Annotated in this window: 40 protein-coding genes and 1 tRNA gene; 22 read left to right on the forward strand and 19 right to left on the reverse strand. The window is 69.4% G+C overall.

What is annotated here, in order from left to right; genetic code table 11:
* On the forward strand, nucleotides 1-1,475 hold a 1,475-nt coding region (locus A7B20_RS17495), incomplete at its 5' end, for a 3-hydroxyacyl-CoA dehydrogenase family protein (protein ID WP_102109876.1).
* Nucleotides 1,476-1,490: 15 nt separating this feature from the next.
* Here the strand turns inward: A7B20_RS17495 and A7B20_RS17500 are convergent.
* Nucleotides 1,491-1,706 carry a hypothetical protein gene (locus A7B20_RS17500; protein WP_102109877.1) on the reverse strand — a complete coding sequence of 72 codons (216 nt, stop codon included), beginning with the start codon at nucleotides 1,704-1,706 and terminating at the stop codon, nucleotides 1,491-1,493.
* 146 nt (nucleotides 1,707-1,852) lie between these two features.
* Between A7B20_RS17500 and A7B20_RS17505 the strand changes: the two genes are divergently transcribed.
* A complete protein-coding gene (locus tag A7B20_RS17505) occupies nucleotides 1,853-2,152 on the forward strand; it encodes a DUF2312 domain-containing protein (protein ID WP_102109878.1) in 300 nt (99 codons plus the stop codon).
* A gap of 36 nt (nucleotides 2,153-2,188) precedes the next feature.
* Here the strand turns inward: A7B20_RS17505 and A7B20_RS17510 are convergent, their stop codons facing one another.
* Entirely contained in the window at nucleotides 2,189-3,067 is an 879-nt protein-coding gene (locus A7B20_RS17510) for a hypothetical protein (protein WP_157937720.1), read from the reverse strand.
* Between the two features lie 84 nt (nucleotides 3,068-3,151).
* Here A7B20_RS17510 and A7B20_RS17515 point away from each other — a divergent pair, with 84 nt between their 5' ends.
* The gene (locus A7B20_RS17515) at nucleotides 3,152-4,819 is read left to right on the forward strand and encodes an ABC transporter permease (protein WP_102109880.1); all 1,668 of its coding nucleotides are present in this window, start codon (nucleotides 3,152-3,154) and stop codon (nucleotides 4,817-4,819) included.
* A 6-nt stretch (nucleotides 4,820-4,825) separates the two neighbouring features.
* On the opposite strand, the gene A7B20_RS17520 is transcribed toward A7B20_RS17515, so the two are convergent.
* Both A7B20_RS17520 and A7B20_RS17525 read right to left on the reverse strand, forming a co-directional pair.
* Complete coding sequence (locus tag A7B20_RS17520; RefSeq protein WP_102109881.1) at nucleotides 4,826-6,757, reverse strand: hybrid sensor histidine kinase/response regulator; 1,932 nt, start codon at nucleotides 6,755-6,757, stop codon at nucleotides 4,826-4,828.
* Nucleotides 6,758-6,881: 124 nt separating this feature from the next.
* Entirely contained in the window at nucleotides 6,882-9,350 is a 2,469-nt protein-coding gene (locus A7B20_RS17525) for a penicillin acylase family protein (RefSeq protein ID WP_102109882.1), read from the reverse strand.
* Between the two features lie 99 nt (nucleotides 9,351-9,449).
* Between A7B20_RS17525 and A7B20_RS17530 the strand changes: the two genes are divergently transcribed.
* A complete protein-coding gene (locus tag A7B20_RS17530) occupies nucleotides 9,450-10,322 on the forward strand; it encodes an NAD(P)-dependent oxidoreductase (RefSeq protein WP_102109883.1) in 873 nt (290 codons plus the stop codon).
* Between the two features lie 149 nt (nucleotides 10,323-10,471).
* On the opposite strand, the gene A7B20_RS17535 is transcribed toward A7B20_RS17530, so the two are convergent.
* A tRNA-Leu gene (locus A7B20_RS17535) sits at nucleotides 10,472-10,555 on the reverse strand.
* A 167-nt stretch (nucleotides 10,556-10,722) separates the two neighbouring features.
* Nucleotides 10,723-10,884: a hypothetical protein gene (locus tag A7B20_RS21445; RefSeq protein ID WP_172961051.1), complete on the reverse strand. Its 162-nt coding sequence runs from the start codon at nucleotides 10,882-10,884 to the stop codon at nucleotides 10,723-10,725.
* 299 nt (nucleotides 10,885-11,183) lie between these two features.
* Here A7B20_RS21445 and A7B20_RS21785 point away from each other — a divergent pair, with 299 nt between their 5' ends.
* On the forward strand, nucleotides 11,184-11,816 hold the full coding sequence (locus tag A7B20_RS21785; RefSeq protein ID WP_342747275.1) for a PRC-barrel domain-containing protein: 633 nt from the start codon (nucleotides 11,184-11,186) through the stop codon (nucleotides 11,814-11,816).
* 112 nt (nucleotides 11,817-11,928) lie between these two features.
* On the opposite strand, the gene gap is transcribed toward A7B20_RS21785, so the two are convergent.
* Together gap and A7B20_RS21450 are read right to left on the reverse strand one after the other, a co-directional pair.
* Nucleotides 11,929-12,930 carry a type I glyceraldehyde-3-phosphate dehydrogenase gene (gene gap / locus A7B20_RS17545; RefSeq protein WP_102109884.1) on the reverse strand — a complete coding sequence of 334 codons (1,002 nt, stop codon included), beginning with the start codon at nucleotides 12,928-12,930 and terminating at the stop codon, nucleotides 11,929-11,931.
* Nucleotides 12,931-13,069: 139 nt separating this feature from the next.
* Nucleotides 13,070-13,210 (reverse strand): hypothetical protein, encoded by a 141-nt coding sequence (locus A7B20_RS21450; RefSeq protein ID WP_172961052.1) that lies wholly within the window; start codon nucleotides 13,208-13,210, stop codon nucleotides 13,070-13,072.
* 147 nt (nucleotides 13,211-13,357) lie between these two features.
* Here A7B20_RS21450 and A7B20_RS17550 point away from each other — a divergent pair, with 147 nt between their 5' ends.
* Both A7B20_RS17550 and A7B20_RS17555 read left to right on the forward strand, forming a co-directional pair.
* Nucleotides 13,358-13,717, forward strand: coding sequence for a DoxX family protein (locus tag A7B20_RS17550; RefSeq protein ID WP_102109885.1), 360 nt, complete (start codon nucleotides 13,358-13,360; stop codon nucleotides 13,715-13,717).
* Between the two features lie 82 nt (nucleotides 13,718-13,799).
* Nucleotides 13,800-14,888, forward strand: coding sequence for a sensor histidine kinase (locus A7B20_RS17555; protein ID WP_102109886.1), 1,089 nt, complete (start codon nucleotides 13,800-13,802; stop codon nucleotides 14,886-14,888).
* 123 nt (nucleotides 14,889-15,011) lie between these two features.
* Here the strand turns inward: A7B20_RS17555 and tkt are convergent, their stop codons facing one another.
* Nucleotides 15,012-17,033, reverse strand: a complete 2,022-nt coding sequence (gene tkt / locus A7B20_RS17560) for a transketolase (RefSeq protein WP_102109887.1) — start codon at nucleotides 17,031-17,033, stop codon at nucleotides 15,012-15,014.
* Nucleotides 17,034-17,234: 201 nt separating this feature from the next.
* Between tkt and A7B20_RS17565 the strand changes: the two genes are divergently transcribed.
* Nucleotides 17,235-17,696: a hypothetical protein gene (locus A7B20_RS17565; protein ID WP_102109888.1), complete on the forward strand. Its 462-nt coding sequence runs from the start codon at nucleotides 17,235-17,237 to the stop codon at nucleotides 17,694-17,696.
* Entirely contained in the window at nucleotides 17,689-18,105 is a 417-nt protein-coding gene (locus A7B20_RS17570; RefSeq protein WP_102109889.1) for a cell division protein ZapA, read from the forward strand. Before A7B20_RS17565 ends, A7B20_RS17570 begins: the two co-directional genes overlap by 8 nt.
* 200 nt (nucleotides 18,106-18,305) lie before the next feature.
* Here the strand turns inward: A7B20_RS17570 and grxD are convergent, their stop codons facing one another.
* From grxD to A7B20_RS17595, 6 genes are all read right to left on the reverse strand, one after another.
* Nucleotides 18,306-18,668 carry a Grx4 family monothiol glutaredoxin gene (gene grxD, locus A7B20_RS17575; protein WP_102109890.1) on the reverse strand — a complete coding sequence of 121 codons (363 nt, stop codon included), beginning with the start codon at nucleotides 18,666-18,668 and terminating at the stop codon, nucleotides 18,306-18,308.
* The gene (locus A7B20_RS21345; RefSeq protein WP_157937721.1) at nucleotides 18,661-18,810 is read right to left on the reverse strand and encodes a hypothetical protein; all 150 of its coding nucleotides are present in this window, start codon (nucleotides 18,808-18,810) and stop codon (nucleotides 18,661-18,663) included. Before A7B20_RS21345 ends, grxD begins: the two co-directional genes overlap by 8 nt.
* The gene (locus tag A7B20_RS17580; protein ID WP_102109891.1) at nucleotides 18,807-19,049 is read right to left on the reverse strand and encodes a BolA/IbaG family iron-sulfur metabolism protein; all 243 of its coding nucleotides are present in this window, start codon (nucleotides 19,047-19,049) and stop codon (nucleotides 18,807-18,809) included. Before A7B20_RS17580 ends, A7B20_RS21345 begins: the two co-directional genes overlap by 4 nt.
* Nucleotides 19,050-19,166: 117 nt before the next feature.
* On the reverse strand, nucleotides 19,167-21,341 hold the full coding sequence (gene purL / locus A7B20_RS17585) for a phosphoribosylformylglycinamidine synthase subunit PurL (RefSeq protein WP_102109892.1): 2,175 nt from the start codon (nucleotides 21,339-21,341) through the stop codon (nucleotides 19,167-19,169).
* A 147-nt stretch (nucleotides 21,342-21,488) separates the two neighbouring features.
* Nucleotides 21,489-21,878 carry a hypothetical protein gene (locus A7B20_RS17590; protein WP_102109893.1) on the reverse strand — a complete coding sequence of 130 codons (390 nt, stop codon included), beginning with the start codon at nucleotides 21,876-21,878 and terminating at the stop codon, nucleotides 21,489-21,491.
* A gap of 328 nt (nucleotides 21,879-22,206) precedes the next feature.
* The gene (locus A7B20_RS17595; RefSeq protein WP_102109894.1) at nucleotides 22,207-23,115 is read right to left on the reverse strand and encodes a LysR family transcriptional regulator; all 909 of its coding nucleotides are present in this window, start codon (nucleotides 23,113-23,115) and stop codon (nucleotides 22,207-22,209) included.
* A gap of 159 nt (nucleotides 23,116-23,274) precedes the next feature.
* On the opposite strand from A7B20_RS17595, the gene A7B20_RS17600 reads away from it, so the two are divergent.
* From A7B20_RS17600 to A7B20_RS17655, 12 genes are all read left to right on the forward strand, one after another.
* Nucleotides 23,275-26,682, forward strand: coding sequence for an indolepyruvate ferredoxin oxidoreductase family protein (locus A7B20_RS17600; RefSeq protein WP_102109895.1), 3,408 nt, complete (start codon nucleotides 23,275-23,277; stop codon nucleotides 26,680-26,682).
* Between the two features lie 72 nt (nucleotides 26,683-26,754).
* The gene (locus tag A7B20_RS17605) at nucleotides 26,755-27,648 is read left to right on the forward strand and encodes a lysophospholipid acyltransferase family protein (RefSeq protein WP_245867079.1); all 894 of its coding nucleotides are present in this window, start codon (nucleotides 26,755-26,757) and stop codon (nucleotides 27,646-27,648) included.
* 1 nt (nucleotide 27,649) lies between these two features.
* On the forward strand, nucleotides 27,650-28,462 hold the full coding sequence (murI, locus tag A7B20_RS17610) for a glutamate racemase (RefSeq protein WP_102109896.1): 813 nt from the start codon (nucleotides 27,650-27,652) through the stop codon (nucleotides 28,460-28,462).
* A 59-nt stretch (nucleotides 28,463-28,521) separates the two neighbouring features.
* Entirely contained in the window at nucleotides 28,522-29,550 is a 1,029-nt protein-coding gene (gene argC / locus A7B20_RS17615) for an N-acetyl-gamma-glutamyl-phosphate reductase (protein ID WP_102109897.1), read from the forward strand.
* Nucleotides 29,551-29,563: 13 nt separating this feature from the next.
* Complete coding sequence (ccmE, locus tag A7B20_RS17620) at nucleotides 29,564-30,022, forward strand: cytochrome c maturation protein CcmE (RefSeq protein WP_102109898.1); 459 nt, start codon at nucleotides 29,564-29,566, stop codon at nucleotides 30,020-30,022.
* Between the two features lie 54 nt (nucleotides 30,023-30,076).
* Nucleotides 30,077-30,688, forward strand: coding sequence for a holin-associated N-acetylmuramidase (locus A7B20_RS17625; RefSeq protein ID WP_102109899.1), 612 nt, complete (start codon nucleotides 30,077-30,079; stop codon nucleotides 30,686-30,688).
* Complete coding sequence (locus tag A7B20_RS17630; RefSeq protein ID WP_102109900.1) at nucleotides 30,679-31,308, forward strand: holin family protein; 630 nt, start codon at nucleotides 30,679-30,681, stop codon at nucleotides 31,306-31,308. Before A7B20_RS17625 ends, A7B20_RS17630 begins: the two co-directional genes overlap by 10 nt.
* Entirely contained in the window at nucleotides 31,301-31,507 is a 207-nt protein-coding gene (locus A7B20_RS17635; protein WP_102109901.1) for a hemolysin XhlA family protein, read from the forward strand. Before A7B20_RS17630 ends, A7B20_RS17635 begins: the two co-directional genes overlap by 8 nt.
* A gap of 86 nt (nucleotides 31,508-31,593) precedes the next feature.
* Nucleotides 31,594-33,564 carry a heme lyase CcmF/NrfE family subunit gene (locus A7B20_RS17640; RefSeq protein ID WP_102109911.1) on the forward strand — a complete coding sequence of 657 codons (1,971 nt, stop codon included), beginning with the start codon at nucleotides 31,594-31,596 and terminating at the stop codon, nucleotides 33,562-33,564.
* Entirely contained in the window at nucleotides 33,561-34,040 is a 480-nt protein-coding gene (locus tag A7B20_RS17645) for a cytochrome c-type biogenesis protein (protein ID WP_102109902.1), read from the forward strand. Before A7B20_RS17640 ends, A7B20_RS17645 begins: the two co-directional genes overlap by 4 nt.
* A gap of 69 nt (nucleotides 34,041-34,109) precedes the next feature.
* On the forward strand, nucleotides 34,110-34,886 hold the full coding sequence (locus A7B20_RS17650) for an enoyl-CoA hydratase-related protein (RefSeq protein WP_102109903.1): 777 nt from the start codon (nucleotides 34,110-34,112) through the stop codon (nucleotides 34,884-34,886).
* Nucleotides 34,887-34,951: 65 nt separating this feature from the next.
* Nucleotides 34,952-36,055 carry an alkene reductase gene (locus tag A7B20_RS17655; protein ID WP_102109904.1) on the forward strand — a complete coding sequence of 368 codons (1,104 nt, stop codon included), beginning with the start codon at nucleotides 34,952-34,954 and terminating at the stop codon, nucleotides 36,053-36,055.
* Between the two features lie 90 nt (nucleotides 36,056-36,145).
* Here the strand turns inward: A7B20_RS17655 and A7B20_RS17660 are convergent, their stop codons facing one another.
* Together A7B20_RS17660 and gltX are read right to left on the reverse strand one after the other, a co-directional pair.
* A complete protein-coding gene (locus A7B20_RS17660) occupies nucleotides 36,146-37,441 on the reverse strand; it encodes a citrate synthase (protein ID WP_102109905.1) in 1,296 nt (431 codons plus the stop codon).
* A gap of 81 nt (nucleotides 37,442-37,522) precedes the next feature.
* Complete coding sequence (gltX, locus tag A7B20_RS17665; protein WP_102109906.1) at nucleotides 37,523-38,923, reverse strand: glutamate--tRNA ligase; 1,401 nt, start codon at nucleotides 38,921-38,923, stop codon at nucleotides 37,523-37,525.
* A 76-nt stretch (nucleotides 38,924-38,999) separates the two neighbouring features.
* Between gltX and A7B20_RS17670 the strand changes: the two genes are divergently transcribed.
* Nucleotides 39,000-41,069, forward strand: a complete 2,070-nt coding sequence (locus A7B20_RS17670) for a ComEC/Rec2 family competence protein (protein WP_102109907.1) — start codon at nucleotides 39,000-39,002, stop codon at nucleotides 41,067-41,069.
* 128 nt (nucleotides 41,070-41,197) lie between these two features.
* Here A7B20_RS17670 and lexA read toward each other — a convergent pair whose 3' ends face one another.
* The gene (gene lexA, locus A7B20_RS17675; RefSeq protein WP_102109908.1) at nucleotides 41,198-41,881 is read right to left on the reverse strand and encodes a transcriptional repressor LexA; all 684 of its coding nucleotides are present in this window, start codon (nucleotides 41,879-41,881) and stop codon (nucleotides 41,198-41,200) included.
* A 118-nt stretch (nucleotides 41,882-41,999) separates the two neighbouring features.
* Nucleotides 42,000-43,052, reverse strand: a 1,053-nt coding sequence (locus A7B20_RS17680; protein ID WP_102109912.1) for a molybdopterin molybdotransferase MoeA, incomplete at its 5' end; no start/stop codon positions are given.

The following is a 43,052-nucleotide window of genomic DNA, read 5'->3' on the forward strand; positions in this document are numbered from 1 at the left end:
ACGGCTCTGCCGATCCCGCCGCGTTCATGGCCGCCACGGCGAAGGCACGGCGGGCGCAGAAGGGCCAGCCGGTCGAGGCCGGCCGACGGATCGTCGAATGCGTCGAGGCGTCGATCCTCGTGCCATACGAGACGGGTATGGAGATGGAGCTTGCCGCCTGGCAGGACTGCGCGGCCGGCGCCCCCGCGAAGGCGCTGTCGGCGCTCGCGGCGGCCGAGGCGGCAGCGTGGGACATGCCCGAGGCCGCGGGCGCCGATCCCGCCCCGCTGCGCCGCATCGCGGTGGTCGGCGCCACGGCCCGGGCGGCTGCAATCGTTGCGGCCTGCCTTGACGCGGGGCTGGAAGTCGCGCTGGTCGAGCTCGATCCGACGGCGCGGGCCGAGGTGCTGGAGCGGGTGCTGGCGGCGGCGGACGGCCAGGTGGAGCAGGGGCGGCTGGGCGAGGAGGAGCGCGACAGGCGCCTTGCCCGCCTCTCTCCCGAGGCGGGGTTCGAGGATCTGGCCGGAGTCGATGCCGTGTGGGAGGCGGCGCCGGACTCGGTCGAGCTGAAGCGCGAGCTCTGGCGTGCCATCGGCCTGATGGCCGCGCCGGGCGCCCTGCTGCTCAGCGCGACCGGCAGCCTCGGCATCGGCGCGCTCGGCGCCGCGGCAGAGCGGCCGGGCGAGGTGCTGGCGCTGCATGTCCCGGGAAGCGGGCAGGGTGCGCCCCTGGCCGAACTGGTGATCCCGGCCGGGGCGGCGGGGCAGGGGCGCCACGTCGCCACCGCCGTCGCCCTTGCCCGCAGGCTTGGCAAGCGGGTGGTACGCAGCGCCGACCGTGCCGGCTTCGTGGTGCAGCGGCTCCAGACCGCGCTGGAGCTGGCCATCGAGAGCCTGCTGATCGCCGGTGCCAAGGCCGAGGCGGTGGACGACGCGCTGATCGCCTACGGACTGCGCGCCGCGCCCTGTCTTTCCATGGATGCCGAGGGGCTGGACCGGGTGCTGGCGCGCCGTCACCGCATCGCCGGGCGCGGCGTCCCGGTCGTCACCGGCTTCACCTTGCTCGACGCGCTGGTCGAGGTGGGGCTGAAGGGACGCGAGAGCGGCGCCGGGCTGATGGGCTGGCGCGAGGGGCGGCCCGGCGGCAAGGACGAGAGCGCGCGCGCGGTGATGCAGGCCATGGCCGAGGCCGACAACGTCACCCCCCGCGCCTGGAGCGCCGAGCAGATCCAGCAGGCCTGCCTTGCGGCGCTGGCCAACGAGGGCGCGCGGATGGTCGAGGACGGCACGGTGCTGCGCGCGGGGGACATCGACGTGGCGGCCGTCCACGCGCTCGGGTTTCCGCGCTGGCGCGGCGGGCCGATGATCGCGGCGGACCAGCGCGGTCTCGTCGCGATCGAGCGGGAGCTTGGCCGCAGCTTCCCGGGGCTGCCGGTCTCGCCGCTGTTCAGCGCGCGGATCAAGGAGGGGGCGAAGCTGAGCGGCGCGGCGCTCTGATCCCCGCGCGGCCGTTCAGCCGAGGATGATGCCGACGATCACCACGGCGAGCCCCATGAGCGAGGCGAGCAGCGCCGCCATGTTCACCACGACGAGCTTCTGCAGCCGCGCCCTGAGCGCCGCGTCGTCCAGCCCGGCGCGCCGGGCCCGCATCGCCAGCACGATGCACCAGACCAGCCCGACGAGGCCCGCCGCCGAAAGCGCGGCTCCGCTCCAGATCACCGTGTCCATCGCTCCTTCCCCGTTGCTCTCCGGGGCGCAGCCCTACCCGATCGCCGGCCCGCGCGCAACTTGGCGCGGCAGGGTCCCCGCGGGGCTTGCGACAGGGCGCGCCCGGCTTTAGGGATCGGCGCAAAATTAGCCACGAGGATATCGAGATGAGCGACACCACCTCCGGGTCGGGCCCCGATTTCGGCCCCGAAGCCACCCCCGCGGATTCGAACTATCGCATCACTGCGGACGAGCTGCGCCAGTTCATCGAGCGGTTCGAGCGGCTGGAGCAGGAGAAGAAGGACATCGCCGAGGCCCAGAAGGAAGTCATGGCCGAGGCGAAGGGCCGCGGCTACGACACCAAGGTGATGCGCAAGATCATCGCGCTGCGCAAGCGCGACAAGGACGACATCGCCGAGGAAGAGGCGGTACTGGAGATGTACATGCAGGCGCTCGGCATGTCCTGAGGCCCCTTCGGCGGAGGAGCTGCCCGCACCTCCGCGTCAGTGCGCCAGCAGCGTCACGCCGTCCAGGGCCGCGACGGCACGCATGTCGTTCTCGTAGAGCGCGCTCAGCCGGGCGGCGAGCGCGTCGGACCAGCCGGGCAGCGTGATCTCCTCCTCCACCGCCTCGGGCAGGGCGAACTTGTCGAGGAAGGCGGTCATCACCTGGCGGCGCACCTGCTCGGTCTGCGGCGGATGGCCCTTGGTATAGGCGCGCAGCCGCTTCATGCCCTCGCCGCTCATCACCGCGCGCAGCATGTCGAAGCCGCCCTGAAGCGGCACCGAGGCGTCCACGCCCGCGATCCGGCGGACGATCTCGCCCCAGTAGAGCGGCGCGTCCTCGTAGCACCAGACGGTCACCGGGCAGTCGGGGCAGGCCTCGCGCAGCGCGGCGACGGTATCGGACCAGCGCAGGATCTCGGGCTCGGCCTGTTCGAGGTAGGCGGGGAAATCCTCGGGCCGGCCCCCCGTCTCGGAAAAGAGCGCGGGAATGAAGGTGGCGGGGTTGCGCAGGGCGAGGAAGAACGAGACCCGCGCATCGGGGAAGATGTTGCGCAGCCAGGCGGCCTTCTCGATCTTCGGATAGATCTGCCCGAAGTCCAGGACCGCCTGGGGCGCCGAGATGAAGTTGTGGTTCGACAGCACGACGCGGGCGGGTTCGTCGCGGTCCAGCATCGTTTCCAGCACCACGTCCACCGTCGTCGCGTCGGCCTGCGCGCCCCGGAGGCGGTCCATCACGTCGCGCAGCACGTCGCGGTAGCGGCCCGGTCCCGGCACCTCGATCCCCTGTGCCGACAGCACGTCGCGGTTGCGCAGGAGCGTCTTCATCAGCCGGTCTGCATCGGTGCAATGGGCGCCGAGGTGGATGGCTACGTCCAAGTCTTTCCCTTTCGCGGCGAGGCCTTCCGGGTGTATCGCGAGTTTCTGGACAGTCAAAGCGGAAAGGGCTAAGGCTGCGGCACAATGGCCGATCAAAAGACTCAAGTTTCGCCGGTCCCGCACCTTTCCTTCCCGCGGCTGCGCCTCGACCCCTGGTCGGTGGGTGCGCTGGCGATCGCGGCGCTGGTGCTTTTGCCGCTGATCTCGGTCTTCTGGCTGGCGTTCCACCCGTCCGAGAACATCTGGCCGCACCTGCTGTCCACCACGCTGCCCCGCTACATGGGCAACACCCTGATCCTGATGGCGGGGACGGGGGCGCTGGCGGGCACCTTCGGCGCCCTGACGGCCTGGCTGGTCGTCATGTACCGCTTTCCGGGCGTGAAGGCGCTGGAATGGCTGCTGCTGCTGCCGCTGGCGATCCCGGCCTATGTCGGGGCCTATGCGCTGGTCGACTTCCTGGAATACGCGGGGCCGGTGCAGACCGGGCTGCGCGCGATGTTCGGCTGGGCCGATTCCCGCGCCTACTGGTTTCCCCCGATCCGCTCGCGCGGGGCGGCGGTGATCGTGCTGGCGGCCTCGCTCTATCCCTACGTCTATCTCCTCGCCCGCGCGGGACTGCGGGAGCAGTCGGGCTGCGCCTACGAGGTCGCCCGCGCGCTCGGGGCCGGGCCGGTCGCGCTGTTCTGGCGCGTCGGCCTGCCGCTGACGCGGCCCGCCATCGCGGCGGGCGTGGCCATCGTGATGATGGAGACGGTCAACGACTTCGGCGTGGTCGAGTATTTCGCCGTCCAGACGCTGACCACCGGCATCTTCTCGGTCTGGCTGGAAACCGGCAACGCGGGCGGCGCGGCGCAGATCGCCTGCGTGATCCTGGCGCTCGTCCTCGGCCTTGTCGCGCTGGAGAAGCTGTCGCGCCGGAACTCGCGCTTCTACCGCCTCTCGCGCCAGCAGCGGCGGGTCGAGAGGATGCCGCTCGCCGGCGGGCGCGGCTGGGCCGCCACCGCCTTCTGCACGCTGCCCTTCGTCGTCGGCTTCGTGCTGCCCGTCGCCGTCATCACGGCCCACGCGCTGTCGAAGCCCGACCGCTGGGTCGATCCGGGGCTTCTGAAGGCGCTCTGGCACACCGTGGCCGTGGGTGGGCTCGCGGCCGTGCTGACCGTCGTCGCGGGGCTGTTCCTGGTCTACGGCGTCAGGCTGACGGGGCGCGCGCTGCCGCGGCTGCTGCTGCCGGTGACGACCATCGGCTATGCCGCGCCGGGGGCCGTTCTGGGCCTCGGCCTGCTGATCCCGCTGGCCGGGGTGGACAACGCGGTGGCCGACGCCTGGACGGCGCTGACGGGCAACGATCCGGGGCTGATCCTCACCGGCTCGGCGGCGGCGATCGTCCTGGCCTACATGGTGCGCTTCTTCGCCATCGCCCAGGGCGCCGCGGACGCGGCCATGGGGCGCGTCTCGCCCAGCCTGCCGATGGCGGCGCGCGCGCTCGGGCGCACGGCGGGCGGCACGCTGCGCGACGTCTATGTCCCGCTGATCCGCGGCTCGGTCGGCACGGCGCTGCTGCTGGTCTTCGTGGACTGCGTGAAGGAGCTGCCCGCGACCCTGCTGCTGCGCCCGTTCAACTACAACACGCTGGCGACGCGGGTGCACGAGCAGGCCTCGCTCGAGCGGATCGGCGAGGCGGCGCCGGCGGCGTTGATGGTGATGGCGGTGGGGATGGTCGCGGTGGCGCTTCTGGCGCGCACCAACCGCTGAGGCGCCTCAGGTCGCCAGCACCTTCCGGATCGCCCGCAGCAGGTCCAGCCGCGCCACCGGCTCCATCATCTGCACGTCGTCGGCCTGCAGCCCGTTGCCGTGGATCGCGGCCTCGTTCGGATAGCCGGAGATGAAGATCGCCCGCAGGTCGGGATCGTGCTTGCGCATCTCCTTCACCATGGCGGTGCCCATCAGCTTGCCGGGCATCACGATGTCGGTCAGCACGAGGTCGACCGGCCGGGCCTCGAGATAGAGCTGGAGCCCCTCGTCGCCGGTCGCGGCCTCCAGCACGCGGAACCCCTCGCGTTCTAGGATGCTGCGCAGCACCCTGCGCACCGCATCCTCGTCCTCGACCAGCAGGATCCGCTCCAGATCGCCCGAGCCCGGCTGCAACGCCAGGGGCGGGCGGTCGGCGGCATCGGGCACGGCGCGGAAATACATCTTGACCGAGGTGCCGACGCCGACCTCGGAGTAGATCCGCGTGGTGCCGCCCGACTGCTTGGAGAAGCCCAGCGCGCTGGACAGGCCAAGGCCGGTGCCGCGGCCCACCTCCTTGGTCGTGAAGAAGGGTTCGAACACCTGTTCCAGGATCCCGGGCGGAATGCCGGTGCCGGTGTCGGTGACGGCCACCATGACATAGCGGCCGGGCGGCACCGTCTCGTGGCGCTGCTCGACATAATCGTCGGTCAGGCGGATGTTCGCCGTCTCGATCGTCAGCTTGCCGCCCTTCGGCATGGCGTCGCGGGCGTTGATGACGAGGTTCAGCACCGCGTTCTCGGCCGAGCCGCGGTCCACCTCGACGGCCCAGAGCCCGCCCATCAGCGCCATCTCCAGGTCGATGGTCGCGGGCAGGGTGCGCCGGAGCATCGGATTGATGTTCCGCAGGACGTCGTTCAGGTCCAGCCGCTGGGGCTTCAGCGCGGCCTTGCGCGCGAAGCTCAGGAGCGAGCGGGTCAGGTCGCTGCCGCGGCGCGCGGCGGCCGTCGCCTCGGACAGGTAATCGTTCTGGGTGTCCGAGACGCCCTCTTCGCCGATCAGTTCGAGGTTGCCCATGATGACCGAGAGGAGGTTGTTGAAATCGTGGGCGATGCCGCCGCTCAGCTGCCCCACGGCGTCGAGCTTCTGGCTGTGCAGGAACAACTCGCGCGAGCGCGTCAGTTCGTGTTCCAGTTCGACCTGGTGTGTCACGTCCAGCAGGACCGAGGTCCAGAGCGTGCTGCCATCCTCCTGGCGCGCGGGGGTCGAGACGGCGTGGACGTGACGCCGGATACCGCCGCGGGTGACGTAGGTGATCAGGCGGTCGAACCGGTGGGGGTTGTCGCGGCGGGTCACGAAATGCTCGGCGAAGACGGCCTGGTCCTCGGGCGAGAACAGGCTGCGGATCGCGAAGGGGTCGGCCTGGATCTCCTCCACCGTGAGGCCGAAGAGGTCGGCGCAGGTCGGGCTGATGTAGCCGTAGCGGCTGACCCCCTCCGGGCTGACGCGGTAGCGAACGACGCCGCCCGGCAGGCTTTCGACGATCTCGGTGAACCGCCGCTCGCTTTCCTGCAGGGTCGAGCGGACCTGCATCTCCTCGGTGACGTCGCGGATCGCGCCGACCATGCGGATCGCACCGGCCGCCCCGTCCGATTCGATCAGGCGTCCCATGTCTTCGAGCCAGACGGTGCTGCCGTCGTCCCGCCGGATGCGATAGCGCTCGCTGTAGGGGGAGCCGTTCCGAACGGCCTCCTCGAGCGCGGCAAGCACGCGCGCACGGTCGGCCTCGTGCAGCAGGTCCTGCCAGAGGTGGCGGGGGCGGTGGACCTCCGCCTCGGCGATGCCGAGGATCCGGGCGTAGGCCTTGCTGTTCCAGACGGTGTCCGAGGCGATGTCCCAGTCCCAGGTGCCCGCGCCGATGGCGTCGAGGACGAGGTTGGGAAGATGGGCCGAGGTCTTCAATGCGACGCCTCGCGGAGATCCTGAATCCGGTCGATGTTAGCATAAGTGCCTGCCGGGGGAACCGCGGGAGAGCCGAGAATTGTCTTGGTTCTGCCGTACGCCCGGCCCGTCGGTCCGCCGCGGATCACCCGGCGGGCAGGAGGTTGGTGATGCCCACCGCCGCGCCGCGCGCCAGTTCGGGGTCCAGCGTCATCTGGATGTACTCGCCCCGCCGCCACAGCTCTCCGAGGTCGTCGTAGTGGCGCGACAGCGGGTGGCCGGACTGGCCGGTGGAGATGATGAAGACCGAGCTGTCGGGATCGGCGAAGTCGTAGACCCCGCGGTAGCCCGCGCCGTGGACGTTCAGGAACGGATTCGGTCCGGTGCCCTTGGTCAGCCCGCGCTGGAGCGTCTCGTCGCCGCCGCTTGTGGACTGGCGGATGTCGACGAACCACTTCAGGACCGGCGTGTCGCCCAGCACGGGGTGGTCGTGGGTCGCCTCGTGCGCATCGCCCCAGCGCAGGGATTCGAGCGCGGTGCCGTAGGTCTCCTTGATCCAGATCAGCGCCTCGTCCAGCGACTGGCGGGCGATGTCCTTGCAGGTCTCGACCGGGGCCGACTGGATCACGTCGCACCAGACGCCCGCGCCCTGCACGTTGCGGAACACCCGCTCGATGAACACGGGATCGACATGGGTGAACTCCTCGGACAGCGGCCCCAGCTCGTCGCGGATCAGCCGGTCCTGCAGGGCGCGCATCCACGCGGCATAGATCAGCGGCTCGGGCAGATGTTCGTTCATCTCGCCATTCCAGTCGCCCAGCAGTTGCAGCGCCCGCTGGCGCAGGCGTTCCGGCGTGCCTTCGGGCGCGGGCTCGCCGGTGAACCACAGGTCGGCGGCGACCAGCGGCAGCAGCGCCCGGGCGGTGGGGCTGACGGTGTCGAGTTGCCCCTCGATGAAGCTTTCCCGCGTGTGCACCTCGCGGCTCTGCATCAGGCGGCGCCAGCGCAGGATCCGCTGGGTGTCGCCCCAGTCGAAAGAGACGTGGAGCGGGAAGGGCCGGTCTACCGTCTTGTTGTTGGTGTTGCCGAGGATGCCGCCCACCGGGTTCACGAACTCGGGGTTCGAGGTGTAGGGCAGGCGGCCCTGCCAGCGGTTCTCGGGCAGCCAGCCCGGGGTCGGCATCCGCCCCTGGCTCTGGTGGTTGATGTCCCTGAGCGGCATCGCGCCGATGGTCTTCATCGCGATGCCCTCCGCATCGGCCAGCACCAGGTTCTGCGCGGGCGCGATGAAGTTCTCGCCCGCCGCCAGCCCCTCGGCCACGTTCTGCGAGCGCATCAGGTCCAGCGCGGCGGTCATCGAGGTGTCGTTGGGCGACAGCACCGTCCAGGCCAGCGCCGCGACGTGGCCGGGCGGGGTGATCGCGGCGATGTTGTAGTGGCTGCCGGGCAGGACGGGGCCATTGTCGGACCAGCGCAGCGTCAGGGTGATCGGCGCGGCGCCCTTGATCTTCAGGATCGAGGTGCGGGTCGTGAGCTTCTTGTAGCCTTCGGGCGTCAGCACCTCTTCCGGGTTGTCGGGGTTCAGCTTCTCGATATAGAGGTCCTGGTCGTCGACATAGGCGGAGGTGATCCCCCAGCCGAGCTTCGACGACCGCCCCAGCAGCACCACGGGCATGCCCGGGATGGTGCCGCCGATCACACCGCCCGACTGCAGCTCCAGCCGCGCGAGATACCAGATCGTCGGTGCGGTGAAGCCGAGGTGCGGATCGTTGGCGAGCAGCGTGCCGCCCGAGGCCGAGCGCGAGGGCGCCGCCGCCCAGACGTTCGAAGCGCCCGCGAAGGCCGCGGGCTTGAACGGCGAGAGGGGGTCGTCCTCCACGGGGGGCATCGCGGCATAGCGCGGCAGCTCGGCATCGGGGAAGAGCGAGGCGTATTCCGGCAGCGCGGCGATGCCGTTGCCCGGCGCGTCCGGAAGGATGTCGCGCACCCGGTCGTCCTCGAGCAGCAGCGACACCCGCGCCCTGAGCACCTCGGAGGCGAGGTGCGAGGACAGCTGCAAGCCCATCAGCTTGATGATGGCGAGGCTGTCGGCGGGCTGCCACGGCGCGATCTCGGGGGAGAACAGGAAGAACTCGGGCGCGCCGCGGCCGCGCGCGCCCGCGTTCACCTCCTTCAGCCAGGCGTTGACCCCGGCCGCATAGGCCCGGAGCGCCGCCTTCGTCTCGTCCGACTGCACCTCCAGCGACTGGACGGCGAGGTTGTAGATGTCGAGGCGGCGCAGCAGGTCGTCGATCTTCACCGTCCGCTGGCCGAAGAGTTCCGACAGCCGCCCCTGGGCCGTGCGCCTCAGCATCGTCATCTGCCACAGCCGGTCCTGAGCATGGGCGAAGCCGAGCCCGAAGTACACGTCCGCGTCGGTCTTGCCGAAGATGTGGGGGACGTCGGCGTTGTCCCGCACGATCTCGACCGGGGCGGTCAGCCCCTGGACCGTGAAATCGGCGTTGTAATCGGGGATCGAGCGGCTGGTGAACCAGTAGACCACCACCAGGGCCAGCAGCAGGAGCGCCATCAGGCCGGTGAAGAGGCGCAGCAGCCAGCGGAAGTAGAGAGCCATGGAACCTCGGGTCGGGCGGGTCCGCCCCGGCAGTTGACCCTGCGGAGCGTTTGTTTAGGTAGGGCGACAGGTAAGCGATTTGGAACGGGGAGGAAAGCGGTGGCGAAACTGGCATTTCTGGGAATGGGCGTCATGGGCGCGCCCATGGCGGGGCACCTGGCCAAGGCCGGCCACGACGTGACGGTCTATAACCGCACGACGGAGAAGGCGGAAGCCTGGGCCGCGAAGCACGGCGGCTCCCACGCCGCGACCCCGCGGGAGGCCGCTGCCGGTGCCGCATTCGTGATGGCCTGCGTCGGCAACGACGACGACCTGCGCGCGGTCTGCCTGGGCGAGGACGGGGCCTTCGCGGGCATGGAGCCGGGCACCACCTTCGTCGACCACACCACCGTCTCGGCCGCCGTGACGCGCGAGCTCTACGCCGCCGCGAAGGAGAAGGGGATCGCCTTCGTCGACGCGCCGATCTCGGGCGGGCAGGCGGGGGCCGAGAACGGCCAGCTGTCGATCATGTGCGGCGGCGACGAGGACGCCTATGCGAAGGCCGAGCCGGTCATGGAGATCTACGCCAAGCTCTGCCGCCGGATCGGCGAGTCGGGCGCGGGCCAGACGACCAAGATGTGCAACCAGATCGCCATCGCGGGCCTCGTTCAGGGGCTGTCGGAGGCGCTGCATTTCGCCGAGAAGGCCGGGCTCGACGGACATGCGGTGGTCGAGGTGATCTCGCAGGGCGCGGCCGGGTCCTGGCAGATGGCGAACCGCTACGAGACGATGCTGGCCAACCACTTCGACCACGGCTTCGCGGTGAACTGGATGCGGAAGGACCTCGGGATCTGCCTTGCCACGGCGAACGAGAACGGCGCCTCGCTGCCGGTGACGGCGCTGGTCGACCAGTTCTACAAGGACGTCCAGAAGATGGGCGGCGGCCGGTGGGACACCTCGGCGCTGATCCAGCGGCTGCGCGACCGGGGCTGACTCCGGGCGTCCTGCCCGGCGGTCATCGCCAGGTGGCGGACCGGGCAGGGGGCATTCTGCCCCCACGGCGCTGCGCGCCTCCCCCTGAGGATATTTGGAAAGCAAAGATGGGGGTGCGGGGGGGACTTCCGGGCTGTTCCGGCATGCACTGGTGCGGGTGGTCGGACTCGAACCGACACTCCTTGCGGAAAGGGTGTTTGAGACCCTCGCGTCTACCGTTCCGCCACACCCGCACGTGCCGTCTGCTGATAGGCCGGAGGACAGGGGGCGGTCAAGCGGTCAGGCGGTCGGAGCCCGGCGGGGTCGCGGCGGCCGTGTAGGGGTGGCGGAAACACGAAACGGGCAGGCCGACCCGGCTTGCCCGTTTCAGGTCTGCTGCGGATCTTCGGTGTCGCCGGGCTCAGTAGCCATAGACGGCCCGGCGCGCGATCGTGTGGACATCGCCGCGGTAGATGTCGAGGTCGAGCGCGGTGTCGAGCGGCAGTTTCGACAGTTCCGCGACGGTGCGGTTGTAGGCGGCGCGCTTGGCGGCGGCGGAGCGGATGCTGTTGATCAGGGCCATCATCTTCGTCCTCTTCGGTGACCCGGGCCTCATTGCCCGTGCCCCAGAAATGACCCCGAAGGAGCGCCCGGACAACGCCCGGCTCGGTAATGCTGCCATGCAGCATGTGCAGGGGTCGCGGCCTCCGGCATCCTCTTGAAATGCGCGTGCGGCCCTGATCCGGCGGGAAGGTGGTGCGAATTTATATCCATCGAAAACAGCATGTTAGCGAAGTTTCCCAGGCGTCCGGGCAGAAAATCCCGGAACACTGCGGCGGCTGTCCTGTTGGTCCGGTAACCTGACAGACAAGGGAGACAGACATGAAACGCGCACTTGCAAGCACCCTCGCCCTCACCCTGGCCGCGACGGGCGCCTATGCCCAGAGCGACACCACCCAGAACCAGACCGACGGCACCGCGAAGGTCCAGGGCGACAGCACCATGGCGGCGGACAACAACGCCACCATGCAGAACGACAGCAACATGACCGCCGACACCAACACCACCATGCAGAGCGGCGACGCGATGCAGGACAAGACCATGTCGGCCGACAACAGCTCGGACATGCAGAACCGCGAGAACTGGGATGCGAACGACATGGCCTCGATGCAGGGCAAGCTGATCCGCACCCGCGACATCACCGGCGGCAACATCTATACCGTGAACCCCGCCAATGACGAAGGCTGGGATCCGGCGCAGACCTACAACGGCGTCGGCGACGGCTGGAACAACATCGGCGAGATCGAGGACATCGTGTTGTCGAAGGACGGCCAGATGATCGGCATCGTCGGCGAGGTCGGCGGCTTCCTCGACATCGCGGACAAGCACGTGATGATCCCGGTGGACGACATCAGCCTCGTGGCCGTGGACGACCGCACCTATGCCTATGTCACGCGGCTGTCCGAGGAAGAGCTGGAGCAGCGCGAGGACGTCGACGAAGGCTACTGGAACTGAACGGTTCCAACCGATTTCGCCGGATGACTACCGGCGGACATGACAAGGGCGCGGGGATCACCCCCCGCGCCCTTTCTTTTGGTCCACGCGCAGCCGGTGCGCGGACCCGCGGTCAGATCAGCTTGCCCATCGCGACAGCCGTGTCGGCCATGCGGTTCGAGAAGCCCCATTCGTTGTCGTACCAGGTCAGGATCCGGCACATCGTGCCTTCCATCACCTTCGTCTGGTCGGTGTGGAAGATCGACGAATGCGGATCGTGGTTGAAATCCGACGACACCAGCTTCTCGTTGGTGTAGCCGAGGATGCCCTTCAGCCGCCCGTCCGCCGCGGTGCGGATCGCGTCGTTGATCTCTTCCACCGTGGTCGTCCGCGATGCCTCGAACACCAGGTCGACGACCGACACGTTCGGCGTCGGCACCCGGATCGCCACGCCGTCGAGCTTGCCCTTCAGCTCGGGCAGGACCAGGCCCACGGCCTTCGCGGCCCCGGTCGAGGTCGGGATCATCGACAGCGCCGCGGCGCGGGCGCGGTAGAGATCCTTGTGCATCGTGTCGAGCGTCGGCTGGTCGCCGGTGTAGCTGTGGATCGTGGTCATGAAGCCCTTGGTGATCCCGATCGCCTCGTTCAGCACCTGCGCGACCGGCGAGAGGCAGTTGGTGGTGCAGGAGGCGTTCGACACCACGATGTCCTCGGCCGTCAGCACGCTGTCGTTCACGCCGAAGACGATGGTCTTGTCCGCGCCGTCGCCGGGGGCCGAGATCAGCACGCGCTTCGATCCGTTCTCCAGATGCGCCTGGCACTTCTCCTTGCTGGTGAAGATGCCGGTGCACTCCAGCACCACGTCGACGTCGCCCCACGGCAGGTCGGCGGGATTGCGGATCGCCGTCACCTGCATCGGGCCGCGGCCGACGTCGATGGTCGTCTCGGTCGTCGTCACTTCGGCCGGGAAGCGGCCGTGCACCGAATCGTAGCGCAGCAGGTGGGCGTTGGTCTCCACCGGCCCGAGGTCGTTGATCGCCACCACCTCGATGTCGGTCCGGCCGGATTCGATGATGCCGCGCAGCACGTTGCGCCCGATGCGCCCGAAGCCGTTGATCGCTACCTTGACTGTCATGGTGCGTAGTCTCCCTTGCCCTATGAGACGCGGGCGCGGCCCCCTGCCGCGCGGCCGGAGGGTCATGCCCCGGTCTGCGCCGTATTCCCGGCCAACATGAGAATTTCGCGGCAAAGGTCAACCGGAGAGCGCCCGGAGGTCAGCGCCAGAAGGCGACGTGCTGCACGAGGTCGGCGAAGCGGCGGGCGAGGAACAGCAGCCTGCCGCCGCCGGTGTAGAGGTCGAAGGCGACGAAGGCGCAGATCAGCAGGGCCAGGCCCAGGGCGATCCTGTTTGTCATCTCCGCGCCGCTCCTTCCGCTGGCCGGGATCATGCCAGAGCCGGGGGCCGCGCGACAGCCCGTCCGCCGCCGCCCGCCGCAAAGCCCGAAGGCCGTTGCCTTTTCGCCGCCCCGGGTGCGATACCGGGAGCGAGAGGGGAGATCGGCATGCGGGACCTCACGGCACTTCTGGGGCGCTGCCTGATCGCGGCGCTGTTCCTCGCCGGGGCGTTGCAGAAGGCCATGGATCCCGCGCCGGTGATGGGCCTTCTCGCCGATCATGGCCTGCCGACGGCGCTCGTCTGGCCTGCCCTCGTCTATAACGCGGCCGCGGGCCTTGCGCTGATCCTCGGCTGGCGGCTCGGGCCCGTGGCCCTGTCGGCGGCCCTCTATTGCATGTTCACGAGCTGGTTCCACTTCCTGCCCGCGGATCCCTGGCAGATGACGATCTTCGTCAAGAACTGGGCCATCGCGGGCGGTCTGCTGTGCCTGGCGGCGGGCGGCGGCGGCGGCTGGCGCATCCGCTGACCTCACCTTTTATCCTGCTTTATCCCCAGGCCGGATTGATCTATTGCGGGCCGTCACGCAGTTACCACGAGCCGACCTTTCGATGACGATACCCAGTACCGGCGCACACGATCCCCGTCTCCGCGCCCTTGCCTCCTTCGACATCCTCGACACCGGCCCCGAGAAGGACTTCGACGACGTGGCCGAACTTGCCGCGGCGATCTGCGAGGCCCCGGTCGCGCTGATCTCGTTCGTGGCGGCCGACCGGCAGGTGTTCAAGTCGGCCATCGGCACCGACCTGCGCGGCACGCCGCTGGAACAGTCGATCTGCGCCCATGCGCTGCTGCACGACGACCTGCTCGAGGTGCCCGACACCCAGGCCGATCCGCGCACCCGGGGCAACCGGCTCTGCCAGGGCGAGGCGGCGATGCGCTTCTACGCCGGGGCGCAGCTGACCAGCAGCGAGGGGCACCGGCTTGGCACGCTCTGCGTGCTCGACCACCGGCCGCGGCGGCTGAGCGATCTCCAGAAGCACGCGCTGAAGGTGCTGGCCGAGCAGGTGATGAAGCAGCTCGAACTGCGTCGCGCGCTGAACCAGGCCGAGGTCCTGCGCCGCGAGGTCGACCACCGGGTGAAGAACTCGCTTCAGTCCGTCGCCGCGCTGACCCGCCTCCAGGCCCTGGCCAGCGAAAACCCCGAGGTGCGCGCGGCGTTGCAGGCCGCCGTCCAGCGCGTGCAGACCGTGGCGGCGCTGCACGAACAGCTTTACCGCACCGATGCGGGCGGACGGATCGACCTCGCCCGCTACCTCGAGATCGTCGCGGGCTCCATGGAGGGGGTGCGCCCGGCCCACGTGACGCTCGCCACCGACATCGCGCCGGTGACGCTCGATTCCCGGCAGGCGGCTGCGGTCGCGGTGATGCTGAACGAGTTCGCGCAGAACTCCTTCCGCCACGCCTTCCCCGAGGGGCGGAGCGGCACCGTCACGATCCTCGGTCGAACCGCGGAGGAGGGGCAGTACCGGCTGACGCTGATGGACGACGGCATCGGCTTCGTCCCCGGCGACACCCGCCCCGGCGGGCTGGGCCTGCGGGTGATCGAGGCCTCGGCGCAGCAGCTCGACGGAACGCTCCTGCACGACGATGCCGACGGAGGCGTGCGGCTGGAGCTGGTGTTCCCGGTCCAGGCCTGACGGGCGACGGACAGCGCGACATCGCCATTGTGCGGGAGAGGGGTCCGGGGAGAGGGCATCCTCTCCCCGGACTTGCACCCGCGGGCGCGGCGGGCCGGCAGGAAGACCCTGCCGGCCGCGCTCTTACTTCAAAAGATCGCGCACCTTCTGTGCCGTCGCCTCGGCCGTGATGCCGAACTGCGCATAAAGCTCCTCGGCCGGGGCCGAGGCGCCGAAGCCGTGCATCCCGATGAAGCCCGACTTCTCGCGCTTGCCGCGCTCGCCGAACAGCCAGCGGTCCCAGCCGAAGCGCACCGCCGCTTCCACGGCCACGCGCACCGGACCGGCCGGCAGCACGCGCTTGCGATAGGCCTCGTCCTGCTCCTCGAACAGCTCCCAGCAGGGCATGGACACGACCCGGGTGCCGATGCCTTCGGCCTCCAGGATGTCGCGCGCCGCCATCGCCACCGACACCTCCGAGCCCGTCGCCATCAGGATCGCCTGCCGCTTCGCCGTGGCCTCGGCCAGAACGTACGCGCCCTGCGCCACCAGGTTCTTCGACTTGTGCTCGGTCCTCACCGTCGGCAGGTTCTGCCGGCTCAGCGCCAGCACCGAGGGCGTTTTCGGCGAGGTCAGCGCGATCTCCCAGGCCTCCGCCGTCTCCACCGTGTCGGCGGGGCGGAAGACGTGGAGGTTCGGCGTCGCGCGCAGCATCGCCAGATGCTCGACCGGCTGGTGGGTCGGCCCGTCCTCGCCCAGGCCGATGGAATCGTGGGTCATCACGTAGACCACCGGCGCGCCCATCAGCGAAGAGAGCCGCATGGCGCCGCGGGCGTAGTCGGTGAAGCACATGAAGGTGCCGCCGTAGGGCTTCACCCCGCCATGCAGCGCCAGCCCGTTCATCGCCGCCGCCATGCCGTGCTCGCGGATGCCGTAGTGGACGTAGCGGCCCTTGCGGTCCTCGGGGCTGAAGATGCCGAGGTCCTTCGTCAGCGTGTTGTTCGACCCCGTCAGGTCGGCCGAGCCGCCGAAGGTCTCGGGCATGATTGGATTGACGACCTCCAGCACCATTTCCGAGCTCTTCCGCGTGGCGACCTTGTGGCCCGCCTCGCTCGCCTGCTTCTTCAGCGCCCGGATGACCGAGGAGAGCTTCTTCGGCGCCTCGCCCGCGACCATGCGGTTGAACTGTGCCTGCCGCGCATCGGACAGCCCCGCCAGCCGCTCGCTCCAGTCCTTGCGGGCGGCGGCGCCACGGCGGCCGACTTCTTCCCACCAGGACTTCACCTCGGCCGGGATCTCGAAGGGCGCGTGGCTCCAGCCATAGGCCTCGCGCACGTCGGCGATGAGCTTCGCATCGGTCAGCGCCCCGTGCCCCTTCGCCGTGTCCTGCGCCGAGGAGCCGAGCGCGATGTGGGTCTTGCAGGCGATCATCGAGGGCTGGCCCGTCACCGCCTTGGCCGCGGTGATGGCGGCGTCGATCGCCTCGGGGTCGTGGCCGTCGACCTCCTGCACGTGCCAGCCGGAGGCGGCGAAGCGCATCATCTGGTCGGTGCGGTCGGCGATCTCGACCTTGCCGTCGATGGTGATGTTGTTGTTGTCCCAGAACACGATCAGCTTGCCGAGGCCCTGCCGCCCGGCCAGCGCGATGGCCTCCTGGCTGACGCCCTCCATCAGGCAGCCGTCCCCGGCGATGACATAGGTGTGGTGATCGACGATCTTCCGGCCGAACCGCCCGCTCAGCGAGGCCTCGGCCATGGCGAAGCCCACGGAATTGGCGATCCCCTGGCCCAGCGGGCCGGTGGTGGTCTCGATCCCCTTGGCGTGGCCGTATTCCGGATGGCCCGCGGTCTTCGCGCCCCACTGGCGGAAGTCCTTGATCTGCTCCAGCGTCATGTCCTCGTAGCCGGTGAGGTACAGAAGCCCGTAGAGCAGCATCGAGCCATGGCCCGTCGACAGGATGAAGCGGTCGCGGTCCGGCCAGTCGGGGTTGGCGGCGTCGAACTTCAGGTGCCGCGAGAACAGCACCGTCGCCACGTCGGCCATGCCCATCGGCATGCCGGAATGGCCCGAATTGGCCGCCGCGACGGCATCGAGGGCCAGCATCCGCAGCGCGGCGGCGCGCTGCCAGTGATCGGGGTCGCGGTCGCGCAGGGTGGCGATGTCCATGGCGTTCATCCTTCGGCTGCCTCGGGGGTCCGGCGGGTGATAGCAGGGTTCAGCCCAAGATCAAGCTGCGCCGCCTTGCCGACGGGGCGGTTAGGGGGCTGAAATCGGGTTTGACTTGGGTTTAGATGGCTGAAATGCCGGAAAATGCGATTCGGGACCGCGCCGCGTGCCCGGCGGCGGCAAGATGAGGACAGGTAACACATGAACGACTTGACCGAGTTGGAGGCACGGGTCTCGGCCGCGCTGGACCGGATCGCCACCCATGTGGCGCATCTGGAGCGCGCCGCCCCCGCGCCCGAACCGGAACCCGAGACCGACGCCGGCCTGCCCCCCGCGGCCGAGCTGATGGCCGAACTCGAGGCCGAGCGTGCCGTCACCGCGCAGCTCGAGGAGCGGGTGCGCGCCATCAAGGACCGCCAGGACAACCGCGTGAGCGTGCTGGAATCCGACCTCTCGCTGGCCCGCGACCGGATCGCGGCGCTGGAGGAGGAGAACGCGGCGCTGAAGGCCGATGCGGGCTCCGGTTCCGGCTCCGGCGGGGACACGGCCGCGCTCCAGGCCGAACTCGACCAGCTGCGTGCCGAGCGCGAGGCCGAGCGGCAGGAACTGGCGGAGCTGCTGGCCGAATTGAAACCCATCGTCGAGGAGAGCGCCGGTGCCTGAGATCAAGATCACCGTCGGCAGCCGCGTCTTCGAGGTCGCCTGCCAGGAGGGCGAGGAGCACTATCTCCAGGCCGCGGCGCGGATGCTGGACATCGAGGCTTCGGCGCTGGTGGGCCAGATCGGCCGCCTGCCGGAATCCCGGATGCTGCTGATGGCGGGGCTGATGCTGGCGGACAAGACCGCGGGCATGGAAGAGCAGGTGCGCAACACCGAGCAGCAGCTTCGCGCGATGCAGAGCCAGCTGGCCCAGGCCGCCGCCGAGATCGAGGCGCTGAAGAACGCGCCGCGCCCCGCGCCCGAGCGGGTCGAGGTGCCGGTGATCCCGTCCTCGGTCATCGAGTCGCTGGCCGAGATGGCGGCCCGGGCCGAGGCCATCGCCGACAGCGTCGAGGAGAAGGCGCAAGGCTAGGGCGCCGCGCCGGGCGCCGTGCAGCCGGTGTTTGGGAAACACCGGGGCGCTGCGCGGCGAGGGCGCGTCGGGGGGGCGGTCTCCGGCTGGAGCGGAACCCTTGCGGCCATGCAGCCCGCGCGCTGCTGTCCTGACCCGGAAACGAAAGGGGCCCGCCCTCGGCCGAGGACGGGCCCTTTCAGTTGACGGGGGCCGCGGCCTCAGGCGTTGGCTTCGCGGATCTTGTCGGCGGCGGCCTTGTCGAAGGCGACGCCCTTCTCGGCGAAGAGCGTGTCGAGTTCGCCCGAGAGAGTCATCTCGGTGACGATGTCGCAGCCGCCCACGAACTCGCCCTTGACGTAGAGCTGGGGGATCGTCGGCCAGTCGGAGAAGTCCTTGATCCCCTGGCGGATCGACTCGTCCGCCAGCACGTTCACGTCGGCATAGTCGACGCCCATGAAGTTCAGCACGCCGGCCACGCGGCTGGAGAAGCCGCACTGGGGCATCGACTTGGTGCCCTTCATGAAGAGCACGACGTCGTTGCTCGTCACGGTATCCTGGATCTGTTTCGTCGCGTCAGTCATCGGAAGTGTCCTTCTTCGGGTCGCGGCGGGCGGCGTCCTGCTTCAGGTAGGGACGGAGCGCGCCGTAGGTGATCAAGAGAACGAGGCCGAGGGCGGCGAAGAGCGGCCATCCCTCGGTCAGCAGCGTCGCGAGCCAGCTCAAGGCGCCTCCGGCACCTTGGTCGTCAGGGCCAGCGCGTGCAGTTCGCCGTGGGAGCCGTCCATCTTGCCCTTGAGCGCCGCGAAGACGGCGCGCTGCTGCTGCACGCGGTTCATGCCGCGGAAGGACTCGTCCACCACCAGCGCGGCGAAATGCGCGCCGTCGTCGCCTTCGACGGTGATCTTCGCGTCCGGAAACCGCTCGCGGATCAATGCCTCGATGTCGCTGGCCTGGATCGCCATGGGATCGTCCCTCCTGTCGTCGCTGCGAAGGTATGCCGGGGCGGTCGGCGCTTCAAGCCCATCCCGCGGCGCGCCCCGAGAGCGCCCGCAGGACTTCGGGCAGGAAAGAGAAGGCTGTCACGCCACGAGACCCGCGGCGAGGGCCGCCGCGAAGCCGGTGCGGTAGAGGCCGGAGAGCGTCGCCATCGGGTAGCTGGTACCGCCGATCGACACGGCGTCGCCGCCGAACCGGCCGACGGTCGAGACCGGGACGCCGGCGGCGGCCGCGGCCTGCATCAGCGCCTCGGCGGCGTCAAAGGAGCAGGCGACGAGGTAGCGGGCCTGGTCCTCGCCGAAGAGGCGGGCGATGTCGGTGTCGTCGAGGACAAGGCCGATCCCGTGCGCCTCCGCCATCTCGAAGGCGGCGAGCGCGAGGCCGCCGTCGGCGAGGTCCGTGGCCGCGTTCAGGAGGTGGCGGTTGGCGAGGATGAAGTCGCCGTGCGCCCGCTCGGCCGCGAGGTCGACCGGCGGCGCGCTGCCTTCCTCGCGCCCGAAGGCCTCGGCCAGGAGGGCCGACTGGCCGAGGTGGCTGCCCGGCGCGCCGATCAGCAGCGCATAGTCGTTCTCCTGCGGCTGCCCCGCGATCAGCTCCTCGGGCGAGGCGATAAGGCCCACGGCGCCGATGGTGGGGGTCGGCAGGATGCCGGTGCCGTCGGTTTCGTTGTAGAGCGAGACGTTGCCCGAGACGATGGGCATCCCCAGCGCCTCGCAGGCCGCGCCGATGCCTTTGATCGCGCCGACGAACTGGCCCATGATCTCGGGCTTCTCGGGGTTGCCGAAGTTCAGGTTGTCGGTGGCGGCCAGCGGTGTCGCGCCGACCGCGACGAGGTTGCGGTACGCCTCGGCCACCGCCTGCTTGCCGCCCTCGACGGGATCGGCCTTGACGTAGCGCGGGGTGACGTCCGAGGTGAAGGCCAGCATCTTGTCCGTTCCGTGGACCCGGATCACCCCGGCGCCAAGGCCCGGCACGCGGACCGTGTCGGCCATCACCTGGGTGTCGTACTGTTCATAGACCCACTGTTTCGCCGCATAGTTCGGCGAGGTGATGAGCGCCCTCAGCCCTTCCATCGGGTCGATCTCGAGCGTCTCGTGGAAGGGGGCCGGGGCAGGGGTCTCGACCCAGGGGCGGTCATATTCCGGAGCGGTGCCGGAAAGCGCCTTCAGGGGCAGGTCGGCCTTCACCTCGCCGCCGTGGACGATGACGAAGCGGTCCTCGGCGATGGTCTCGCCCACCACGGCGAAGTCGAGGTCCCACTTGTCGAACACCGCCTTCGCCTCGGCCTCCTTCTCGGGGCGCAGGACCATGAGCATCCGCTCCTGGCTTTCGGACAGCATCATCTCGTAGGCGGTCATCCCCGTCTCGCGCACCGGCACCCGGTCGAGGTCGAGCCGCACGCCGAGCCCGCCCTTGTCCCCCATCTCGACGGCCGAGCAGGTGAGGCCGGCCGCGCCCATGTCCTGGATCGAGATCACGGCCCCGGTCGCCATCAGCTCCAGACAGGCCTCCATCAGCCGCTTTTCGGTGAAGGGGTCGCCGACCTGGACGGTGGGGCGCTTCTCCTCGATAGTCTCGTCGAACTCGGCCGAGGCCATGGTCGCCCCGCCGACACCGTCGCGTCCGGTCTTGGCGCCGAGATAGACCACCGGCATCCCCACGCCCGAGGCGGCGGAGTAGAAGATGGAATCCGCATCGGCAAGGCCGGCGGCGAAGGCGTTCACCAGGCAGTTGCCGTTGTAGGAGCGGTGGAAGCGGACCTCGCCGCCGACCACGGGCACGCCGAAGCAGTTGCCGTAGCCGCCGACCCCGGCCACGACGCCGCTGACCAGCTGGCGGGTCTTCGGGTGGGCGGGCACGCCGAAGGACAGCGCGTTCATCGCCGCCACGGGTCGCGCGCCCATGGTGAAGACGTCGCGCAGGATGCCGCCGACGCCCGTCGCCGCGCCCTGGTAGGGCTCGATGTAGGAGGGGTGGTTGTGGCTCTCCATCTTGAAGACCACCGCCTGCCCGTCGCCGATGTCGACCACGCCCGCGTTCTCGCCGGGGCCGCAGATCACCTGGGGGCCGGTGGTGGGCAGGGTGCGCAGCCATTTCTTCGAGGACTTGTAGGAACAGTGCTCGTTCCACATGGCCGAGAAGATGCCGAGTTCGGTGAAGCTCGGGGCGCGGCCGATGATTTCGAGGATGCGCGCGTATTCGTCGGGCTTGAGCCCGTGGGCGGCGATCCGGTCTTCGGTGATGGCAGGCTCGGTCATGGCAGTCTCCGCGGCGGCTTGCCACGTCATAGACAAGCGGCCTGCGGACGGAAAGGGCCAGTTCGACGCGCGGGCACGGGCGACCGGACCCCGGCACGAAAAAGGGGCGCCCCGGAAGGCGCCCCCGCAAGTTGGATCGATCGTGGATCAGGCCGGGTTCTGCTCTTCCACGAGCATCAGAAACTCGTTGTAGTCGGCGTTGACGACATAGTCTTCGCCGACCCGGCTGAAGTGCGTGGAGTCGAGGGTCACGTTCTTCTCGGCGCCGGGGCTGACGGTCTGGTCGACCTGGATGATGTACTGGGTGGTATCGCCGTCGCGCGGGACGACCGACACGATCTTGCCCAACAGCTCGCCGCTGGTCGCCATCACGACATCGTCGGCCTTCATGCCCTCGACGGAGGCGTCGGGCGCGATCTTCGCGGTCTCGACCGTCACGGCGTCCTCGGTGTTCGTCACGGTGGCCTGCGCGTAGACGGGCGAGGCCAGCAGGGCGAGGGCGGTCAGCGGGGCGGCGATCTTGAGCGTCTTGAACATTTTCAATCTCCAACACTGTGTGGATGCTGATGCATCGTTGCCCGCTAAACGCGCGACGCGGCAGTTGGTTGCCTTGAAACGATAATTTTGCCGGAAGATGGCTTGATGCCGCCGTGCAGTGTCGTGCCGGACGAGGGGCGCAAAAAAAAGGCCGAGCACAAGGGCTCGGCCGTAGTCCAACAGGGAGGTAGAAGAAGAACTGCCGCGAGGGCTGTCCTGCCTTCTGATGAGGCAGTTATGCCTGCGCCCTTGGCGTTTCAAGAAGAAACCGGCGTTCCCTTCGCAAGGCCGGTATGCGCGAGGTGCATAGCGGTGGATCGCGGCAATCTCAGTCGTCGGTCCCGTTCTCGCGCTGGCGCTGGCGATGAGCGAACAGCTCTTCCACCACGAAGTCCCGGAAGGCCTGCACCCGCTTGGACTGGCGCAGCTCTTCGGGATAGGCGAGGAACACGGGCACGTCGCCGGACTCGACATCCGGCAGGACGCGCACGATGGCCGGGAAATCCTCGATCACGTAATCGGGCAGCACGCCGATCCCGAGGTTGCTCAGGACCGCCTGCAACGCCCCGAAATAGTTGTTGACCGTCAACAGCGAGGGGATGTCGTAGGTCAGCAGCTCCTGCACCAGGATCGCGCCGGCCTGCACCTGGTGCGAGCCGGGGTTCTGGCAGATCAGGCGGTGGTTCGACAGGTCCGACAGGCGCCGTGGCGTGCCGGCCTCGGCGAGGTACTGCGGCGAGGCATAGAGGCGCATGCGGATGTTCATCAGCCGCTTGCGGATCAGGTCGGCCTGGCTCGGCTCCTTCATGCGGATCGCCACGTCGGCCTCGCGCATCGGCAGGTCCAGCACCCGCTCCTCCAGCATCAGGTCGATCTTGAGGTCCGGATACTTCTTGAACAGCGTCGGAAGGCGCGGCGCCAGCCAGAGCGAGCCGAAGCCGGTGGTCGTCGTCACGCGCAGTTCGCCGAAGACCTCCTCCTCGCTGTCGCGGATCCGCGCCGCCGCGGTGTCGAGCCTGCGCGCCATGGCCTTCGTCGCGTCATGCAGCAGCTCGCCCTGCTCGGTCAGGATCAGGCCGCGGGCGTGGCGGTGGAACAGGGTGGTGTTCAGCGATTCCTCCAGCGCCCGGATCTGCCGCGACACGGCGGACTGCGACAGGTGCAGCGCGTCGCCGGCATGGGTCAGGCTGCCCGCATCGGCCACCGCGTGGAATATTCTCAGCTTGTCCCAATCCATTCTATCCGGTCCATCCCGCAGGAAGCGCGCCAGCGCGCCTCGTCTATGCCGCAGCGCAGCATCAATCGCAAATGCCGAACGCGCGATTTATTCATTTTGTCACCTCCGGAGGAGTGGCCTAGACTCCTGTCGGAAAAGTACGGGCGGAGAGTGAACGAAATGCGGCAGGATGTAACGCTTCACGACCGCTACGATCTCGAAAAATCGCAGGTGCTGCTGAACGGCACCCAGGCGCTGGTCCGCCTGATGCTGATGCAGAAGGCCCGCGACCGCGCCGCGGGGCTGAACACCGCCGGCTACGTCACCGGCTACCGCGGTTCGCCGCTCGGCGCCGTCGACATGGTGATGGCCCAGGCGACGAAGGACCTGACCGCCGCCGACATCGTCTTCCAGCCCGGCCTGAACGAAGATCTGGCCGCCACCGCCCTCTGGGGCACCCAGCAGGCGGAACTGAGGGGCGAGGGGAAGTACGACGGCGTCTTCGGCCTCTGGTACGGCAAGGGGCCGGGGGTGGACCGGTCGGGCGACGTCATGCGCCACGCGAACATGGCCGGCACCTCGCCCCACGGCGGCGTCCTGATGGCCATGGGCGACGACCACACCGGCGAAAGCTCGACCGTCTGCCACCAGTCCGACTGGGCCATGGTCGACGCCTACATGCCGGTCCTGTCCCCGGCGGGGGTGCAGGAGATCCTCGACTTCGGCCTCTACGGCTTCGCGCTGTCGCGCTTCTCGGGGCTCTGGGCGGGGCTGAAGCTGATGAAGGACACGGTGGAGGTGACCTCGGTCATCGACGGCTCGCCCGATCGCATGTCCTTCGTGCTGCCGGAGTTCCAGATGCCCGAGGGCGGGCTCAACATCCGCCTCGGCGATCACTGGATCCCGCAGGAGGCGCGGATCATCGACCACAAGCGCTTTGCCGCCGAGGCCTTCGCCAAGGCCAACCGCATCGACCGGCGCATCCACGGCAAGCCCGGCGCGAAGATCGGCTTCGTCGCGGCCGGCAAGAACTGGCTGGACCTGACTCATGCCCTGTCGCTGCTGGGGCTCGATCACGCGGAATGCGAGCGTCTCGGCATCACCACCTGGAAGATCGGCCAGACCTTCCCGCTGGACATGGACAGTTTCCACGACTGGGCCGAGGGGCTGGACCTGATCGTGGTCGTCGAGGAGAAGCGCAAGCTGATCGAGGTGCAGATCAAGGAGGCGATCTTCGACGACCGGCAGGGCCGCCGCGTCTGGGGCTGGCGGATGGGCACGACCCACGGGCCGGAACTGTTCCCGACCCGTTTCGCGCTCGACCCCGTGATGATCGCCGAGAAGCTGGGCAGGATCCTCGTCGACGAGGGCCGGGGCACCGACGCCCTGCAAGGCGCGCTCGCCCGTCTTGCCGAGGCGCGGAAATCCGACAACGCGCCCGAGATCGCGGCCCGCCTGCCGTATTTCTGCTCGGGCTGCCCGCACAACACCTCGACCAAGGTGCCCGAGGGGTCGCGGGGCTATGCCGGGATCGGCTGTCACTTCATGGTGCAGTGGATGGACCGCGCGACCAGCGGCTTCACCCACATGGGGGGCGAGGGCGCGAACTGGGTCGGCGAGGCGCCGTTCTCGAAGACGCCCCACGTCTTCCAGAACCTCGGCGACGGCACCTACAACCACTCCGGCGTCCAGGCGATCCGCTTCGCGCTGATGGCGGGCACGAACATCACCTACAAGATCCTCTTCAATGACGCCGTCGCCATGACCGGAGGGCAGCACAACGACGGCGACCTCTCGCCCCAGCAGATCGCCCGCGAGGTGCTGGCGATGGGGGTGAAGCACGTCGCGGTGGTCTATGACGAGAAGGAGGACGTGGCGCTCGAGGCTTTCCCGAAGGCGGTGACGACCCACGAGCGGGCGGAACTGGCGTCGGTGCAGGAGAACTACGCGCGCCACACCGGGGTCAGCGTCATCATCTACGTCCAGACCTGCGCCGCCGAGAAGCGCCGCCGCAGGAAGCGCGGCCAGTATCCCGACCCCGACAGGCGCGTGTTCATCAACACCGACGTCTGCGAGGGCTGCGGCGATTGCGGGGTGCAGTCCAACTGCGTCTCCCTCGTCCCGGTCGAAACCGAGCTTGGACGCAAGCGCGCCGTCGACCAGTCCTCGTGCAACAAGGATTACAGCTGTCTCAAGGGCTTCTGCCCCTCTTTCGTCACGGTCGAAGGCGCCGAGATCCGCAAGGAGGCGACCGCGGAGGTCGACACCGGCCACCTGCCCATGCCGGAAATCCCGGCGATCGAAGGCACCACCAACGTCGTCATCACCGGCGTCGGCGGCACCGGCGTCGTGACCATCGGCGCGATCATGGCCATGGCGGCCCACCTCGACGGCAAGGGGGCGGGCATGATGGAGATGGCCGGGCTTGCCCAGAAGGGCGGCGCCGTCCACATCCACTGCCGCCTCGCCAATTCGCCCGGCGACATCAGCGCGATACGGGTCGCCACGGGCGAGGCCGACGTGCTGATCGGCGGCGACCTGGTGGTGTCGGCGGGGGCCAAGACCATCGGCTTGATGAAGCCCGGCAAGACCGGCGGCGTGGTCAATTCGCACGAGATCATCACCGGCGAGTTCACCCGCAATACCGAGTTCCGCATCCCGACCGAACGGCTGTCCCTTGCGCTGGAGGCGCGCCTGAAGGACCGCCTGCAACTCTTTGATGCGTCGGAGCTTTCCAAGGCGCTGCTCGGCGACTCCATCTTCTCGAACATGATGATCTTCGGCGCCGCGTGGCAGCACGGCTATGTCCCGCTGAGCTTCGAGGCCATCGACCGGGCCATCGAGCTGAACCGCGCCGCCGTCGACGGCAACCGCCGCGCCTTCGAGCTGGGCCGGTGGGCGGCGCTGAACCCGTCGAAGGTGAGGGAGATCCTGGAGCCGAAAGTGGTCAGCCTGCCGACCTCGACCGCCGAGCGCATCGCCTTCCGCGAACGCCACCTGGCCGCCTATCAGGGCCAGCGGCTGGCGAGGCGCTATCGCCGGATGGTCGACGGGATCGCGGACGACGAGGTGCGTCTCGCCGTGGCAAGAGGCTATCACAAGCTGCTGGGCTACAAGGACGAATACGAAGTCGCCCGACTGCTGAAGGACAGCCGCGCCAAGGCTCAGGAGGCCTTCGGCGGCGACCTGAAGCTGACCTTCCACCTCGCTCCGCCGATCCTCAGCCGCACCGGACCCGACGGACGTCCGGCCAAACGCGCCTTCGGTCCCTGGATCGAAAGGGCCTTCCCGGCGCTCGCGCGGTTCCGCTTTCTCCGGGGCACGCCGCTCGACCCGTTCGGCTACAGCGGCGAGCGGCGGATGGAGCGCGCACTTATCCGGCAGTACGAGGCGGACATGGCCGAGGTGCTGCCGAAGCTCGGGCCGAACACCCGCGGCGCGATCGTGGCTTTGGCGGAACTGCCGTTGCAGATCAGGGGCTTCGGGCCGGTGAAGGAGGCGAATGCCGCGAAGGCCGCCAAGCAGCGCGCGGCCCTGCTCGACATCATCCGCAGCGGCGGCGAGAGGTTCGACAAGGCGGCCGAATAGGGCTGTCGCAAAACTGATACCGAACCGTGACACAAGACGCGCCAACCGTTGCCTCAAGGTGAGTCCGCCGCGTTGAACGTCCAGCCGCAGCTGCCCGGCCAGCACATCGCCCGCGAGATCAGCTATGCCAGCTCGGCCCGCTCGAAGGGCGGGCAGACGCTGATCCGGATGATGGAGAACGCCACCGGCCGCCTTTCCCTCATCCGCCGCGCCGCGGGATACGAGGCCGAGGTGGCGCAGGGGCGCTGCTTCTGGCAGGTTATGGTCGAACGCTACGGTCTCAGCCTTCACGTCGCCTCGGGAGCCCTTGGGAACATTCCGAAAACAGGTCCCCTGATCCTGATCGCGAACCACCCGTTCGGCATCCTCGACGGGCTGATGATGGGCCATATCCTGAGCGTGACCCGGGGCGATTTCCGGATCCTGGCGCACCGCGTCTTCCGCAAGGCGCAGGATCTGGAGCGTGTCATCCTGCCCGTCGCCTTCGACGAGACGAAGGAGGCGACGGCGGTCAATCTGGAGACGCGGCGCAATGCACTGTCCTTCCTCGCCGCCGGTGGCGCCATCGGGATCTTCCCGGGCGGCACCGTCAGCACCGCGCCCAAGCCCTTCGGCCAGGCGCTGGACCCGGTCTGGCGCAACTTCACCGCGCGGATGGTGGCCAAGTCGAATGCGACGGTGCTGCCGATCCATTTCGACGGCTCCAACTCCAGAATGTTCCAGATTGCCAGCCACTTGCACTATACTCTTCGTATGGCGCTGCTGATCCGCGAGTTCCGCCGCCGGGTCGAGGAGCCGGTGCGCGTCGCCATCGGCGACCCGATTTCCCCGGACGCGCTGGCGCCGTTCCGCCACGATCCGAAAGCGATGATGGACTTTCTGCGCGCGCGGACCTATGCCCTGTCTCCGAAGCCGCTGAAAACGCTCGGCTACGGCTTCGAGTTCGAGGACAGATACAGGGTCTGACATGGCCGTCGGCATTTTCGATTCCGGTCTGGGCGGTCTCACCGTGCTGGACGCGGTGGCGCGGCGGCTCCCCGAGGTGCCGTTCATCTATTTCGGCGACAACGCCAACGCGCCCTATGGCGTGCGCGACGCCGACGACGTCTACCAGCTGACCTGCGCGGCGACCGAACGGCTGTTCGACGCGGGCTGCGACCTGGTGATTCTGGCCTGCAACACCGCCTCGGCCGCGGCGCTGCGCCGGATGCAGGAGGGCTGGGTACCGCGGGACAAGCGCGTGCTCGGCGTGTTCGTGCCGCTGATCGAGGCGCTGACGGAACGGAACTGGGGCGACAACTCGCCGCCCCGCGAGGTCGCGGTGAAGAACGTGGCCCTGTTCGCCACCCCCGCCACCGTCCGCTCCCGCGCCTTCCAGCGCGAACTGGCCTTCCGCGCCATCGGCGTGGACGTCGAGGCGCAGGCCTGCGGCGGCCTCGTCGACGCGATCGAGGACGGCGACATGATCCTGGCCGAGGCGCTGGTACGCTCCCACGTCGATGCGCTGAAGCGGAAGATGCCGTTTCCGGATGCGGCGGTGCTGGGCTGCACCCATTATCCGTTGATGCAGGAGGTCTTCCAGGCGGCGCTCGGGGACGAGGTGCAGGTCTTCTCGCAGGCCAACCTCGTGGCCGAGAGCCTGGCCGATTACCTGACCCGCCATCCCGAACGCCAGGGCCCGCCGCGCGAGCCGGCGTTCCTGACCACGGGCAACCCCGACAAGGTGTCGAACAGCGCCACGCAGTTCCTGCGCCGCCGCATCTCTTTTCAAAGCGCGTGATCTCGGTCTAAACCTCCGCCGGGACCCCGCGGAAGCCGGGGCCGGAGGGAGGGGACTGCATGTCGTTCAAGGCCGCCATCTTCGGCGCCTCTGGGTATACCGGGGCCGAACTCATCCGCCTGATCGCCACCCATCCGACGCTGGAGATCGCCGCGCTGGTGGCCGAGCGGCGGGCGGGCGAGGCGCTTGGCGCCGTGTTTCCCCACCTGCGACACCTCGACATGCCGAAGCTCGTGAAGCGCGAGGAGGTGGAGTTCGGCGGCGTCGACATCGTCTTCTGCGCACTGCCCCACGGCACCTCGGCGACGGTGGTGGCGGAGTTGCCGCGGGACGTGAAGATCGTCGATCTCTCCGCCGATTTCCGGCTGAAGGATCCCGACGCCTATCACCACTGGTACGGCAAGCCCCATCCGGCTGCCGCGCTGCTGGGCGAGGCCGTGTATGGCCTCAGCGAGTTCTACCGCGACCGGATCGAATCCGCGCGGCTGGTGGCCGGGACGGGGTGTAACGCGGCGGCGGGCCAGTTCGCGCTGCGGCCGCTGGTCTCGGCCGGGGTGATCGACCTCGACCGCATCGTGATCGACCTGAAGGCCGGAAGTTCGGGCGCGGGGCGGGCGCTGAAGGAGAACCTGCTTCATTCCGAGCTTCAGGGCGGCGCGGCGCCCTATGCGGTCGGGGGCAGGCATCGCCATCTGGGCGAGTTCGACCAGGAGTTCAGCGCGCTGGCCGGGCGGCCCGTGGAGGTGCAGTTCACGCCACACCTGATCCCGGCCTCCCGCGGCGTGCTGGCGACCTGCCATGTCGAGGGCGACGCCGCGGCGATCCACCGCACCCTGGCCGAGGCCTATGCCGAGGAGCCCTTCGTGGTGCTGCTGCCCATGGGCGAGGTGCCGAGCAGCCAGCATGTTCTGGGCTCCAATTTCGTGCATGTCGGGGTCGCCGGGGACCGGCGGAAGGGGCGGGCCGCGGTCTTTGCCGCTCTCGACAATCTGACCAAGGGGTCATCGGGCCAAGCCTTGCAGAACGCCAACCTTATGCTAGGAGAGGAAGAGACCGCGGGGCTGATGCTGGCGCCGCTGTTTCCATGAGCGGCGGAGAGCGATGAAGGGTCTGAAGAAGAAGCGACGCATCCAGATCATCGTTCTGGCCTTCGTCGCGCTTGCCGGGTCCACCGCGCTGATCGGCTATGCCATGCGCGACGGCATCAACTTCTTCCGTGCGCCCGCGCAGGTGATGGCCGATCCGCCCTCCTCGGGCGAGGTGTTCCGCATCGGCGGCCTTGTCGCCGAGGGCTCGCTGGTGCGCGGGCAGGGCGAGCAGATCACCTTCTCGGTCACCGACGGCGCCGCGACGGTGCCCGTCACCTATACCGGCGTGCTGCCCGATCTCTTCGCCGAGGGGCAGGGGATGGTGGGCACCGGGCGCTATGTGAACGGCGTCTTCGAGGCGAGCGAGATCCTCGCCAAGCACGACGAGAATTACATGCCCAAGGAAGTGATCGACGCGCTGAAGGCGCAGGGCGTCTACGAGGCGCCGAACGCCGAGGTTCCGCCCTCTTAACCGCTCGGCCCGGATCTTCCCCGCCCAGATGCAAGGGCCCGGAGGGAGTGAGGCATGGCAAGCGTGGAGTCCATCGCGGAAGAGATCGTGGCGCGGGAGGGCGGGTTCGTGAGCGACCCCGACGACCCCGGTGGCGCGACGAACCATGGCGTGACCATCGGCACCCTGCGTCGGCTGGGGCTGGACCTCGACGGCGACGGCGATGTCGACGTGGCGGACCTGCGGCGGCTGACTGCAAGCCGGGCGCGCGACATCTTCATTGAGCACTACTTCCGCCGTCCGCGCATCGCCGAGCTGCCCGAGGTGCTTCAGGACAGCGTCTTCGACATGTACGTCAACGCCGGGTCGAACGCGGTGGAGATCCTCCAGCGGCTGCTCTGCGACATGGGCCAGCGGGTGGCGGTGGACGGCGTGGTCGGGCCGCAGACCCTGGCCGCCGCCGCCGTCGCCCACGCCGCGGCGCCCGCGCATCTGCGGGACGCCTATGGGATCGCGCGGCGCAACTACTACTACGCCCTGGCCGACCGGCGCCCTGCCTCGCGCAAGTACGCGCGGCGGCTGGACGGCGGCAAGGGCGGCTGGATCCTGCGGGCCGAGAGCTTCATCTCGCCGCGCTACCGGCTGAGCGAGGACGAGCACGCGCGCCGGGTGGCGTCATGGGGCTGATCGACCGGGGCATGGGGCTGCTGTTCGGCAGCGGCAATGTCATCGCGGAGACGGCCGAGGTGTTCCGCGAGAACGCCGAGGCCTCGGCACAGCGGGCGGCGGACCTTGGCGCGGCGTCGCTGGCGCAGTTCGCGGCCGAGTTCGCGGCCCCCCGGCAGGGTGCGTTCGACCGGTTCATGGACGGCGTGAACCGGCTGCCGCGGCCGGTCTTCGCGCTTGGCACCGTCGGGCTGTTCGGGGCCGCCATGGTAGATCCGCTGTGGTTCGCCGAGCGGATGGTGGGGCTTTCGGTGGTGCCGGACCCCCTGTGGTGGCTCCTGGGCGCGGTGGTGTCGTTCTACTTCGGCGCGCGCCATCAGGCGAAAGGGCAGGCGTTCCAGCGCGACATCGCGGCGGCGCTGGCGCGCACGCCGGGGGCGGTGGACGCCATCGCGCGACTGCGCGAGGCGCGTCAGGCGCAGGCGGGACAGACCGGGGAGGATCGGACAGATGCCGCAGGACAGGACACCGCCGCGCCTTCGGGCGCCCTTGCCGGCGCGCCGCGGGGGACCACCGCTGCCGCCACGCCGCCCCCGGACGGCAACGCGGCCCTCGACGACTGGAGGGCCGGGCGTGGATGAGGCGTGGCGGCAGGCGATCGAGGCGCGGCTGATCGCCGCCGAGACGCGCAACGCAGTGGACGAGGTGCACCGCGTCAACGTCGAGAAACGGCTGTCCGCCATCGAGGATACGCTGAAATGGCTGGTGCGGCTGATCGTCGGCGCGATGCTGATGGCGGCGCTGACGCTCCTGTTCCGCGAGGGGGTCATCCCCGGCTGACCCCCGGGCCGCAGGACCTGCGGCATCGACGCACTTTGACGTGCGCCCCATTGGCGAGGCCGTCGCGCCGGTCTATGCTCCGGCGCATGATTACAGAACTCGGTCACTTCGCCCTGATCCTGGCCTTCATGGTCGCCCTGGTCCAGATGGTGGTGCCGCTCGTCGGTGCGCACCGTGGCTGGTCCGGATGGATGGCGGTGGCCGAGCCCGCGGCCAAGACCCAGGCGGTCCTGATCGCCTTCGCCTTCGGTGCGCTGATGCACGCCTTCGTCACCTCCGACTTCTCGGTCAGGCTGGTGGTGATGAACTCCCACACAGCGAAACCGATGCTCTACAAGGTCGCGGGCGTCTGGGGGAACCACGAGGGGTCGCTGCTGCTGTGGTGCCTGATCCTCGCGGTCTTCGGCGCCTGCGCGGCCTGGTTCGGCGGCAACCTTCCGGCGACGCTGCGCGCCCGGGTGCTGGGGGTGCAGGCGGCCATCGGCGTCGCCTTTTTGGCCTTCATCCTGTTCACCTCCAACCCGTTCCTGCGCCTCGAGGTGCCGCCCTTCAACGGGCAGGACCTGAACCCGCTGCTGCAGGATCCCGGCCTCGCCTTCCATCCGCCGTTCCTCTACCTCGGCTATGTCGGGCTTTCGATGACCTTCTCCTTCGCCGTCGCCGCCCTGCTGGAGGGCCGGGTCGATGCCGCCTGGGGCAGGTGGGTCCGGCCCTGGACGCTGGCCGCCTGGATCTTCCTGACCATCGGCATCGCGCTCGGCTCGTGGTGGGCCTATTACGAGCTTGGCTGGGGCGGCTTCTGGTTCTGGGATCCGGTCGAGAACGCGTCGTTCATGCCCTGGCTGATCTCGGCGGCGCTGCTGCACTCGGCCATCGTTGTCGAGAAGCGCGAGTCGCTGAAAAGCTGGACGATCCTGCTGGCGATCATCGCCTTCGGCTTCTCGCTGATCGGCACCTTCATCGTGCGTTCGGGCATCATCACCTCGGTCCATGCCTTCGCCAACGACCCCGAGCGGGGCGTGTTCATCCTGCTGATCCTCGCCGTCTTCATGGGCGGCGCGCTGACGCTCTATGCCGCGCGGGCGGGGGTGCTGGAGGCGAAGGGGGTGTTCTCCACGCTCAGCCGGGAATCGGCGCTGGTGGCGAACAACATCCTGCTGACCGTCTCGTGCTTCGTGGTCTTCGTCGGCACGCTCTGGCCGCTGATCGCCGAGCTGCTGTTCGGACGGAAGCTTTCGGTCGGCGCGCCGTTCTTCGATGCGGCCTTCACGCCCTTCATGGTCGCCATCGCGGTGCTGCTGCCCTTCGGCTCGCTCATGCCGTGGAAACGGGCGCACATGGGGCGGGTCGCACGGCCGCTCTGGGGCGCGGCGGCGCTGAGCCTCGCGCTCGGCGCGCTGGTCTGGACGATGCAGACGGGGCGCGCCTTCCTCGCGCCGGTGGGGCTGGTGCTGGCGCTCTGGGTCGCGCTTGGCGTGGTCGCGGATCTCTGGATCCGCTCGGGACGCGGAAACCTGGCGCAGAAGGCCGGGCGGCTCTGGCGTCTGCCGCGGGCGGACTGGGGCAAGTCGGTGTCCCACGGCGGCTTCGCGGTGACGATGTTCGGCATCTGCGCCATGACCGCCTGGCAGACCGAGGACATCCGCGTGACCCGGGTCGGCGAACCCTTCGAGGTCGGTGCCTATACCGTGACACTGCAGGACGTGCAGGAGGTGCAGGGGCCGAACTATTTCTCGACGCTGGCCACCATCGGCATGGAGCGGGGCGGTCGGACGATCGAACTGCACCCCGAGAAGCGGATGTATCCCGTCCAGCGGATGCCGACGACCGAGGCGGCGATCCACAACGGGATCCTGCGCGACCTCTACGTCGTGATCGGCGATCCGCAGGACAACGGCGGCTGGGCGGTGCGCACCTATATCAAGCCCTTCGCCAACTGGATCTGGGCCGGCTGCATCATCATGGCCTTCGGCGGCGTGCTGTCGCTGTCGGACCGCCGCCACCGCGTTGCGGCCGGTGCGGCGAAGACCCGGACGGCGGCGGTGCCCGCGGAATGATCGTGTCGCGGAGGAGCCTGTCGCGCGTCCTCGCGCCCCTGATGGTCGCGCTTGCCGTGATCGGCCAGCCGGTGCTGGCGGTGCAGCCCGACGAGATGCTTTCCGACCCCGCGCTCGAGTCGCGGGCGCGGGACCTGTCCAAGGGCCTGCGCTGCCTCGTCTGCCGCAACGAGAACATCGACGAGAGCGACGCCGACCTCGCGAAGGATCTCCGCGTGCTGCTGCGCGAGCGGCTGGTGGCGGGCGACACGGACGAGGAGGCCATCGCCTTCATCACCGACCGCTACGGCGAATACGTTCTGCTCAATCCCCCCGCGACGGGCTCGACCCTGATCCTTTGGCTCGCGGGCCCCGCGATGCTGCTTCTGGCCGGGGGCGTGGCCGCGGTCTATCTCCGGCGGCGCCGCCCGGAACGGCAGGACGACAGCCTGAGCGCCGAGGACAAGGCGCGGCTCGACGAAATCCTGGGGCGGTGACGGCGCGTTCCGCTTCCCCGGACCTTCCGCTTCGGCAATGATCTGCCAAAAGCCCCGGAAGGACCCCCGATGCATTACGAAACGATCCGCCTGACGGTTGCCGACAACGTGGCCGTCCTGACCCTGTGCCGCCCCGAGGTGATGAACGCGCTGAACACCCAGATGCGGGCCGAGATCCTGCACGCGGTGAAGGCCGCCGCCGACAGCGCGCGGGTGCTGGTGATGACGGGCGAGGGGCGGGCCTTCTGTTCGGGGCAGGACCTGGGGGACGGGGCCACGGCGGCGAACATGGATCTTGAGCGGACGCTCAGGGACGAGTACGTGCCGATGCTGAAGGCGATCTTCGACTGCCCGATCCCCACCATCTGCGCCGTGAACGGCGCGGCGGCGGGGGCGGGGGCGAACCTGGCGCTGGCCTGCGACGTGGTGATCGCCACGGAAGGCGCCGTGTTCCTCCAGGCCTTCACCCGCATCGGCCTGATTCCGGACGCCGGCGGCACCTACTGGTTGCCGCGGCAGATGGGCGCGGCCAAGGCCATGGGCGCGGCGCTGTTCGCCGAGCCGATCACGGCGCGGCAGGCCTCGGACTGGGGGATGATCTGGGAAGCGGTGCCGGATCACGCCTTCGACGCCCACTGGCGCGCCCGGGCCGGGAAGCTCGCCTTGGGGCCGACGCTGGCCTACCGGCACGTCAAGGCGGCGCTGCGGGGCAGCTTCGAGAACTCCCTCGACGAGCAGCTGGCGCTCGAGGCGCGGTTGCAGGGCGATTGCGGCACCTCCTTCGACTTCAAGGAAGGCGTGCTGGCCTTCCTCGAGAAGCGCCCCGCGCGCTACGAAGGGCGCTGATCCGGTCACGGAACGAATTCTGCGTCGCGGCGTTACCGTATCTCTTCTTCGGAAAGGATCGAGATATGAGTGAGCACCGCAACCTGTTCGACCCCGTGAAGATGGGCGATCTGGACCTGGCGAACCGCGTCCTGATGGCGCCCCTGACCCGCAACCGCGCCCAGTCCGACGGCACGCCGCGCGACATGGCCGAAACCTACTACGGCCAGCGCGCCGGCGCCGGGCTGATCTTCACCGAGGCCACCCAGATCAGCGCGATGGGCAAGGGCTATCTCGACACGCCGGGGATCTACACCGACGGGCACGTGGCGGCGTGGAAGAAGATCACCGACGCCGTGCATGCCAAGGGCGGACGGATCTTCCTCCAGCTCTGGCATGTCGGGCGGATCAGCCATGTCTCGCTGCTGCCCGACGGCCGCAATCCCGAGGCGCCCTCGGCCATCGCCGCGAAGGGTCAGACCTTCACTGCGAACGGGTTCGAGGACTGCTCGACGCCCGACGCGATGAGCGTGGAGCGCATCCACGAGGTCGTGAATGAGTTCCGGCACGCGGCCGAGATGTCGCGCAAGGCGGGGTTCGACGGCGTCGAGGTGCACAGCGCGAACGGCTATCTCCTAGACCAGTTCCTGCAGGACAGGACCAACAAGCGCACCGACCAGTTCGGCGGCGAGATCGAGAACCGGATGCGGTTCCTCGAACTCGTCATCGACGCGGTGAGCGAGGTCTGGGACAAGGATCGCATCGGCGTGCGCCTGTCGCCGCTCGGCCAGGCCAACGACATCGGCGACAGCGATCCGGAGGGGCTGTTCACCGAGGTCTACAAAATGCTTTCCGGCAAGGGCCTCGCCTACCTCCACGTCGTCGAAAGCTTCCCGGGCAGCGACAAGGACAGCGCCGGGCAGGACCTGCTGAAGCGGCTGCGCGGCCACTACCACGGCTTCTATATCGCCAACGGCGGCTATGACGCCGAAAGCGCCTCGGCCGCCATCTCGGATGGCCACGCCGATGCCGTGACCTTCGGCCGTCCCTTCATCGCCAATCCCGACTTGCCCGAACGCTATCGACTCGGTGCCGAGCTGAACACGCCCGATCAGGACACGTTCTACGGTGGCGGCGCGGAAGGCTACATCGACTATCCGTTCCTGAAGCCGGGCGAGAAGGCGGCCTGACGCGCGGCGTCCCGGCGCCGACGACCGTCTGCAACGGAAAAGGGCCGCCCCGAGGGGCGGCCCTTTCGCATGGGATCCGGGCCTTGCGGCTCAGCGGTTCTCGACGTCCACGTAGTCGCGGTAGGTCGGGCCCTGGTACAGCTGGCGCGGACGGCCGATCTTCAGCTGCGGGTCCGAGATCTGCTCCTTCCACTGGGAAATCCAGCCGACGGTGCGGGCCAGCGCGAAGATCGGCGTGAACATCGCGGTCGGGAAACCCATCGCGTCGAGGATGATGCCCGAGTAGAAGTCGACGTTGGGGTAGAGCTTCTTCTCGGCGAAGTATGAATCCTCCAGCGCCACCTTCTCCAGCTCCTTGGCGACCTGAAGGGTCGGGTTGTTCTCGACTCCGAGCAGCTCCAGCACCTCGTCGGCGGACTTCTTCATCACCTTCGCCCGCGGGTCGAAGTTCTTGTAGACGCGGTGGCCGAAGCCCATCAGGCGGAACGGGTCGTTCTTGTCCTTGGCGCGGGCGATGAACTCGGGGATGCGGTCGGGCGTGCCGATCTGGCGCAGCATCTCCAGCGCCGCCTGGTTGGCGCCACCGTGGGCCGGGCCCCAGAGGCAGGCGATGCCGGCCGCGATGCAGGCGAAGGGATTCGCCCCCGAGGACGAGGCCAGCCGCACCGTGGAGGTCGAGGCGTTCTGCTCGTGATCCGCGTGGAGCGTGAAGATCCGGTCCATCGCGCGGGACAGGATCGGGTTGACCACGTAATCCTCGGCCGGAACGGAGAAGCACATCCGAAGGAAGTTCGACGCATAGTCGAGCGAGTTCTGCGGGTACACGAAGGGCTGGCCGATCGAGTACTTGTAGGCCATCGCCGCGATCGTCGGCATCTTGGCGATCAGGCGGATCGAGGCGACCTCGCGTTGCCAGGGGTCCGAGATGTCGGTGCTGTCGTGATAGAAGGCCGACATCGCGCCGACCACGCCCACCATGGTCGCCATCGGGTGCGCGTCCCGGCGGAAGCCGCGGAAGAAGTTGTGCATCTGCTCGTGGATCATCGTGTGCTGGGTCACGCGATGCTCGAAATCCTCCAGCTGGTCGGCGGTTGGAAGCTCGCCGTAGAGCAGGAGATAGCAGACCTCGAGGAAATGCGACTTCTCGGCCAGCTGGTCGATCGGGTAGCCGCGGTGCAGCAGCACGCCCGCATCGCCGTCGATGTAGGTGATCGCACTGTCGCAGGCCGCGGTCGAGGTGAAGCCGGGGTCATAGGTGAAGACCCCCGCCTGGGCATAGAGCTTGCGGATGTCGATGACGTCGGGCCCCGCGGTCGGGGTGTGCATCGGCAGCTCGAAGGTCTTGTCGTCGAAGGTCAGCGTCGCTGTTTTCGTGGCTTCTGACATGTCGGTGTCCTTCCTCTCGGGGGGCCTCACCGCAGTGAAACCTCGTTGATCCTGTGTCGGGTGGCGGGGCCGTCCCGGTGTCTACTGCGTCGCGTCGGCCAGGCGGGCCAGGCTTTCGTCGCGGCCGAGCACCTGCATCATGTCGAAGACGCTGGGTGTGGCCATGCGCCCGGCGAGGGCAGCACGCAGCGGCTGCGCGAGCTTGCCCAGCCCGATCCCCTGCGCCTCGGCGAATGAAGCAACTGAAACCTCTAGGTTATCCCGGTCCCAGCTAGCAGTTTGCAGGTGCGGCGTCAATTCGCGCAAGCGCGCCCGCGCCTCGTCGTCCAGCGCCTTCGCCGCCTTGTCGTCCGGCGCGATCGGGCGCGAGGTCAGGCAGAAATGTGCCTTTTCAAGGAGATCCGGGAAAGATTTCGCGCGGTCTTTCAGTGCGTACATCGCCTTTTGCAGCAGCTCCGCCTGCGCGTCGGTCAGCGGCGGTTGCTGCGCCGCGTCGAGATAGGCGGCGATCTCCGCCACCAGGGCCGCGTCCTCCATCATCGCGATGTGCTGGCCCGAGAGGTGCGCCAGCTTCTTCGCGTCGAGCCGCGCGGGCGCCTTGCCGATCCCTTCGAGCGTGAACCACTCCACCGCCTGCTCGGTCGTGAACACCTCGTCGTCGCCGTGGCTCCAGCCGAGCCGGGCAAGGTAGTTGCGCATCGCCGCCGCGGGATATCCCATGGCCTGGTACTCGTGCACGCCAAGCGCGCCGTGCCGCTTCGACAGCTTCTTGCCGTCCTCGCCGTGGATCAGCGGGATATGCGCCCAGACCGGCACCTCCCATCCCATGGCGTTGTAGACCAGCATCTGCCGCGCGGCGTTGTTCAGGTGGTCGTCGCCGCGGATCACGTGGGTCACGCCCATGTCGTGATCGTCCACCACCACCGCCAGCATGTAGACGGGCGTGCCGTCCGAGCGCAGCACGATCATGTCGTCGAGCTGGTCGTTGCGGATCCTGACGTCGCCCTGCACGCGGTCGGCGATCACCGTCTCGCCGTCGAGGGGCGCCTTCACCCGAATGACATACGGCGCATCGGGATGGGTCGCCGGATCGGCGTCGCGCCAGGGCGAGCGGAACAGGGTCGAACGCCCCTCGGCCCGGGCCTGTTCGCGGAACGCCTCGATTTCCTCCTGGGTGGAAAAGCACTTGTAGGCGGTCCCGGCCTCCAGCATCTGCCGCGCCACCTCGGCGTGGCGGGGGGCGTTGGCCGACTGGCTGACCGCCTCGCCGTCCCAGTCAAGCCCGAGCCAGCGCATGCCCCGGAAGATCGCCTCGGTCGCCTCGGGGGTCGAGCGGGCGCGGTCCGTGTCCTCGATCCGCAGCAGGAATGTCCCGCCGTTCGCCTTTGCGAACAACCAGTTGAACAGCGCGGTGCGGGCGCCGCCGATGTGGAGATAGCCCGTCGGCGAGGGGGCGAAACGGGTGACGACGGGTCGGGACATTGGCGTTAACCTTCTGGAAATCATGAGGAGGTTAGGGTCCGGAGCGGTCTAGCCAATCGGCGGAGGGAGGACAAGTGTGGCACCCCTGACGCGCCTCGCCGGCTGGATCGACGCGCAGAGGGGCGGCCTGTTTCCCTGGGTGCCGGTGTGCCTGGCCATCGGCATCGGCTGCTACTTCTCCCTGCCTGCCGAGCCATCGGCGGCGATCTGGGTGGGCCTTTCCGCCACCACCCTGGCGCTGGTCGCCGGGCTGGCGCGGACCGGGCCGGCGCGGCGGCCGCTGCTTTCGGCCCTCGCGCTGGTGGCGGCGGGCGTGCTGCTGGCGGGGGCGCGGGCGCATCTGGTCGCCGCCCCGGTGCTCCCGTTCCGCTACTACGGCTCGGTCGAGGGGCGCATCCTCGGCATCGACCGCTCGGCCAGCGACGCCGTGCGCCTGACGCTCGACCGCGTGGTGCTGGACGACGTGGCGCCCGCCCGCACGCCCTCGCGGGTGCGCATCTCTCTCCACTCCGATGTCGCGGGGACCGTGCCGGTGCCGGGCAAGCGGGTGATGCTGACGGCGCATCTGGCGCCGCCCGCCGGCCCGGTGGAGCCCGGGGGCTTCGACTTCCAGCGTTCCGCCTGGTTCGACGGGCTGGGCGCCGTCGGCTATTCCCGCACGCCACTGATGGCGGTGGCCCTGCCGCCCTCCCGCCCAAGCCTCGCGCGCTGGCGCGACACCGTCGCCGGATCCGTCCGGCGCGACCTGCCGGGCGAGGCGGGCGCCTTCGCCGCGGCCATCACGACGGGCGACCGCGCGGCCATTCCGCTCGCCACCCTGGTCGACCTGCGGGCCTCGAACCTCGCGCACCTGCTGGCGATCTCGGGGCTGCACATGGGGCTTCTGACCGGCGTCGTGTTCACCGCGGTCCGCCTCGCGCTGGCGGCGGTCCCGGGCGCGGGGCTGGCCTGGCCGATCAAGAAGATCGCCGCGGTCTTCGCGCTGGCCGCCGGCGCGGTCTACCTCGGGCTCTCGGGCGGCAACGTCGCCACCCAGCGCGCCTTCGTCATGGTCGCGGTGATGTTCGGCGCCATCCTGCTGGACCGCCGCGCGCTGACCCTGCGCGCCGTCGCCATGGCCGCGATCATCGTGCTGGTCCTGCGCCCCGAAAGCCTGACCGAGCCGGGGTTCCAGATGTCCTTCGCCGCGACCACGGCTCTCGTCGCCGTGTTCCGCGCGCTCCGCGGCGTCGAGGCGCCGTGGCTGCCGCGGCTCCTGCGCCCGGTCCTGACCGTCGTGCTGTCCTCGGCCGTTGCGGGGGCCGCCACGGCGCCGGTCGCGGCCGCCCATTTCAACACCTTGTCCCACTACGGGCTGATCGCGAACCTGCTGTCGGTGCCGCTGATGGGAACGGTCGTGATGCCGGGCGCGGTGCTGGCAGCCTGCCTCGCGCCCTTAGGGCTGGAACAGGTCGGGCTGGCCGTCATGGCCCCGGCGATCCGCTGGATCCTCGGCGTCGCGCACTGGATCGCCGCGCAGCCGGGGGCTGTCGGCCGCGTCGTGGCGCCCGGTCCCGCCGTGCTGCCGCTGATGTCGCTCGGCCTGCTCTGGGTCATGGTCTGGCGGGGCCCGGCGCGGCTGGCGGGGCTTGCCCCGGCCGCTCTCGCGCTCGGGCTCTGGAGCCAGGCGGAGCGGCCGGCGCTCCTGGTGTCGGACAGCGGCGGGCTCGTCGGCGTGATGACCCCCGCGGGCCGGGCGCTGAGCAAGGAGCGGGGCGAAGGCTTCGTCGCGATGAGCTGGCTCGAGAACGACGGCGACGGCGCGCCGCAGGACCGCGCCGCAGGGCGCGGCGCCTTCCGGCGCGAGGGCGGCCTGACTCTGTTCCGCATCGGCGAAGTGGAGGTCGCGCAGATCGGCGGGCGTGGCGCGGGCGAGAGGCTGACCGAGGGCTGCGCGCGCGCCTCCCTCGTCATCCTCGCGGCCCGCACGACAGCGGCCCCGCCCGAGGGCTGCCGCGTGATCGACCGCGCCAGCCTGTCCCGCTCGGGCGCCCTTGCCGTGCGGGCGATGCCCGGTGGTCTGGACATCACGACGGCGCGCGAGGCGTCAGGAGAGCGGTTGTGGAACCGGCACCCCCGAAGGCCGCGGTCCGGGTCAGGGGGCTGACGTTCCGATCACGTCCCGGCACCCGGTCAGGCGAAACCGCTGCGCCCGGTGCTTCGCTTTCGACAAAAAAAAGGCACGCCGTCCCGCCGGTCTGCGCGGGAGAGCCCCGCGCCCGGCGCGGCCCTGCGTCAGTAGGTGCGGATCAGGCCCACGAGCCGTCCCTGCACCTTGACCTGATCGTCGCGGTACATCCGCGTCTCGTAGGCCGGGTTGGCGGCTTCCAGCGCGATGGAACTGCCGTTGCGGCGGAACCGCTTCAGCGTCGCCTCCTGGTCCTCGACCAGGGCGACCACGATGTCGCCGTTGTCGGCGCTGCTGCTTTCCCGGATCACCACGACGTCGCCGTCGTTGATCCCGGCCTCGATCATCGAATCCCCGCGCACTTCCAGCGCATAATGGCTGCCCTTGCCGGACAGCATCGTGCCGGGCACGGCGACGCGGTGGCTTTCCAAGCTGATGGCCTCGATCGGGACACCGGCGGCGATCCGGCCCATCACGGGAAGGTCGACGGCGTCGACCTGCGCCTGCGAGGAAGGGCGCCGCGCGTCGGACTCACCGCCCTCGATCACCCGCGGGGAGAAGCCCGGCGCCTCCATCGCGTCGGGCAGCTTGACGATTTCCAGCGCCCGCGCCCGGTGGGCGAGGCGGCGGATGAAGCCACGCTCCTCCAGCGCGGTGATCAGCCTGTGGATGCCGGATTTCGAGCGCAGGTCCAGCGCCTCCTTCATCTCGTCGAAGGACGGCGGCACCCCGTCGCGCTGGACGCGGCGGTTGATGAAATCGAGCAATTCCAGCTGCTTGCGGGTGAGCATGTATCGGGTCCCGAAGTTGTCCACAGGGGGCGCCCGAAGGCGCGTTCTGCGCGTGTTCTACAGGTGTTCCCGCTTTGTGTCAATCTCCGCGGCGTCACCCCGCCACGGCTCCGGGCGGTCAGAGGGGCAGGTAGGTGACCAGATCTCCGGCGGCGCGGGCGGGATCGTCCACCGGGCGCAGGATCAGCGCGTCGGAGGCGGCCAGCACGCCGGTCAGCGCGCTGTCCTGCCGCGGGGCCGGGACCAGCCCCGCCTCGGTCAGGCGCGCCCGCATGTAGTGCTCGCGCGGACCGTTCGCCGCAAGCGGCGCGGCGAGCGGTGCGGTGCGGCGGGGGGCGGGCCGGGCGCCGAGGCCCAGCATGACGCGCAGCGCGGGCAGCAGGAAGACATGGCCGCAGACCATGGCCGAGACCGGGTTGCCGGGCAGGCCCAGCATCGGCACCCCGTCCATGCGTCCTGCCATCAGCGGTTTGCCGGGGCGCATGGCGATCCTGTAGAACGACCGCTCCATGCCCCGCGCCGCGGCGACGGCGCCGACCAGATCGTGGTCCCCGACCGACGCGCCGCCGATGGTCACGACGAGGTCGGCGCCCCCCGCCAGCGCGAACACGGCGTCGAGCGACGCCTCGCTGTCCCGCGCGATCGGCAGGATCCGTGCCGTTCCGCCCGCGGCCTCGACCATGGCGGCAAGCCCGAAGATGTTGGACGCGGCGATCTGGTCGGCCCGCGGCGCCTCGCCCGGCATCACCAGCTCGTCCCCCGTGGCGATCAGGGCGACGACGGGACGGCGGACCACCGTGACCTCGGGCAGGTTCATCGCCGCGATCAGGACGAGGTCGGCGGGGGTCAGGGGATGGCGGGGGAAATGTTCCTGGCCTTGCGCGAAGTCCGCGCCGGCGGGGCGGACGTGGGTGGCGTCGTCGAGGTTGTCCTTCAGCGTGACGGTGTCGCCGTCGCGGCTGACGTCCTCCTGGATCACCACGCGGTCGGCGCCCGGGGGGAGCGGCGCGCCGGTGAAGATGCGCAGCGCCTCGCCGGGTCCGAGCGCGCGGTCCGAGACGCGGCCGGCCGCGTTCTCGCCCACCACGCGGAAGGTCGCGCCGGGCCTCACGGCATCGCCCGCCACCGCATAGCCGTCCATGGCCGAGGCCGCGAAGGGCGGCTGGGCGCG

The organism is Oceaniglobus roseus, from assembly GCF_002869745.1.
GTDB lineage: Bacteria > Pseudomonadota > Alphaproteobacteria > Rhodobacterales > Rhodobacteraceae > Oceaniglobus > Oceaniglobus roseus.

Bases quoted from the DNA above. Each gene is read 5' to 3' on its own strand.
- A7B20_RS17500 (WP_102109877.1), bottom strand. From the start codon at position 1,706: ATGGACACGGTGATCTGGAGCGGAGCCGCGCTTTCGGCGGCGGGCCTC.
- A7B20_RS17505 (WP_102109878.1), top strand. From the start codon at position 1,853: ATGAGCGACACCACCTCCGGGTCGGGCCCCGATTTCGGCCCCGAAGCC.
- A7B20_RS17515 (WP_102109880.1), top strand. From the start codon at position 3,152: ATGGCCGATCAAAAGACTCAAGTTTCGCCGGTCCCGCACCTTTCCTTC.
- A7B20_RS17525 (WP_102109882.1), bottom strand. From the start codon at position 9,350: ATGGCTCTCTACTTCCGCTGGCTGCTGCGCCTCTTCACCGGCCTGATG.
- A7B20_RS21445 (WP_172961051.1), bottom strand. From the start codon at position 10,884: ATGGCCCTGATCAACAGCATCCGCTCCGCCGCCGCCAAGCGCGCCGCC.
- A7B20_RS21785 (WP_342747275.1), top strand. From the start codon at position 11,184: ATGAAACGCGCACTTGCAAGCACCCTCGCCCTCACCCTGGCCGCGACG.
- gap (WP_102109884.1), bottom strand. From the start codon at position 12,930: ATGACAGTCAAGGTAGCGATCAACGGCTTCGGGCGCATCGGGCGCAAC.
- A7B20_RS21450 (WP_172961052.1), bottom strand. From the start codon at position 13,210: ATGACAAACAGGATCGCCCTGGGCCTGGCCCTGCTGATCTGCGCCTTC.
- A7B20_RS17550 (WP_102109885.1), top strand. From the start codon at position 13,358: ATGCGGGACCTCACGGCACTTCTGGGGCGCTGCCTGATCGCGGCGCTG.
- A7B20_RS17555 (WP_102109886.1), top strand. From the start codon at position 13,800: ATGACGATACCCAGTACCGGCGCACACGATCCCCGTCTCCGCGCCCTT.
- tkt (WP_102109887.1), bottom strand. From the start codon at position 17,033: ATGGACATCGCCACCCTGCGCGACCGCGACCCCGATCACTGGCAGCGC.
- A7B20_RS17565 (WP_102109888.1), top strand. From the start codon at position 17,235: ATGAACGACTTGACCGAGTTGGAGGCACGGGTCTCGGCCGCGCTGGAC.
- grxD (WP_102109890.1), bottom strand. From the start codon at position 18,668: ATGACTGACGCGACGAAACAGATCCAGGATACCGTGACGAGCAACGAC.
- A7B20_RS17580 (WP_102109891.1), bottom strand. From the start codon at position 19,049: ATGGCGATCCAGGCCAGCGACATCGAGGCATTGATCCGCGAGCGGTTT.
- purL (WP_102109892.1), bottom strand. From the start codon at position 21,341: ATGACCGAGCCTGCCATCACCGAAGACCGGATCGCCGCCCACGGGCTC.
- A7B20_RS17590 (WP_102109893.1), bottom strand. From the start codon at position 21,878: ATGTTCAAGACGCTCAAGATCGCCGCCCCGCTGACCGCCCTCGCCCTG.
- A7B20_RS17595 (WP_102109894.1), bottom strand. From the start codon at position 23,115: ATGGATTGGGACAAGCTGAGAATATTCCACGCGGTGGCCGATGCGGGC.
- A7B20_RS17600 (WP_102109895.1), top strand. From the start codon at position 23,275: ATGCGGCAGGATGTAACGCTTCACGACCGCTACGATCTCGAAAAATCG.
- murI (WP_102109896.1), top strand. From the start codon at position 27,650: ATGGCCGTCGGCATTTTCGATTCCGGTCTGGGCGGTCTCACCGTGCTG.
- argC (WP_102109897.1), top strand. From the start codon at position 28,522: ATGTCGTTCAAGGCCGCCATCTTCGGCGCCTCTGGGTATACCGGGGCC.
- ccmE (WP_102109898.1), top strand. From the start codon at position 29,564: ATGAAGGGTCTGAAGAAGAAGCGACGCATCCAGATCATCGTTCTGGCC.
- A7B20_RS17625 (WP_102109899.1), top strand. From the start codon at position 30,077: ATGGCAAGCGTGGAGTCCATCGCGGAAGAGATCGTGGCGCGGGAGGGC.
- A7B20_RS17630 (WP_102109900.1), top strand. From the start codon at position 30,679: ATGGGGCTGATCGACCGGGGCATGGGGCTGCTGTTCGGCAGCGGCAAT.
- A7B20_RS17640 (WP_102109911.1), top strand. From the start codon at position 31,594: ATGATTACAGAACTCGGTCACTTCGCCCTGATCCTGGCCTTCATGGTC.
- A7B20_RS17645 (WP_102109902.1), top strand. From the start codon at position 33,561: ATGATCGTGTCGCGGAGGAGCCTGTCGCGCGTCCTCGCGCCCCTGATG.
- A7B20_RS17650 (WP_102109903.1), top strand. From the start codon at position 34,110: ATGCATTACGAAACGATCCGCCTGACGGTTGCCGACAACGTGGCCGTC.
- A7B20_RS17655 (WP_102109904.1), top strand. From the start codon at position 34,952: ATGAGTGAGCACCGCAACCTGTTCGACCCCGTGAAGATGGGCGATCTG.
- A7B20_RS17660 (WP_102109905.1), bottom strand. From the start codon at position 37,441: ATGTCAGAAGCCACGAAAACAGCGACGCTGACCTTCGACGACAAGACC.
- gltX (WP_102109906.1), bottom strand. From the start codon at position 38,923: ATGTCCCGACCCGTCGTCACCCGTTTCGCCCCCTCGCCGACGGGCTAT.
- lexA (WP_102109908.1), bottom strand. From the start codon at position 41,881: ATGCTCACCCGCAAGCAGCTGGAATTGCTCGATTTCATCAACCGCCGC.